This window comes from uncultured Campylobacter sp., from assembly GCF_944323605.1.
Lineage (GTDB): Bacteria > Campylobacterota > Campylobacteria > Campylobacterales > Campylobacteraceae > Campylobacter_D.
The window spans coordinates 115,344-160,735 of record NZ_CALUTC010000003.1; the positions used below are offsets into that span (position 1 = coordinate 115,344).

42 protein-coding genes and 1 tRNA gene (1 of these 43 only partly in view) are annotated in these 45,392 nt (G+C 30.6%); 24 read left to right on the plus strand and 19 right to left on the minus strand.

Translation table 11 applies throughout. The features are described from left to right. Both lptB and Q0J35_RS03140 read left to right on the plus strand, forming a co-directional pair. Positions 1 to 478: the 3' portion of an LPS export ABC transporter ATP-binding protein gene (gene lptB / locus Q0J35_RS03135; protein ID WP_297193085.1), read on the plus strand. Its footprint begins 251 nt before the window's first position; only the last 478 of its 729 coding nucleotides appear in the window; its start codon lies off the left edge, out of view; it ends in the stop codon at positions 476 to 478. Between the two features lie 2 nt (positions 479 to 480). After that, on the plus strand, positions 481 to 1,731 hold the full coding sequence (locus tag Q0J35_RS03140) for an RNA polymerase factor sigma-54 (protein ID WP_297193086.1): 1,251 nt from the start codon (positions 481 to 483) through the stop codon (positions 1,729 to 1,731). A gap of 25 nt (positions 1,732 to 1,756) precedes the next feature. Here Q0J35_RS03140 and Q0J35_RS03145 read toward each other — a convergent pair whose 3' ends face one another. Then, complete coding sequence (locus Q0J35_RS03145) at positions 1,757 to 2,440, minus strand: NYN domain-containing protein (protein WP_297193087.1); 684 nt, start codon at positions 2,438 to 2,440, stop codon at positions 1,757 to 1,759. A 23-nt stretch (positions 2,441 to 2,463) separates the two neighbouring features. Next, positions 2,464 to 3,531 (minus strand): tyrosine-type recombinase/integrase, encoded by a 1,068-nt coding sequence (locus Q0J35_RS03150; RefSeq protein WP_297193088.1) that lies wholly within the window; start codon positions 3,529 to 3,531, stop codon positions 2,464 to 2,466. A gap of 595 nt (positions 3,532 to 4,126) precedes the next feature. On the opposite strand from Q0J35_RS03150, the gene Q0J35_RS03155 reads away from it, so the two are divergent. Next, a complete protein-coding gene (locus tag Q0J35_RS03155; protein ID WP_297193089.1) occupies positions 4,127 to 5,098 on the plus strand; it encodes a putative sulfate exporter family transporter in 972 nt (323 codons plus the stop codon). Between the two features lie 89 nt (positions 5,099 to 5,187). Here Q0J35_RS03155 and Q0J35_RS03160 read toward each other — a convergent pair whose 3' ends face one another. The 4 genes from Q0J35_RS03160 to folD all read right to left on the minus strand — a co-directional run bounded on the left by Q0J35_RS03160 (position 5,188) and on the right by folD (position 8,286). Further along, on the minus strand, positions 5,188 to 5,772 hold the full coding sequence (locus Q0J35_RS03160) for an outer membrane beta-barrel protein (RefSeq protein WP_297193090.1): 585 nt from the start codon (positions 5,770 to 5,772) through the stop codon (positions 5,188 to 5,190). A 181-nt stretch (positions 5,773 to 5,953) separates the two neighbouring features. Further along, the gene (locus Q0J35_RS03165; RefSeq protein WP_297193091.1) at positions 5,954 to 6,532 is read right to left on the minus strand and encodes an outer membrane beta-barrel protein; all 579 of its coding nucleotides are present in this window, start codon (positions 6,530 to 6,532) and stop codon (positions 5,954 to 5,956) included. Between the two features lie 68 nt (positions 6,533 to 6,600). After that, on the minus strand, positions 6,601 to 7,431 hold the full coding sequence (gene lepB / locus Q0J35_RS03170) for a signal peptidase I (RefSeq protein ID WP_297193092.1): 831 nt from the start codon (positions 7,429 to 7,431) through the stop codon (positions 6,601 to 6,603). 3 nt (positions 7,432 to 7,434) lie between these two features. After that, positions 7,435 to 8,286, minus strand: coding sequence for a bifunctional methylenetetrahydrofolate dehydrogenase/methenyltetrahydrofolate cyclohydrolase FolD (folD, locus tag Q0J35_RS03175; protein WP_297193093.1), 852 nt, complete (start codon positions 8,284 to 8,286; stop codon positions 7,435 to 7,437). Positions 8,287 to 8,348: 62 nt separating this feature from the next. On the opposite strand from folD, the gene Q0J35_RS03180 reads away from it, so the two are divergent. From Q0J35_RS03180 to Q0J35_RS03195, 4 genes are read left to right on the plus strand one after another with little or no spacing between them, the layout of a single operon-like run. Continuing rightward, positions 8,349 to 8,720 carry a hypothetical protein gene (locus tag Q0J35_RS03180; RefSeq protein ID WP_297193094.1) on the plus strand — a complete coding sequence of 124 codons (372 nt, stop codon included), beginning with the start codon at positions 8,349 to 8,351 and terminating at the stop codon, positions 8,718 to 8,720. Beyond that, a complete protein-coding gene (gene hemL / locus Q0J35_RS03185; RefSeq protein ID WP_297193095.1) occupies positions 8,707 to 9,984 on the plus strand; it encodes a glutamate-1-semialdehyde 2,1-aminomutase in 1,278 nt (425 codons plus the stop codon). The genes Q0J35_RS03180 and hemL overlap by 14 nt, the downstream gene beginning before the upstream one ends. After that, positions 9,981 to 10,250 carry an AtpZ/AtpI family protein gene (locus Q0J35_RS03190; protein WP_297193096.1) on the plus strand — a complete coding sequence of 90 codons (270 nt, stop codon included), beginning with the start codon at positions 9,981 to 9,983 and terminating at the stop codon, positions 10,248 to 10,250. Before hemL ends, Q0J35_RS03190 begins: the two co-directional genes overlap by 4 nt. 29 nt (positions 10,251 to 10,279) lie before the next feature. Continuing rightward, positions 10,280 to 10,930, plus strand: coding sequence for an ankyrin repeat domain-containing protein (locus Q0J35_RS03195; protein WP_297193097.1), 651 nt, complete (start codon positions 10,280 to 10,282; stop codon positions 10,928 to 10,930). A gap of 69 nt (positions 10,931 to 10,999) precedes the next feature. On the opposite strand, the gene Q0J35_RS03200 is transcribed toward Q0J35_RS03195, so the two are convergent. Genes Q0J35_RS03200 through Q0J35_RS03225 form a run of 6 tightly spaced genes read right to left on the minus strand, consistent with a single transcriptional unit; the run spans position 11,000 to position 18,313 of the window. Next, positions 11,000 to 12,391 (minus strand): glycosyltransferase family 8 protein, encoded by a 1,392-nt coding sequence (locus Q0J35_RS03200; RefSeq protein ID WP_297193098.1) that lies wholly within the window; start codon positions 12,389 to 12,391, stop codon positions 11,000 to 11,002. Positions 12,392 to 12,447: 56 nt separating this feature from the next. Then, complete coding sequence (gene mog / locus Q0J35_RS03205) at positions 12,448 to 12,978, minus strand: molybdopterin adenylyltransferase (protein WP_297193099.1); 531 nt, start codon at positions 12,976 to 12,978, stop codon at positions 12,448 to 12,450. Further along, entirely contained in the window at positions 12,978 to 14,591 is a 1,614-nt protein-coding gene (locus Q0J35_RS03210; protein WP_297193100.1) for an ATP-dependent metallopeptidase FtsH/Yme1/Tma family protein, read from the minus strand. The genes mog and Q0J35_RS03210 overlap by 1 nt, the downstream gene beginning before the upstream one ends. Further along, a complete protein-coding gene (gene mtaB / locus Q0J35_RS03215; protein WP_297193101.1) occupies positions 14,584 to 15,840 on the minus strand; it encodes a tRNA (N(6)-L-threonylcarbamoyladenosine(37)-C(2))-methylthiotransferase MtaB in 1,257 nt (418 codons plus the stop codon). The genes Q0J35_RS03210 and mtaB overlap by 8 nt, the downstream gene beginning before the upstream one ends. Then, complete coding sequence (gene aroB, locus Q0J35_RS03220) at positions 15,837 to 16,892, minus strand: 3-dehydroquinate synthase (protein WP_297193102.1); 1,056 nt, start codon at positions 16,890 to 16,892, stop codon at positions 15,837 to 15,839. The genes mtaB and aroB overlap by 4 nt, the downstream gene beginning before the upstream one ends. A gap of 20 nt (positions 16,893 to 16,912) precedes the next feature. Next, complete coding sequence (locus Q0J35_RS03225) at positions 16,913 to 18,313, minus strand: TrkA C-terminal domain-containing protein (RefSeq protein WP_297193103.1); 1,401 nt, start codon at positions 18,311 to 18,313, stop codon at positions 16,913 to 16,915. A 33-nt stretch (positions 18,314 to 18,346) separates the two neighbouring features. Between Q0J35_RS03225 and tgt the strand changes: the two genes are divergently transcribed. Both tgt and Q0J35_RS03235 read left to right on the plus strand, forming a co-directional pair. Next, positions 18,347 to 19,471, plus strand: a complete 1,125-nt coding sequence (gene tgt, locus Q0J35_RS03230; protein ID WP_297193104.1) for a tRNA guanosine(34) transglycosylase Tgt — start codon at positions 18,347 to 18,349, stop codon at positions 19,469 to 19,471. Between the two features lie 30 nt (positions 19,472 to 19,501). After that, positions 19,502 to 19,578: transfer RNA gene (locus Q0J35_RS03235), tRNA-Arg, on the plus strand. Between the two features lie 31 nt (positions 19,579 to 19,609). Here Q0J35_RS03235 and yedF read toward each other — a convergent pair. Both yedF and yedE read right to left on the minus strand, forming a co-directional pair. Next, positions 19,610 to 19,837: a sulfurtransferase-like selenium metabolism protein YedF gene (gene yedF, locus Q0J35_RS03240; protein ID WP_297193105.1), complete on the minus strand. Its 228-nt coding sequence runs from the start codon at positions 19,835 to 19,837 to the stop codon at positions 19,610 to 19,612. Further along, entirely contained in the window at positions 19,834 to 21,039 is a 1,206-nt protein-coding gene (gene yedE, locus Q0J35_RS03245; RefSeq protein ID WP_297193106.1) for a selenium metabolism membrane protein YedE/FdhT, read from the minus strand. The genes yedF and yedE overlap by 4 nt, the downstream gene beginning before the upstream one ends. A gap of 287 nt (positions 21,040 to 21,326) precedes the next feature. Here yedE and Q0J35_RS03250 point away from each other — a divergent pair, with 287 nt between their 5' ends. The 10 genes from Q0J35_RS03250 to Q0J35_RS03295 all read left to right on the plus strand — a co-directional run bounded on the left by Q0J35_RS03250 (position 21,327) and on the right by Q0J35_RS03295 (position 31,819). Continuing rightward, positions 21,327 to 24,137, plus strand: coding sequence for an FAD-binding and (Fe-S)-binding domain-containing protein (locus tag Q0J35_RS03250; protein WP_297193107.1), 2,811 nt, complete (start codon positions 21,327 to 21,329; stop codon positions 24,135 to 24,137). Next, positions 24,134 to 24,766, plus strand: coding sequence for a YggS family pyridoxal phosphate-dependent enzyme (locus Q0J35_RS03255; RefSeq protein WP_297193108.1), 633 nt, complete (start codon positions 24,134 to 24,136; stop codon positions 24,764 to 24,766). The genes Q0J35_RS03250 and Q0J35_RS03255 overlap by 4 nt, the downstream gene beginning before the upstream one ends. 213 nt (positions 24,767 to 24,979) lie before the next feature. Next, positions 24,980 to 25,966: a DUF4422 domain-containing protein gene (locus tag Q0J35_RS03260; RefSeq protein WP_297193109.1), complete on the plus strand. Its 987-nt coding sequence runs from the start codon at positions 24,980 to 24,982 to the stop codon at positions 25,964 to 25,966. Positions 25,967 to 26,028: 62 nt separating this feature from the next. Beyond that, complete coding sequence (locus tag Q0J35_RS03265) at positions 26,029 to 26,805, plus strand: CDP-glycerol glycerophosphotransferase family protein (protein ID WP_297193110.1); 777 nt, start codon at positions 26,029 to 26,031, stop codon at positions 26,803 to 26,805. A 67-nt stretch (positions 26,806 to 26,872) separates the two neighbouring features. After that, the gene (locus tag Q0J35_RS03270) at positions 26,873 to 27,316 is read left to right on the plus strand and encodes a CDP-glycerol glycerophosphotransferase family protein (RefSeq protein ID WP_297193111.1); all 444 of its coding nucleotides are present in this window, start codon (positions 26,873 to 26,875) and stop codon (positions 27,314 to 27,316) included. A 112-nt stretch (positions 27,317 to 27,428) separates the two neighbouring features. Next, positions 27,429 to 28,466, plus strand: coding sequence for a glycosyltransferase family 2 protein (locus Q0J35_RS03275; protein WP_297193112.1), 1,038 nt, complete (start codon positions 27,429 to 27,431; stop codon positions 28,464 to 28,466). A gap of 96 nt (positions 28,467 to 28,562) precedes the next feature. Then, complete coding sequence (locus tag Q0J35_RS03280; protein WP_297193113.1) at positions 28,563 to 29,885, plus strand: MATE family efflux transporter; 1,323 nt, start codon at positions 28,563 to 28,565, stop codon at positions 29,883 to 29,885. Continuing rightward, entirely contained in the window at positions 29,861 to 30,514 is a 654-nt protein-coding gene (locus Q0J35_RS03285; RefSeq protein WP_297193114.1) for a SprT family zinc-dependent metalloprotease, read from the plus strand. The genes Q0J35_RS03280 and Q0J35_RS03285 overlap by 25 nt, the downstream gene beginning before the upstream one ends. Before the next feature lie 39 nt (positions 30,515 to 30,553). After that, the gene (locus Q0J35_RS03290) at positions 30,554 to 31,048 is read left to right on the plus strand and encodes a DUF4149 domain-containing protein (protein WP_297193115.1); all 495 of its coding nucleotides are present in this window, start codon (positions 30,554 to 30,556) and stop codon (positions 31,046 to 31,048) included. A gap of 18 nt (positions 31,049 to 31,066) precedes the next feature. Then, complete coding sequence (locus tag Q0J35_RS03295) at positions 31,067 to 31,819, plus strand: flagellin (RefSeq protein ID WP_297193116.1); 753 nt, start codon at positions 31,067 to 31,069, stop codon at positions 31,817 to 31,819. A gap of 111 nt (positions 31,820 to 31,930) precedes the next feature. Here the strand turns inward: Q0J35_RS03295 and Q0J35_RS03300 are convergent, their stop codons facing one another. The 4 genes from Q0J35_RS03300 to Q0J35_RS03315 form a co-directional block, all read right to left on the minus strand. Continuing rightward, the gene (locus Q0J35_RS03300; RefSeq protein WP_297193117.1) at positions 31,931 to 34,849 is read right to left on the minus strand and encodes a DUF4422 domain-containing protein; all 2,919 of its coding nucleotides are present in this window, start codon (positions 34,847 to 34,849) and stop codon (positions 31,931 to 31,933) included. A 54-nt stretch (positions 34,850 to 34,903) separates the two neighbouring features. Next, positions 34,904 to 36,214, minus strand: a complete 1,311-nt coding sequence (locus Q0J35_RS03305) for a glycosyltransferase (protein ID WP_297193118.1) — start codon at positions 36,212 to 36,214, stop codon at positions 34,904 to 34,906. Beyond that, on the minus strand, positions 36,204 to 37,748 hold the full coding sequence (locus tag Q0J35_RS03310; protein ID WP_297193119.1) for a glycosyltransferase family 8 protein: 1,545 nt from the start codon (positions 37,746 to 37,748) through the stop codon (positions 36,204 to 36,206). The genes Q0J35_RS03305 and Q0J35_RS03310 overlap by 11 nt, the downstream gene beginning before the upstream one ends. 67 nt (positions 37,749 to 37,815) lie before the next feature. Continuing rightward, complete coding sequence (locus tag Q0J35_RS03315; RefSeq protein ID WP_297193120.1) at positions 37,816 to 38,397, minus strand: hypothetical protein; 582 nt, start codon at positions 38,395 to 38,397, stop codon at positions 37,816 to 37,818. Positions 38,398 to 38,737: 340 nt separating this feature from the next. Between Q0J35_RS03315 and Q0J35_RS03320 the strand changes: the two genes are divergently transcribed. The 5 genes from Q0J35_RS03320 to Q0J35_RS03340 are packed head-to-tail and all read left to right on the plus strand — an operon-like array spanning position 38,738 to position 44,371. Next, the gene (locus tag Q0J35_RS03320; protein WP_297193121.1) at positions 38,738 to 39,694 is read left to right on the plus strand and encodes a UDP-glucuronic acid decarboxylase family protein; all 957 of its coding nucleotides are present in this window, start codon (positions 38,738 to 38,740) and stop codon (positions 39,692 to 39,694) included. Between the two features lie 3 nt (positions 39,695 to 39,697). Continuing rightward, positions 39,698 to 40,990, plus strand: coding sequence for a UDP-glucose/GDP-mannose dehydrogenase family protein (locus tag Q0J35_RS03325; protein ID WP_297193122.1), 1,293 nt, complete (start codon positions 39,698 to 39,700; stop codon positions 40,988 to 40,990). After that, on the plus strand, positions 40,987 to 41,961 hold the full coding sequence (gene galE, locus Q0J35_RS03330) for a UDP-glucose 4-epimerase GalE (RefSeq protein WP_297193123.1): 975 nt from the start codon (positions 40,987 to 40,989) through the stop codon (positions 41,959 to 41,961). Before Q0J35_RS03325 ends, galE begins: the two co-directional genes overlap by 4 nt. Further along, positions 41,961 to 43,070: a UDP-galactopyranose mutase gene (gene glf, locus Q0J35_RS03335; RefSeq protein ID WP_297193124.1), complete on the plus strand. Its 1,110-nt coding sequence runs from the start codon at positions 41,961 to 41,963 to the stop codon at positions 43,068 to 43,070. The genes galE and glf overlap by 1 nt, the downstream gene beginning before the upstream one ends. Before the next feature lie 11 nt (positions 43,071 to 43,081). After that, complete coding sequence (locus Q0J35_RS03340) at positions 43,082 to 44,371, plus strand: FAD-dependent oxidoreductase (RefSeq protein ID WP_297193125.1); 1,290 nt, start codon at positions 43,082 to 43,084, stop codon at positions 44,369 to 44,371. 41 nt (positions 44,372 to 44,412) lie between these two features. Here Q0J35_RS03340 and Q0J35_RS03345 read toward each other — a convergent pair whose 3' ends face one another. Continuing rightward, the gene (locus Q0J35_RS03345) at positions 44,413 to 45,312 is read right to left on the minus strand and encodes an NAD-dependent epimerase/dehydratase family protein (protein WP_297193126.1); all 900 of its coding nucleotides are present in this window, start codon (positions 45,310 to 45,312) and stop codon (positions 44,413 to 44,415) included. Positions 45,313 to 45,392: the final 80 nt, after the last annotated feature.

Here is a 45,392-nt window from a genome sequence, read left to right on the forward strand (position 1 = left end):
GCAAGAAAGTAGCGTGTTTAAAGATTTATCCGTAGAAGATAATCTACTCTTAGCAGCACAAATTTTTTACAAAGATAAAGACGATTTGCATTCGAAGATAGAAGAAACTCTAGAGCTTTTAAGCATAGAGCCTATAAGGCTTAGAAAAGGTTTAAGCCTTAGCGGGGGCGAAAGAAGAAGGTGCGAGATAGCAAGATCTTTAATGTGTAATCCAAAATTTTTACTACTTGATGAGCCTTTTGCTGGAGTTGATCCTATAGCAGTTTCTGAAATTCAAAGTCTTATAAATGAGCTTAAAAAACTAGGCATAGGAGTGCTTATAACGGATCATAATGTAAGAGAAACTTTGGCAATCTGTGATAGAGCCTATGTGATAAGGGCTGGAAGTGTTTTAGCAAAGGGTAGTGCTAATGAGATAGCACATAATAAAGATGTTAAAAAATACTACTTAGGAGCGGAGTTTAAACTCCTTGATTAAATATGTTAAAGCAAAAACTAAATCAAAGTCAAAAAACAAAGCTATCGCAAACATTGCGTTCGTGGCTTCCTATACTTCAAGCAAACATAGAGGACTTAAAAGAAAGCTTAGATGAATTTACAAAGGATAATCCTTTTGTAACAGTCAAAGAAAATGCCATTTCGCACGATAAAAAAAATAAAAATTTTTACGACAGCTTTCATAAAAATTCTGTAAGCGATACCTTAGAAGCTATGAGCGTCAGTAAAAAAAGCGTTTATGAGCTTTTGGACGAGCAAATACTTCCGCCCCTTTTTCCAACGCAAAAATCCCAAGATATAGCCTTTAAAATCATACAATGCCTAAATAATGAAGGCTATTTTGAATACGATAAAGAACTCTTAAAAGACTTTAACGCAGATGAAGTAGAAAGGATAAGGCAGAGATTTAAATTCTTAGAACCTGTGGGAGTAGGGGCTTTGGACTATAAAGAAGCCTTTGAATTTGCCTTAGAAAATGAGGAGCTTGATGATGAGCTTTATGACTTTTGTATAATGCTTGTAAGGGATTTTGAAAACGTGCAAGCCTACGTAAAAGCACCTCTTTACAAAGAAGCACTTGCTATCATAAAGAAATTTAGCATTCCGCCTTTTATAGAGTATTTTGACGATAGCACCCAAATCACGCCGGACATATACATATATAGAGATTCTAACGAAATAAAAGTAAAAATAAATGATGAGTATTATCCTGAAATTTCTTTAGAAACGGATTCTATGACACACGAATTTTTAAATTCCTATATAAAGGAAGCTAAAAATTTAATAGACGCTTTGGAGATGAGAAAGGCTACACTTTATAAAATAGGGCTTATGATAGTAGAACATCAGTATGATTTTTTTCTTGGCAAGGATATAAAGCCTATGAAATTACAAGACTTAGCAGAGGATTTGCAAAGAAATCCATCTACCATATCAAGAGCCATAGCAAATAAACACCTAGCTTGTGAAAGAGGCATAATACCGCTTAAAAATTTCTTTTCTGTCGCACTTGATGATGAGGGAGAGACTTCAAATGCGGCTATAAAAGATTATATATCAAATTTAATCAAAAATGAAAATAGACAAAAACCTCTTAGCGATGAAAAGCTTTTATCGCTCACGCAACAAGAATTTAAAAGCATACAAATAGGGCGACGCACCATAGCAAAATACAGACAACAACTAAAAATAGCAAATTCAAGCGAAAGAAAAAAGCTTTACGAGCTTTCCTAAAAAAGATTTGTTAGAAAACTTCTAGCTAAGCTTCTTTTTTAAGCAAAAAATAAGTAGTTTTTTCCAGTTTTTCCTCAAATTTTTTCATCTTTGGCAAAAGCTCTCTAATTAAGGAGCGAAAATTTTTAAAACCATAATTTTGTGGGTTAAAATCAGAATACTTATGCTTCATATTTGTGCTAATTTGTGCATATTCAGCACGTCCTTTCTCATCTATAAGTTGCTCTATGATATTAATCAAAGCGTTTAAATAATCCTCGCTTAAAATACCTTCTTTTTTATCGTATTTATCCAAATAAAAAAAGTCGCTAAAAGCATTTACGTATGATTTTATAGATTTTTCAAGCCCCATTCCTATAACTTGCTTTTTGTTTTCTCTTAGCTTTTGCACCAGTGAAGTATAATCACTATCGCTTGAAACGATGACAAAAATATCTATATTTTTTTCATAAAATATACTCATGATATCAGTGATTAAATACATATCGCTTGAGTTTTTGTTTGCTGCAAAATTAAATTGCTGCATTGCGATTAAAGAATGCTCGGCTACTTTTTCTTTCCAGGCTTGAATGCTTGTTTGAGTACAGTCTCCATAAATTCGTTTGATTAATATTTCTCCATAATCTGAAGCTATATCAAAAATACTCTTAGCATATTTTGCAGCAATATTTTCTGCATCTATAAAAATCGCTATACTTTTGTTATCCATTTTTAACCCCCTTTATAAAGCAATCACTTCTTTTCGCTTACTTCTTTAGCTACTTCAGCGGCAAGACGAAGTTTTTCATTATCAAAATGCGTATAAATTCTTGATGTATTTAAAGAAGCGTGTCCCAAAGCTTCTTGCACCAAAACCAAATCTTTTTGTTTTTTATAAAGTAGGGTGGCAAAAGTATGCCTTAGCATATGTGCTCCATTTTTTTGTTTGCGAATTCCAGCCTTAAATAAAATTTGCTCCACTATCCTTGAAACATAAGCTTGAGTTAGGGACGAGCCTTTGTTGTTTGTAAAAAGAAGATTGTCTTTGTTGTTGTAATTTATGTTGATTTCATTTAAAAGATGAGAGATTAATTCCTTTTTTACCATAACCACGCGGTATTTATTGCCCTTACCTCTAATCCTAAAAACATAAAGATCATTTTCCTCGCTTATATCTTTTAGCTTTAAATTTATCGCCTCGCTTACTCTTATGCCCGTAAAGATGATGATTTTGATGATAAGCTGGTTTCTTGCTGTATTTTTCTTAAAATCTGACTCATCTATAGCTTCTAAAAAGCTTACAAGCTCATCTTCGCTCATATATTCGGGGAGCTTTTCACCTCTTAAACCACTTATACCAGCCCAATTTTTAAGGCTTATATCATATACGTGTGCCTTGCCTTCCTCCTCGTTTTGTTTGTCTAAGAAGTCAAAAAAATTCATCATAGAAATTCTATAATTTTTCTTTGAAGCATCTGAAAGTGAGGCTGTTATACTTGCTAATACCTCTATGACAAGCTCTTCATCGATTTGTTTCATAGAATAAAGCTTGTAATTTATCAAATTTTCATACATCTTTTTTAGAGGTATAAAATACGTATTAACGCCGGTAAGTCCAGCATTTCTAGCTCTTTTTGCAAGAGAATCAAGCTCCTCTATGTGTTTGACATTGCGAGATAGGGCAAAATTTACTGCTGCTAACTCATTTGCGTTTTTGACTTCCTTATTAGACAAAGAATTTAGCTTAAATTTAACATAGCGAGTAAGCCAAAAGAGTAGAGAGCTTTTAAAATCTTCCTCACAGTCGAGCGGATATTTCATAAAATCTACCTTAAAAAAAGATTTTAAATAATACAGTAAAAAAATGAATTTAAAAAATAATTAAAGATAGATTTTGTATTTATACAAGGTCTAAAAAATAAAAAAATATATTTTAAACTCTTTATAAATATATATTAAAATAAACTTAAATAATATGTAAAATTATATGATAAAAGGTAAATTTATATCTATATTATAATTTTGTATTGAAAACTATAATTTTCAAACTTTTTTAAAAATACAAAAAGCTATACTCTACTATCTTTTATAGGCTCTATTTTAAGGTATTTAAAGGATTTTACTTTTTATCAGACAAGAATTTATCCATAAAATTTTATATCTTTTTATACTAAAAAATTTAAGCATAAGAGTTCTAAAAATATTTTATTTTAAAAATTTATATTTGTGATTTTTTATATTAATTTATATTTTATATTTATATTTTTATCAAATTAAACTATAAATGATAAAACTTAGCTTAAGATTTTTTTCTCTTATCTACCCTATTTTTAAAATACCTATGCTATTTTTTGCTTAAAAATTGATAAATTTTTATTTTTTAGATAAAATACTTTCAAAAATTTAAGGATAAAATTTGTTATATTTTAAAGGTATTTTGCTTACATTTTTACTAGCACTGTTTTCAATATTTTTTGTTAAGTTAGATTTTATAGCTTCTTTTCACATATCAGCTCTTATCTTTGCTATACTTTTTGGGCTTGTTTTTTCTTTTTTGTATAAGGCTAAGGCTTCATCTTTAGAAAGCGGGGTTTCTTTTTCTGCAAAAAAACTTTTAAGGTTTGGCATAATTTTATATGCTTTTAATCTCTCTTTGACAGAACTAAGTCAAGTTGGCTTTTTAGGTATATTTTTTGCCATACTTTTGCTTACTTTTACCCTTGTTTTTGGTTTTTTTGTGGCTGTAAAAATTTTTAAGCTAGATAAAGAGCTTGCTATACTTATTAGTGCTGGGACGGCTATTTGTGGTGCAGCAGCGGTTTTAGCACTTGAATCTGCCTTAAAAACAAAGTCTAGCAAAGCTTTTGTAGCGGTTTCAACTGTGGTTGTTTTTGGGCTTTTGGCTATGTTTATTTATCCTTTATTTTACGGGGTTTTTTCTTTTGATGAAAAGCAAATGGGTATCTTTTTGGGACTTTCCTTGCACGAGGTGGCAAATGTAGTAGGAGCTGGTGCTTTTATAAATGAAAATGTGGCAAATATAGCACTTATAACAAAGATGATAAGGGTTATCTTGCTTGTGCCTGTTTTGCTGATACTTCCCCTACTCTTAGATAAGAAAATGGAAAAAAGAAAGCTTCATATACCTTATTTTGCTTTAGTATTTTTGCTTTTAATCTTTGTAAATTCTTTTATAGCACTTCCAAGCTTTGTAGTTGAACTTTGTAAATTTTTATCATTGCTTTTTCTTGCTATGTCTATGTGTGCTTTGGGACTTCAGTTTGACATAGCTAAATTTAAAGAATCAGGTAAAAAAGCTTTTGGCTTTGCCCTACTTTTAACTTTATTTGTAGCTTTTTTAGCCTTTGTTTTAGCTTTGCTTTTTTAAAACATTTATAAGACTCTAAAAAATAAGATATTTAAAAATGTGATAAAAGATTTAAGAAAGGCAAAAGGGACAAGCCCTTTTGCGTGGTATTAGAAGTTGTAAGAAGTTCTAAGACCTATGATAGAGTTGTCAATATCTTCAGAATTGTAAAGACCTGTTCTAGTGTAAAGTTCTGTAGAGAATTTAGAACCAAATAGTTCATAATTTACTCTAAGACCAAGGTTTAAACCTAAATCAATGCTATTATATTTATCGCCTAATTGAATTCCTGCTACTTTATAGCTTTGTTCAAAAGTAGCATAACCAAGACCTAGACCACCAAATACACCAAATTCTGTACCACCTGAGCTGAAGTTGTAGATAGCATCAGCATTTACATAGATATTCCAAGGAGCTTTTATATGATATGGATCATCTTTATAAGCACCACCGAAATCTATGTTAGCATAGTATCTAGCACCAAAAGTGTCGCTAAACATTTGAGTATAACCACCATATACACCAAATCTTAAAGCAGATTTATAATCTCCACCTGTTAGACCTAACCAAGAGATTTTATCTCCAGCTGAACCATATCCCCAGCTAAGACCTGCAAAATATCCACTTTCTTCAGCAACAGCAGCAGAAGAAACCAAAGCTGAAGCAACAGCTACACTAGCTAAGAATTTTTTCATAGCAAATTCCTTTATAAAGAAAATTCATTGTTTTTTACAAAACAATCAGCCGAAATTCTAGCTAATCTTTTCTTAATAAATACTTAATTGTGGCTTATTTTAGGTTTTTGAGTGAAAATTTTAAGAATAAGGCTTATAAAATAATAGTTTAAGATATGGCACAAACCATATCTTAAGGGTTTTAAAAGAGATAAGAGGTTCTAATGCCTATTTGAGAATCGCTACCGTTTAAAACAGAATCTATAAGTCCGGTGCGGGTGTAAAGCTCTGTGCTAAATTTAGAACCAAAAGCTTCATAATTTATCCTAGCTCCTAAGTTTATGCCAAGACCTAAGCCTGTTTCGCTATTAGAATACCTTCCTGCAGTTTCTTTTCCGCTTATAAAGCCAAGTGCTACACCGCCATAAACAGAGTATTCTAAATCGCCTTGCTCTAAGAATTTGTATAAGACATCAGCATTTGCGTAAAGATTTGTAGTAGAATAATGAGGATTATTCTTTCCTTTTGTGTAATCCGTTCCAAAATCTAAGCTAAGATAATATCTAAAGCCCAAATTCGCATCTCTCATATCTGTATAACCGCCATAAAGTCCGAATCTATGCCCTGTGTAAGCATCACTACCAATCAAACCTAGCAAAGATATACCATCGGTAAAAGAGCCGTAAGCATAGCTTAAACCTGCGAAGTAATTGTCACTTTCAGCCATAGCAGAGCTAGAAAGAACGCAAACTAAAGCTGTAGAAGCTAAAATTTTTCTCATAAGTTTCCTTTATTTTTAGTAAAAGCGTGATTTTAACCTATAAAAGTTAAACAATTCTAAACAAAATTTTAATCCCCGTTTTCTCTTATAAATTTTTCATCATTTTGCAAGGTATCTACAAAACGCCCTACCCTATCCCAGCGGATATTTCTTTGGCTGTCTATGGAAAAATACACAAACCAAGGCTTACCTACTATGTATTTATAAGGCACAGAACCCCAAAAACGGCTGTCTTCTGAGTCTGTTCTATTATCTCCCATCATAAAATACTCGTTTTCAGGCACTACAAAGCTGTAAGCATTTGCACCAGAAAAGCCCATTTCTCCAAATTCTGATAAATTTTCTGCTTGCATTGCAAATTTGTCTAAAGATAAGGCGATTTGAAAAATTTCATTTAAATCCCTGCCTTTATCATAGTGAATTCCTTTGTTTTTATAAGGCTCTTTCACAAAGAGTTTATTTTTTATATACACAAGATCATTTGGGTAATGCTTTTTCATATACTCATCGCCCTCGCTCATGCTTACATAAAGGGCATTTGCGGTGATTATGACTTCATCGTTTCCCTTTGCAACGCATCTTTTTACGAAATGAATTTTTGGCTCTTTTGGATACCTAAAAACCACTATATCGCCTCTTTGCGGTCCTTTTGCAGAGATTAAATGCCCATCGCCGTCAAAATCAGGCAAAACAGGAAGTTCTATCCAAGGTAAATGTGGGGTCGGTATGCCATAAGAAAATTTTTTTACAAATAAAAAATCCCCCACAAGTAAAGAATTTTTCATAGAACCGCTAGGTATGGTAAAGGCTTGGATACAGAAAAATAGAAGCAAAAGGACTATGATTATCGTGCCTAGCCACGAATTTGAAAAGGAGCTTAGTTTTTTAAAGAAATTCATTTTTTAACCTTGTTTTAGTCTATTTTTAGCGGATTTGATAGTATTTTTAAGAAGCATTGCTATAGTCATAGGACCTACTCCGCCCGGCACAGGACTTATAAAAGAGGCTTTTTTACTAACATTTTGAAAATCAACATCGCCTACTAAAACACCATTTACTTTATTTATACCCACATCTACTACTATAACACCTTCTTTGACCATATCAGCCTTTAGCAAATTTACGCAACCAGCGGCACAAATTATAAGCTCGGCTTCTTTTGTATAAAGGCTTAGATCCTTTGTTTGCAAATGACAAATGCTAACAGTAGCACCTTCGTTTAAAAGCATAGCCGCCATAGGCTTTCCTACTATATTTGAAGCACCTATGACAACGGCATTTAAGCCGCTTAGTTTTATATCATAAGCCCTTAAAAGCTCTATGATACCGGCTGGAGTGCAAGGCAAAAACGAACCTTTTATATCACTATGCAAAAAGCCTACATTGCTTGGGTGAAAACCGTCTACGTCTTTGTTTGAATTTATGCTTTGTATGATTATGTCTTTGTTTATATGCTTTGGTAGAGGCAATTGAACTAAGATACCATCTATACTATCATCGTAATTTAGCGTGTTTATGAGTGCTAAAAGCTCGCTTTGAGTGGTTTCTTCATTTAGCTCGTAAAGTATGGACTTTATGCCACAAGATTCACAAGCTTTGGTTTTGTTTGTAACGTAAGTTTTACTAGCTGGATTATCTCCTACTAATATAACCGCTAATGCCGGTAGTATAGAATTTTGCCTTAGTAATTCTACTTCTTGTTTTATCTCATCTTTGATTTTTTGACTTATTTTTTTGCCGTCAAGTATAGTCATTTATATCCTTTTAAAAATAAAAAGTGTATTATAACACAATCTTTATTTATCAAGGTTGCTTAATGAAAATAATATTTTTTACTGTTTTATTTTTATTTTTTTTACAAGCAAATTTACAAGCAAATGATTTTATAAGTGCGAAAGAATACTCTAAAATGCTTTATGAAAACCCACGTGGCATAGGTTGCAATAAATGCCACGGAGCAAATGGAGAAATGCAAATTTTAGGACATTATGAAAAAAAGGGCAAAAGAACAGCTTTTGTCGTGCCTAGCATACAAAATTTAGGCTTTGAGGAATTTAAAAAATCATTAAACGAAACAAAAGAAGCAAGTAGTATAATGCCTAGTTACTCTTTAACAGAAAATGAAATTTTAGTTTTGTATAATTATATACAAGAAAAAACCAAGGAGCAAAACAATGCAAAGCAATGAACAAGCTTTTAAAGAAGCGTTAAAATACATACCAGGCGGTGTAAATTCGCCTGTAAGAGCGTTTAAGTCTGTAAATGCAAATCCACTTTTTATAGAAAGCGGAAAAGGTGCTTATATAAAAGATATAGAGGGAAACTCTTATATAGATTTTGTGCAAAGTTGGGGTCCTTTGCTATTTGGGCACTGTGATATTGATATAATGAAAGCTTGTAAAAAAGCTCTTAAGAAAGGTTCTTCCTTTGGAGCCCCTACTTTGATAGAAACAAAACTTGCAAAAGCTATTTTAAAAGAATTTAAACACATGGATAAAATTCGTTTTGTAAGCTCTGGAACAGAGGCAACTATGTCCGCTATAAGACTTGCTAGAGGCTACACAAATAAGGCTAAGATACTTAAATTTGAAGGTTGTTATCACGGGCATTCTGATTCCTTGCTAGTAAGTGCTGGAAGCGGTGCTGCTACTTTTAACACACCGTCTTCTTTAGGAGTTTTGCAAGAGGTGGCTAATAATACATTAGTCGCTACATACAATGACATAAAAAGCGTAGAAGATCTTTTTGAAAAACACAAGGATATAGCCTGTGTTATAATAGAGCCAATAGCTGGAAATATGGGCTTGATACCTGCGAAACTTGATTTTTTGAAAAAACTTAGAAAATTATGCACTGAAAATAAAACCTTGCTTATCTTTGATGAAGTTATGAGCGGTTTTCGTGCTTCTTTGAAGGGTTCTTTTGGTATAAATGGCATAGAAGCTGACATAATAACTTTTGGTAAGGTTATAGGAGGGGGATTGCCTGCGGCTGCATTTGCTGCTAAAGATAAAATAATGCACATTTTAAGCCCTTTAGGCGGAGTGTATCAAGCAGGTACTTTGAGCGGAAACCCTCTTGCAATGGCTGCTGGACTTGCTAGTCTTAAAAAGGCAAAAAAAGATAAAAATCTTTACAAAAGGCTTGGAAAATTAGCCCAAAGTCTTAGCACTGGCTTACAAGAAGCGGCGAATATAGCTAATATCCCTTTGCAAACCTGCTCGGTAGGCTCTATGTTTGGCTTTTTCTTTAATGAAAATGAAGTGAATAATTACAAAGACGCTATGAAGTCAAATTTAAAGCACTTTGCCTCTTTTCATAAGGCTATGCTAAAAAGAGGGGTTTATCTTGCTTGTTCGCAGTTTGAGGTTGGTTTTATCTGTGATAAAATGAATGAAAAAATTATAGATAAGACTATAAATGCAGCCTTTGAGAGTATGAAAGAACTATGAGTAAAAGAGCTAAGATAGTAAAAGAAAGCGTAAAAGCAGCCGATGGGCTTTCTCTTGGAATTTCCATTGTGGTTGCTGTGCTGATAGGGATTGGTATAGGGTATTTTTTAAAGGATCTTACTGGCTCTTTGGCATTGTTTTTCTTGGGCGTGTTTATAGGAGTTGGGGCTGCTATACTTAATGTATATAAAGCGTATAAAGCACAAGTTAAAGAATACGAGGAATTTAAAGAGGATAAAAGATACCAAAAAGATGAGTTTCAATGAAAATAAAATAAATTAAAAGGAAAGAGCAAATGAGTAAAATTAAAATGCTCTTTTGTAGCCTTTTGTGTTTGAATTTGGCATTTGCTCAAGTGCAAAATATGAAAAAAGATGATTTTTTTAAAGCTGTCAAAGAATCAAATATAGACAAGATACAATACTTTTTAGAGGGTGGTTTTGATATAAACGCAAAAGATGAAAGAGGTAGAAACGCTATACTGATAGCAACTTATAAGGATGATGTAAAACTCGTTAAATTTTTATATCAAAATGGCGGAGATGTTAATGATAGAGATGAGAATTTAAATTCGGCTTTTTTGTATGCAGGGGCAAATGGAAAGCTTGAAATTTTAAAGATAATACATAAAAAAGCTAAGGTAAATTCCGTTTTTAACCGCTTTGGCGGAAATGCTTTGATACCAGCTTGTGAAAAAGGGCATTTTGAAACTGCTAAATTTTTGCTAGAAAATACAGATATAAATGTAAATCACGTAAATAATTTATCTTGGACTGCCTTGTTGGAAGTTCTCATTTTAGGAGACGGGAGTAAAAAATATGTAGATATAACAAGGCTTTTGCTAGAACACAAAGCAGATAAAAATATAAAAGATAATCAAGGCAAAACAGCTATTGACTACGCTAAGGAAAGGGGATTTAAGGAGATAGAGAAGCTTTTGAGGTAAGCTAGGCTAAATGATCTTGCTTAGCTCGTATTTATGTATTTTCACTTCCTTTTAAACTCCCTCTTTATCCTACGCACATCTTTCATAAATTTTAGATACTTCAATGCCCCCCCCCCGTTTCATATTTTCTATCAATGCTTCACCTAATTTATATGTGATACACTCTTTTTCTTTTAAAGCCTCTTCATAATCAGGATAGCTTTCAAGTGAAGGAAGTTTAAAAAAAGAATTTGTTTTTATCTTTTCATTATAAATTATTTGTTCTTTTTTATGTTTATCTTTTATATAAGATAAAATAAAAGGCATTCTTATATAGCCTAAGATACTTTTTGAATTTAGTATCAAAGCTTGTCCAAGTTTATAAGCTAAGTGATTGTGTACTCTTTCTTTGGCTGTGCCAAAATTTTTTAAAAAATTCAAAAGATTTTTAGTAGAGTTTAAATTTTGTAGCATACTGTCCAATTTCTTTTGCTTATCAATTACATTGTTTTGCAAGTTTATTTTTTCATTTTCTAGCTTACTTATAAGTTTTTCTTGTAAATATATATCTTTTTTAAATACTATAAGCTCGTAAAATGGGCTATGTTTAGCATATTCCCACCAAATATCTGCTTTTTCTGAATCTGGATAATACCAAGGTTTTATACCTGCAGCATAGTGTAAGATACAAACATCTTTCTTACTTTCTTCAAAATCTGCAAGCATAGTCATTTGCGGCATAGTTTTGTAGTGTTGTCTCTGCGTTTTGTAAAAACAAACCTCATTATTGTATCTTAAATCTAAGAATTTTACCCTATTTTCAAGCATAGCATTAAATACACACTGATCCATAAATATAGGTTCTTTAATATCTTTTAAGGTATCTAAAAAGCATTCTAAAAAATTTATACTATTGCATTGTTTGATATTAAAAAGTAAAACACCAGAGTTAAAATATTGTTTAGTTTTCATTTTCAAGGTATTTTTTACATAATTACTAAAATGTGTATTTGAATTCAAAGTAATACCTAATATAATTGGTAAGTCTGCAACCACACCTAAAAACATATCCTCAAGTTCTGTATCAAAAAGATCTTTTAAATCTTTTAAAACAATGGTATCAACATCTATATACAAAATTTTTTCATAATACTTAAATACGATTGGTATAAAAGAGGGATAATACACAGCGTCGGTATAGTATAAACGCGTAAATAATATTCTTTCTTGTTTTAGTTTTTGTGCTAGATGACTTATATCAACAAACCTTAAAGAAAAATTACTTTTTGTTATCATGAGTTGAAGTTTTTTAATTGAATTTATGTGTAGTTTCTCATCGTGTAATATTACTATATCATAGTTTGAATCTGGATTTGAATTTTTTATGACAGATGTAAGCAAAACAGAAAAATAAAAGCTGTAATTATCATCAAAAATAAAACATAAATTTATGCTATTTTTGTCAAAACAAGGTCTTATCATCTTATCTCTTTTAGGGATTTTGTATCATTATATCAAAAAAAAAAAAAAAACAAAATTTATTTTTTAGGTCTAAAAGCCTTAATGAGTTCCTCATTTGTCTGTATGCAAGCACCACCTATTAAGTCTATGCAGTAAGGTATGGCTGAAAATACTGGTTCTAAACACTCTTTTATCGCCTTTGGCTGACCGGGTAAATTTATGATAAGGCTTTTTTTTCTTATACCAGCTACTTGCCTTGAAAGTATAGCAGTTGGCACGAATTTTAAGCTAACTCTTCTCATTTCCTCTGCGAAACCGGGCAGCATTTTATCGCAAATTTCTTCTGTAGCTTCTGGGGTTACGTCTCTTAAAGCTGGTCCCGTGCCACCTGTGCTTAAGATCAAATCGCATTTTTTATCATCGCTTAGGTATATTAGCTTTTGCTTTATCAGTTCGTATTCATCTGGTATTAGTTCATAATGAAAGATCATTTCATTTTTTATGTAGCTTTGTAAAAGTTTTTTTATCTCTTTGCCTGATTTGTCCTCATAAACTCCGGCACTAGCCCTATCGCTTAATGTGAGAATTCCTATATTTACAGTATCCATTACATTTCCTCATTTAAAACCGTCGCTACATCTGTGCTTTCAAGCTTTTCTTGCTCTAAAAGCAAATCCGCAAGTTTTATGACCTTATCTTTCATAGCACTTATATAGTTTTCTATCTCTTTTTTTTGCTCTTCTAAAGAGAAATTTTCGCTCATATCAAAACTTAGCATAAAATTTACAAGCTCTTTTACCTTTGCTAAATCGTTTTGAGAATTTGTGTAAGTTTCATTACAAATTAGCTTCATAGCACAGCTTCCGGCTAAATGAACCTTTATTTTATTTAAAAGCTCTGATTTTGATTTTATGTGTTTTTCGTATTCTTTAAATCTATCCTCTATCAATGTTATCTTATCAAATCCTACATCAAAATAATAAGCAGAAAGTGCTTTTGCCGCTTGATATGTAGCTTGAATTTTCTTTTCCTCATCGCTAAAGCTTAGAATTTTTTTCTTGCCAGTTAAGACCTTGTTTAAAACCGCAAAGAAATCGCTCTCTTCAACTGTGCTCGCCTCTCGTCTTAAAGCGTTTATGGCAGCTTCATTTACTAAGGTTTCAAGAGCAGCACCGCTAAAACCAACTGTAGCTTTTGCTATGACTGTTAAGTCGGCATTATTTTTTTTATCGCTCATATAAATTTCTAAAATTTTAAGCCTATCTTTAAAATCAGGCAAAGATAAAAAGACCCTCCTATCAAAACGACCAGAACGAAGCAAAGCAGGATCCATTAACTCTATCTTGTTTGTAGCAGCTATAACTATAACCCCGCTATTATCCTCAAAGCCGTCCATTTGCGTTAAAAGCTGATTTAAGGTATTATCTCTTTCTACGTTTGAAATTTCTCCCCTAGCCTTGCCTACCGCATCTATTTCATCTATGAAAATTATACTAGGAGACATCATTTTCGCTCTTGAAAAAAGCTCTCTTACCCTTTTTGCACCCATACCTACATAAATTTCAACAAAAGAAGCTCCACTTTGATAGAAAAATGGCACCGAAGCTTCTCCTGCAACAGCCTTTGCGATAAGTGTTTTTCCAACACCAGGAGGTCCAACCATCAATACTCCCTTTGGCATTTTGATACCAAAGTCTTTGTATTTTTTAGGATTTTTGAGAAAATCAACTATCTCATTTAATTCTATCTTAACATCATCAACACCAGCAACATCATCAAAGCTTATATTAGAAATAACGGGCTTTATGGAATTTGCATAGTCTAAATTTGAAATAGCATTTTGACCTTGCTTTGGAGCTGGTTGTATAGGAAAGGAAGTCTTTTTTTTTGCAAAATAAAGTATAGAAAAAAGCATAGCAAATAAAGCCGTTAAGACAAAGGTAAAAAATAAAAAATCATAATCCTTTTTTAACTCTATTGGCACTTTTCTTAAAAGCTCATCTATATCTATGCCCTCTTTTATGATGACATAGTTTGAGCCAGCGGCTTTAAAGATGATTTCATTATCTTTTAGTATAGCCTTTTCTATCAAATTTTTATCTAAAAAGCTTTGATATAAAGCTTTGTCTATATATTTTGGCTCGTTTTTGATATAAACTATAGCAAATAAAATAAGCAAAACAAGCAAAGAGCTAAATATAATCTTTTTATTCTTACTCAAAATTTACTCCTAAAATTTTATTACAATCCTCGCACACTTCGTATTTATCGGCATTTAACCATTTTTTTAACAAATTCTTATCACTTTTTATTTTGATTTTATTATAAAACTGATCATAGCCTTCAAAATAATTTAGTTTTTTTTGTTCGATTAAAATTTCAAGTATTTTATCTTTATTTTGCTTTCTAAATTCGTAGTTGTTGTTTTTGACTATATTTTTTAATGTATGCAACCTTTCTTTTGCCACTGCTTTTTCTATATTATTTTTCATAGACGCTGAAGCTGTGCCTTTTCTAGGAGAAAATATGAAAGCGTGTATATGTGTGAGTTTAAAATCCTTAAAATGCTCTAAGGCATCTTGCCATATCTCATCGCTTTCTCCCGGGTGTGCTACTATAAAATCACTACCTAAAGCAAAACCTTTATCTCTAAGATAAGCAAACAAAGCCTTATCTTCTTCTAGTTTTGATCTTCTTTTCATTATTTTTAGCATAGTATCATTAGTATGTTGAAGTGCTATATGCAAATGTCTTTCTAAAATGCTTTCATCTAAAATTTCTTTAAAACTATCATCTATTTGACTTGGTTCTAAACTACCTAATCTAAGTCTTTTTAAGCCTTTTAGTTTAAAAATTTTTTGCAAAAGCCTTCCTAAGCTACTTTTTTCTTTTAATCCGTAAGATCCTATGTTTGTGCCTGTTAAAACAAGCTCACTGTGTCCATTTTCAAGCAAAATTTTGCATTGATTTAGTATGTAATTTTCATCAAGGCTTCTTGATTTTCCTCTTACAGAAGGTATTATGCAGTAAGAGCAGTTAAAATCGCAACCCTCTTGTATTTTAACAAAGGCTTTTGTATGCGTTTGAAAAGAGCTTAGCAAGGTGCTATCTTTAAATTTTAAGTCCCCAAACTCCATAAATTTAGAATTTGAAAGCAGTAAGGAATTTATTTTATCTTTATTTGAAGCTCCTAATATGCCAAAAATCTTTCCTTCATCTAGCATAGTTTTTGCCTTATCCAAGCCACAACCTGTTAAGACTATCTTAACACCTTTTTTTTGCATAGAATTTACATAAGCTTTTGTAGTGTTATCGGCAGAATTTGTAACCGTGCAAGAATTTACTATGATGATATTCGCATCTTTTTCATCATTTATAATCTCATAATCTTTTATGTAAGACTTTAAAAGCTCTGTATCATAGATATTTGTCCTGCAACCAAAGGTTTTAAAATACACCTTTTGCTTCATTTAAAAGCCTCTAATGTATGTAAAATAGCGTCTTTAGGCACATCATCTTTTATAAAAGCCTTTCCTAAGGCTGATAAAAGTATGAAATTTATTTTTTTATTATGGCTTTTTTTATCTAGAAAAAAGGCTTGATAAAATTCATTTACATCATTTATTTTATAGTGCGTAGGCAAGTCAAATTTCTTTAAAATTTCAACAACCCTTTTAACTTCGCTTTCTTTTAAAAGTCCCAAATTTAAGGCTAAGTGATTTGCCATATTCATACCTATAGCGACAGCTTCGCCGTGCAAAAATCTTTTGTAATTTGTTTGATTTTCGATAATATGTGCAAATGTATGCCCGTAGTTTAGCAGCATTCTAAGAGAATTTTCTTTTTCATCTTTGCTAACTACATCTGCTTTTAAAGCTATGCTTTTGTCTATTATCTTAGAATAAATAGCGTCATCAAGACTGTTTTCAAAAAAAGCTTTTTCGTCTATATTTTCTATAAAATCTAAAATTTCTACATCAAAACTTAAAGCCATTTTTATAAATTCAGCCATACCAGCACTAAGTTCTCTTTTTTCTAAGGTTTTTAAAAAAGAGCTTTCGCAATAAACTGCCTTTGGTTGCTTGAAAGTGCCTATTAAATTTTTACCAAAAGAGTTATTCACACCCGTTTTTCCACCGACTGCAGCATCCACACAGGCTAATAAGGTTGTAGGTATATTTACAAAATCAATTCCTCTTTGATATATACTAGCAACAAAGCCTACAATATCGCTTACAACTCCTCCACCAAAAGCTATAAGAGTGCTTTTTCTATCTAGCTTTGATACAAAAAGCTGGTTTAAAATTTCCTCAACTGTGATTAAATTTTTGTATTCTTCGCCATCTTTTATACTTATTACAAAAATTTCATCAGCTTCTATCTTTGATAATAAGCTTTGCAAATGAAGCCCGGACACTTTTGCATTGCTTACTATGGCTACCTTACCTTTAAATTTTAACTTATCTAGTTCATTTATAAAAACTTGATAAGAATTTTCTTTTAATTTTACTTCTACTTTCATAGTCTATATTTTATCCTAACTTAGCTAATTGGTATAAAAACTTGATAGTTTTTATTCATTTTATAATACAAGCTATTTAAATTTGTGCTTAAAATACTTCTTAAATTAAAAGATAGCAAATCCTTTTTAAAATATATAAACTGAAGTGCGGGTTTTTTATGCTCTAGTTCTAGGATCGGGTTTTTATTTTTGTCATTTATTATTTTTAATTCTTTGTTATAGAGCTGCGAAAGACTTTGCAAGTGTTCTGTTAGTTTTTTAGAATCATTATCTGGCTCATAATAATAAAGCAAAGCTTTTAGTTTTAATTGCTTACTTAAATCTATCATAACACCGGCTTGATTTTCTAGCTCATCTTCATTTGAGCTAAGTATAATAGCTTCATCTAAGTCCTCAAAATCTATAGAGCCTAGCTTAAGAATAGGAATTTTCAAAGAGTAAAATTCCTTTTTTCTTTTTTTAAAGGTTGAATCATCTACTATTATAAGCCCTATATCATCATTGATTAGTATATCTTTTATGTTTTTTATCTTGGTATTTTCATAATCAAAATGAACGGTTACGCTATTTTTCTTATCCTGTTTTAATTCTTCATAAAAATCACAAAGCTTTGAATTTATGCTGTGTATAAAAAGCCTTTTGCTATTTGTATTAGAATGCAATATATTAGCAGTTTTGTAAGCTTTATAAAGTTCTTTTTGAGAAATTCTTTTCATATCCAAAAAAAGATACAAATTATTTCCAAAAGGCGATGGAAACTGCCCTCTACCGCCTTTTATTTTATAATACACATTTTGAAGAATGCTTGGTTCGCCAACCAGTAAGACATTATCATTTGGCATTATCATAACGGAAGGATTTGGCATAATTATCTTTTTATTTCTATAAATAAGTGCTATACGCCACCTTTTTTGACTTATTGAAGATATATGCCTGTGTGCAAAAATACTATAAGCTGGTATTTTTACTTCCATAATTTCACCATTTGAAAGACCGATATTTTGGGCAAAATTTGGAACATCGGGCAAGAATGCAAGTAAATATTCACTTAAAGAACTTCTAACATCTACTAATTCACATCTAGAATCATTTATGCTAAGCCCCCAAAAATCAACCAACACAACAGAAATCTCTTCGTTTATCTCTCTTATGTTGTCATAAACAGCTTTAACATCAAATTCATCTTTCATATGTATAAAAATTTGTGTATAAGAATTTGTTAAAAACAACTCTTTTAATTTACTAGCAGAGCTTGGGTCAAATTTTATAAAATTTATATATTCACTTTGTAATTTTAAATTTATAGAGTCCTCATTATAATACACCACATCAAAATGATAATTAGATGTTTTTTGTAAGCAAAGCCTTTCTAAGAAATATTTTGCTAAAATTCCATCAAGTATTAATAAAATTTGATTCATATAAACTCCAAATGTAAAAGGTAATTATAACAAATGGAATTTAAAATAAAGCATAAAGACAATAAAGCAAGAGTTTGTGAGATAAAGACCGCTCACAGTTCATTTACCACTCCTATTTTTATGCCTGTTGGCACGGCAGCTTGTGTAAAAAGTCTTGATTTTTTAGACCTTATAGAGATTTTAAATGCAAAAATCATACTTGCAAATACCTATCATTTGTATCTTAGACCCGGTGCAAATATAATATCAAAATTTAATGGTTTGCACGGCTTTACCGGCTTTAAAAATTCTTTTCTAACAGATAGCGGCGGTTTTCAAGCCTTTTCTTTAAGTAAAAATTCAAAACACAAAGATGAGGGCATAGAATTTAAAAGCCATATAGATGGCTCAAAACACCTTTTTACACCAAAATCAGTGCTTGATACACAGTATCTTTTAAATTCTGATATTATGATGATACTTGATGATTTGGTATCTTTGCCAGCAGATGAAAAAAGGCTAAAATTATCCGTTCAAAGAACTATAAAATGGGCAAAAGAGTCGATAAATTATCACAAAGAAAACTTAAAAAATGGTCTAGCTTTTAATAACAATATTTTTGGCATAATACAAGGCGGCACTGATTATGAACAAAGAAAAATTTGTGCTTTAGAGCTTTGTTCTATGGATTTTAACGGACTTGCCATAGGCGGACTTAGCGTAGGCGAGGAAAATGCATTAATGTATGACACTATAGAAGGGGTTATGGATTTTATAGATGAGAATAGACCTAGGTATTTAATGGGAGTTGGCACACCGCAGGACTTGGTAGAGGGAGTTGAAAGAGGAGTTGATATGTTTGACTGCGTTATGCCTACTAGAAACGCCAGAAATGGGACGCTTTTTACAAATTTTGGTAAGATAAACATTAAAAAAGCTGAATTCTTGCAAGATGAAAAAGCTATAGATGAAAACTGCGACTGTTACACTTGCAAGAATTTTTCAAGAGGATATTTACATCATCTTTTTAGAGCAAAAGAGCTTACTTTTTTTAGACTTGCAAGCTTGCATAATTTGCATTATTATTTAAGCTTAGTAAAAGCTATGCAAGAAGCCATTTTAAAAGATAGTTTTTCTGAGTTTAAAAAAGAATTTTATGCTAAAAGAAGTTTAAGTTAAGGAAAATTCGCTATAATTTTGCTTTTTCTTGCGCTCATAGCTCAGCTGGATAGAGCATTTGATTGCGGTTCAAAAGGTCAGAGGTTCGAATCCTCTTGAGCGCGCCACTTAAAACACCGCCCAAAAGGCAGTGCTTTTTCAAGGCTTTTTGATTAAAAATCTAAGCACGGGTCCATCTTGATTTATCTCAAGCACCTCAAAACCTCTATTTTTAGCGTCATCTGGTATAGAATTTATACTTTGAGGACAGTCGCATAAAACCTCTAATATTTCTCCATTTTTAAGTTCAGATAGAGCGTCTATGGTAGCCATAGCAGGATATGGACAAGCCTCACCTTGTAAATTTAAAGTATAAGTTATATTCATTTTTGTATCCTTTTGAAAAAATATTTTTTATAAGCTAATGCTAAGATAAGCATAGAAAGCAAAAAGAGCAAGTTTAAAGCAAGCCCACCTAAATTTGAAAAGCTATCAAGAAGATTTATCTTTACGCCCTCCTTAAAGCCTTGCGGAAAGAAATCATAACTTAAGGCTAGTATCATAGTTCCTGCTATGTTAGCAGCTCCAACTATCATAAAATGGCTTTGTCCCTCCCACATTCTATAAGCCCAGCCGCACTCGCAAGCTCCGGCAAAAACTATACCAAAGCCAAACAAAAAAGCTCCCACAGCCACACTTAAAGAAAGCTGAGTAAGCTTTGGCTCGTGTCCATAAAGAGTAAAGGCAAAGGCTATGATAGTAGCTATCATCATACCTATAATGGCTCCTTTTATGGCCGAATCTCTACCAAATAAAAACAGATCCCTAAAGCAAGAAGTAAAGCAAATTTGGCATTTTGAGATGATAAAACCAAAGATAAAACCAAAAACTAAAGCTAAAGAAAGCATACTTTTTCTATCGCTAGGATTAATATCGTGGTAATTTATCAAAAGATAAAGCAGCCAAGAAAGAAAAAGAACAAAGACAAATATACCTAAGAAAAAGTAAAATTTAGCTCTTTTTTCGTGTATTTCTAAACCCTCATCCTTTTTATTTACCCTTACAAGTTTTGCTTTTGGTTTAAAAAATTTAGTATTTGTAAGCTTTACAGCTAGATAAATTCCAAGCACCATAAAAAGAGCAAAAAGCCAAGTATGCAAGGAAAAATAAGGAATGCCAGAGAAAAAATTTCCCAAATTACAACCAAAGGCAAGTCTGGCTCCAAAGCCTGAGAGCAGTCCTCCAACTATAGCTTGAAATACCCTTAAAGAACTAGCTGGTAAGCGAAATTTAACCTTATTTGCAAGCAGGGCTGCAACTATACAACCTATAGACATACCAAGAAGCATTATGCCTGAAATTCTAGTCGTGGCATTACCTGCTAAACCTAAATTTTGATAGTAAGAATAAGAGCTTAAATCAGCTCCAAAAAGCTCTAAAAATTCTCCTCCAAGTCTTGTCATCTCGCTAGTTACTCCCCAATTAACAGCAAAGATACCAAAATAAGCAGCAGAAAAAACTCCAAGTGCTATAAAACCTTTTTTATTTTCCCAAAAATTTATTAGATATTTTTGTTTAATTTCATTCAAATTTATCTCCTTAAAGAGTTAAAAAAACATTAAAAAACTTTAGTTTGAAAACCAGAATGTATATGTATATACTAAATGAGATTAAGAATTTTTGCACACAAAAGTGTGCATACAGCAAGACATAGTAGATTTAAAAGAAACAAGGAAAAAAGATTTAATCTTAGTTTTATACATAAATTCCTCATTTCCTTTCATTCTAAGTTTAGCTTTTTTTTACAAGAAAAAGACTATAATTTTAGCAAAATTACATAAAAAAGTCAAATTTTATCCTAATTAAAAGGAGTATTATGCAAGATTATGAAGGCTTTTATAAGGAAGCTAAAGAGCTTTTTAAAGGCAGAGTTTATAAGGATTATTTAAGATGTTTTGCTTATGGAGTTGATGCGAGTTGTTATTCCTTAGTTCCAAAACTTGTTTGTTTATTGCAAAGCGAAAATGAGATAATAAAAGCCTTTAGATTATCTAGAAAATACAATACCCCACTTTGTTTCCGTGCCGCTGGGACAAGCCTTAGCGGTCAAAGCTCTTGTGATACTGTGCTTGTTTTGCTAGATTTTTCTTTTAATAACATTAAAATTTCAAAAAATGCAGAAACAATACTACTTGATGCTGGTGTTATAGGCTCTAATGCAAATTTAGCCTTGAAAGAATTTTCTAAAAAAATAGGTCCTGACCCAGCAACGATAGCAGCTGCACAAATAGCTGGTATAGTAAATAATAACTCAAGTGGAATGTGTTGCGGAGTAAAGCAAAATTCTTACAATACTATAAAATCGATAAGAGTCATACTAGCAGACGGCTTTATACTTGATACAAGCGATGAAAAAAGCATAAAAGATTTTAAAAATACACACTCAAAGATGATAGAAGAAATATTAGCATTAAGAGCTGAAATTTTACAAGATAAAGCCTTGCAAGAACTTATACGCAAAAAATACAAGATAAAAAACACAACAGGATACAGTATAAATTCCTTACTTGATTTTGATGATGTAATAGACATAATCACTCATCTTTTTGTAGGTTCTGAAGGCACTTTGGGCTTTGTTTCAAAGGTGGAATTAGAATGCGTAGATGATAGCCCGTATAAAGCTTGTGCCTTGCTTTTTTATGAAGATATTTTAAAGGCTGTTGAAGTTGTAAAAGTCTTAGCTTCTCTTGATGATATTATCACAAGTGCAGAGATAATGGATTATTCTTGTTTAAAAACAGCTTCTAAATTTAAAGGCGTGCCAGAATTTCTAAAAAAAATCAAAAAAGATACAGCTTGCATCCTTATACAAACAGAAAGCGATGATGAAAAGACATTAGAAAAGCATATAAAAAAGATAAAAGATACTATAACGCCCTACCCCACTTCTATGCCGCTTGAATTTTCAAGTGATGAAGCCGTATATAGTGCTTGGTGGAAAATAAGAAAGGGATTATTGCCAATAGCCGCAAGTGCTAGGAAAAAAGGTGCTTCGGTGATTACTGAGGATATTTGTTTTGAGATAGATGATTTAGGAAAAGGAATTTTAGAACTACAAAAGCTGTTTAAAAAATATTCTTTTGACAAGAATGCCATTTTATTCGGACACGCATTAGCTGGAAATATGCATTTTATAATAACTCCAAATTTAAATGATAAAAAAGAATTTCAAAATTTTTCTATCTTAGTCGATGAAATGTCAAAAATGGTAGCCTCTTTTGGTGGTAGCATAAAAGCAGAACACGGCACAGGAAGAATGATAGCTCCATTTGTAGAGCTTGAATGGGGCGAAAAAGCATATAAGATAAATAAAAAAATAAAAGAAATTTTTGATAAGAAAAAACTTATAAATCCAGATGTGATAATAAGTGATGATAAAGAAATTTACAAAAAAAATATAAAAGAAGTTACAGAGATAGAGCAAGAGTATTTGGAGGCTTGTATGGAATGCGGATTTTGCGAGAAATACTGCCCTTCTCATAAATTTACATTAAGCCCAAGGCAAAGGATAGCCATACAAAGAGAGATAAAAAGGCTTGAAAAGCTTTTTGACAATGAAAGTAGAAAGAATTTAAAAAATTTAAAAAGTGGCTTGAAGTATTTTTCTCAAGAAAGTTGTGCTGCTTGTTCTATGTGCGAAGAACTCTGCCCTATAAACATAGATACAGCTTTATTAGCCTTAGAAGAAAGAAAAAATCAATCTCAAATATCGCAAAAAATAGCACAATACGCCTATAAAAATTTCAATACCAGCTTAGATATAGCTAAATTTTCATTAAAAACTAGCTCATTATTTTCTCTTGATAAGCTTTCAAATTTTAGTATCAATACCAGAAAAATAGTAAAATTTAGCCCAGTAACTAGAAAATATATGCCAAGTGCTAATACTTACAAATTTAAAAATCAAAAATCAAGCCTAAATAAAGAAGTCGTGTATTTTACAAGTTGTATAAATAGAGCCTTTGCCCCTTCAAAACTTGCAAACGATAAAAGAAGTCTGCAAGAGGTTTTTGAAAGTCTTTGCAAAAAGGCGAAAGTTAGCGTTATTTATCTAAAAAACATAAAAAATATGTGTTGTGGAAAAGCCTTTGAAAACTTTTCAGACATAAAAGAAGCAAATTTAGAAAAAAATAAAAAAATTCTAAAAAAGATAAGCAAAGATGGCACAATCCCTATAGTAATCGATCACGGTGCTTGTAGTGCAAGACTCATAAAAGATTTAAAGGATGAATTTAAAATTTATGACCTAAGCACTTATTTACTTAAAGAAATCTTACCTGAAATCGATATAAAAGCACTTGATGAAGATATAGCACTTTATACAATGTGTGCTAGCAAAAAACTTGGAATAGATAATGATATGAGAGAACTTGCCAAAAAATGCACGAACAAAAGAGTTTTAGAACATGATATGGCTTGTTGCGGCTTTGCTGGATATAAAGGCTTTTTTATCCCGGAATTAAACATAAATGCTACAAAAGCTTTTGCTAAATTTTATGATGATAAAGATATAAAATTTGCGTTTTCAAATTCAAGCACTTGTGAAATAGGATTAAGCGATGCGACAAATATTTCTTGGCAGCATATAGCTTATCTTATAGATATGCTTAGCGAAGGAAAAAAATGAAGCTTGATGATATACTTAATCTTAACAAAAATATACGAGTAGTAGCGGCTAGCAAGTATGTAGATTCCGATGTTATAAGAGTTTTTTTTAACAATGGCATAACAGAGTTTGGAGAAAATCAAGTCCAAGCACTATCAAACAAAAAAGAAGCATTAAAAGATTTGCCTATAAAATGGCACTTTATAGGCAATTTACAGAGCAATAAAATAAATCTTTTATTAAAACAAAAGCCTATTTTATGGCAGTCTTGCAACGGTATTAAAATAGCAAAAGCCGTAGATAAAAGGCTTGATTATAAATTAGATGTCTTGCTTGAAGTAAATTCTGCACAAGAAAGCTCAAAAAGTGGGGTTGCAGTTGAAAAAGCACTAGATGAATACTTGCAAATACAAGAAGAATGTAAATCATTAAATCTCTGCGGACTTATGAGTATAGGTGCAAATTCAAATAACACAAAAGAGATACAAAAAAGCTTTGAACTAACATACAAACTTTTTGAGTCTTTGCAAAAACACGGTGCAAAAATATGCTCTATGGGTATGAGTTCTGATTTTGAACTAGCTATAAAATGTGGCTCTAATATGATAAGACTTGGATCCATTTTATTTAAAAGTCTTAAAAATTTTTAAACTTATCTTTACTCTATAAATACACACATTTTCCCATAACACAACCTTAATCCCTTTTAAAAAAGTTTGAAAACAGCCATTTTCAATACAAAAATAGATGATAAAAATTCTTTGTAAGTTAAGGATTTAAGTCTTTATAAAAACTAAAAAGATGCTTTAAAAGAAAATTGAAAGATAAAAAAGAAATATTAGTAAATAGAAAGGACTTTTTAAGTGCAAAAAGAAAGTTTTCAAAATAAAAACCCTTCCATAAAAATTCTAGTAGGCTATCATAAACCTGCAGTATTACTTAAAGATGAAATTCTTACTCCTATACACTTAGGTAGAGTCTTAGCTACACAAGCTTCTAAAGATGGAGAAATATCTAAAGAAGATTATGAATGGATGTGTGAAAATATGATAGGAGATGATACAGGAGATAATATCTCTCATCTTAATAGATATTTTTGTGAATTAACAGGAATTTATTGGGCTTGGAAAAATTATAATAAATTAGGCAATCCTGATTATATAGGGTTTATGCATTATAACAAGTTTTTGCTTTTAGATGAAAAAGATAACACATTCTGTAATAATATTTCTTATTTTAATATATTTTTGAAAGAAAAAATATACCATCAATACAAAATGCTAAAATATAAAATAAATAGATTAAATGCAATAACCATAAATCCTTATTTTGCAAATATTACTGTTGATAAATTTTATAAATGTAATTACTCAAAAAAACTAGGACACGTTGAAGATGATTTTGAACTATTAAAACAAAGTGTAAAAAACAAATTCCCACAATATAATTTTTTCTTAAAATATTCAGATGTTGATGAGCATTATTTCAAAAATATTTTTATTATGGAAAAAAAACTATTTTTTAAATACTGCTCTTATGTTTTTGAGATATTGTTTTATATGCACGAAAAAATTAATTACACAGATAGGGATATAAAACAAAAAAGAGCTATTGGTTTTTTATCAGAAAGACTTACTGGTGCTTTTATTTATAATATTAAAAAAGAACTAGCTATAAAATTTTATCCTATTGCATATATAAAAAGAGGTGTTTCTATAGCTGAAGATAGGATTAAAAATCATCTAACTTACAAAGTGGGTAAAACTGTAATAAATGCTAAAAATCCTATTAAATTTTATTATTACCTTTTTCGCTTGTTTATTGCATATACAAACATAAAAGGGGGATAAATATATACAAGCAAATATCTAGTATAAACCCTGCACTAAAACTCCCTCCACTGCCTAGTTATGTGGATTATGAAAAGGCATTAAGAGTAAAAAATCATTTGTCATATAGAATGGGTAAAATAATTTTATCTTACTTTAAAAATTGGTATAAAGGCTATTTATTTTTACTGCCGCTTGAGATAGCAAAACTTACAAATTTTAAATTTAAATTTTACAGTGTCATTTTTTTAAAGATACAAACATTTTTTAAAAAAGATACTTACATTTTATTTGATAATCTATATGAAAAAGATGCTGAATGCATAGATGCTTGGTGTGTATTTCAGTATATGCAAGAACATAATGTAAAATCTTACTATGTTTTATGGAAAGAAAACCCTCTATACAAAGAGTTAAAAGAAAAAAATAGGCTAAAAAATATAATAGCTCTTGATAGATCTTCAAAAGACGATATAAAGCATAATTTTGACTTTTTCTTTATTTCCTTTAAGCAACTTTTAAGAGCTAAATACGTGATCACATCTTTTGGTGGTTTAAATAAAAATCTGACAAATTTTTTATTTGAAAACGAACATATACAGTATATTAATATTAACCATGGGGCTACTCTTTTAAAAGTTTTTGTTCTAACTACTGGTTATTTATCTCCTAGACAGTTTAATAAATTTTTAGTTAGCTCGGAGCAAGAAGCAGAAATCTTTGAACGATACGGGAATTGGGAAAGACAAAATTTAATAAAAATAGGTATGCCTAGATGGGACTTGTTAAAAAAAGAAAAAACTGAAAAAAAGACTATATTTATTATGTTTACTTGGAGGGTTTTTTTTAAATTCCAATGAAAATGAACTAAGTTTAGATTTATCAAATACTGTTTATTATAAAAAAATCTTACCCTTTTTTAGTGTCTTGGCAAAATTATCAAAACAATACGATATAAAAACAACTTATTCTTTACACCATTCACTACTTAATCAATGTGATAAATTTGATTTCTTTGATATAAAAGATTGTGAATACATAAAACCTGAAAAAATTTCTAAACATATAGGTAAGGCAGATCTTTTTATAACAGATTATTCATCTTTATTTTTTGACTTCTTATTTTTAAATACTCCTGTAATATTTTACAGACACGATTATAATGATACTATGTTGCTAGATGTTGATTTGAAAGATATGCAACATGCCAAAAGTAAAGATGATATGCTTTTTAATATAGCTTACGATGAAGATACTTGTTTAAAGCTTATAGAAAAATATATAAAAAATAGCTTTGTATTAGAAGATGAAAATAAGATAAAAGCTGAGAAGCTTTTAGCACAAAAAAGATATAAGAAAAAAGGTTGTTAAATACTTGCAAGAGCTTTGAAAATATTAAAATATAAAAAATTTATTTGAATAAATTTTTTATTAAGAATATTTTAGCTAGAATTCTCAAATCTAAAAACGGATCTTAGTTAGTATGAGTATCAAAATTTCTATATTAATTCCAAGTTATAATTCCATAAAATACATAAAAGAAGCGTTGAAAAGTGCTGTAAATCAGACTTTTAAAGATATAGAAATCATTTGCATAGATGCAAATTCTAATGACGGAACTTTAGAATTTTTAAAAGAAGAGCAAAGAAAAGATGAACGCATAAGGATAATACTCTCCGATAAAAAAAGTTTAGGATATCAGTTAAATTTAGGATTTAAAGAGGCTAAAGGCGAGTATCTTACCATAATAGAAAGCGATGATTACGCAAGGCTTGATATGTGCGAAAAGCTTTATGAATTGGCTTTAAAATATAATTGCGACATTATAAAATCAGATATTATGCACTTTACAAGACGAGAAAAACAATACAAAGTCATATCATACGAAGCAAACTTATACAATAAAATATTAAAAGAACAAGATAAGATTGAGCTGATACAGCATTCACTAATTGCGTATCAAGGTGCAATTTACAAGCTTGATTTTATTAGAAAATTTAAAATAAAAGCTAACGAAAGCGATGGTGCTTCTTTTCAAGATACTGGAGTTTTCTTTATAACTCTAAGTCTAGCAGATAGCATTTATTTGCACAACGAAGCATTATATTTTTATAGAAAAGATAATGAAAATTCTTCTATACACAGCAAAGAAAAAATTTATTGTGTGTGTGATGAATATGATTTTATATATAATTTTTTAAACAAATGCGATAAAGAATTAATGAAAAAATTATTTGCAGTATTTTTATATAAAAAATTTAAAGCTTACTGGTGGAATTTAAAACGCATTGACAATAAATTTAAGCTTGATTTTATAAAACGTTTTGCACTTGAATTTGAACCTGTTATTGATAAGTTGGATAAAAATTTTTTTACAAATGGAGAGATAAGGGAATTAAAAGAAATCATAAAAGACCCTGAAAACTTCTACAAACGATACAAAAGTCCATTTTTCAAACTTAGAAAAAAGGGTGCTAGATTAAAAAGAAAAATAAAATCTTTATTCAAAAACGACAAATAAATTTAACCTTTTTATAAAGCTTTTAAACAAATAAGCTATTCTTAAACAAAAGGGTATAAAATAAACATTCCAAAAATACATTCCTAGGGAAAATTTGTGGCTAAAGCAAGCAAACAGCTATCCTTGTCTAGATTAACTGTGCCTATATTTATAGAAATGCTACTTAGGTATCTTAGCATTATTATAAACACTTATATGGTTACTCAATACTCAAACTATCTAGTCGGTGCTATGGGTGCTGGAAACCAAATCATTAGCATATTTTTTACCATATTTAGCTTTTTAAGTGTTGGTTGTAGCATAGTTATAGCACAGGCTATAGGTGCTAAAGATACTGTGCTGGCTAAAAAAGCTATACATCAAAGTATTTTTTTTAATTCTATTTTAGGTTTTGTTTGCGGTAGCTTTTTGTTTTTGTTTGGAGATTTCTTACTAAATTTTATGAATATACCTAATGATCTTCTAAATCATAGCAAAATTTATTTACATATGCTCGCAATTTGCCTTATTTTTGACGGTCTTGGAGTTGTTTTAGCTGCAATTATCAGAGTTTATAATATGGTTTATTGGGTTATGATAGCCTCTTTGATTATGGATTTTGTTATAGTTTTACTTAATTACTATATGTTAAATTATACAAAATTAGAACTTTTTGGCATAGGTCTTTCAAATATCATAGGCAGAGTAACCATACTATCAATTTTACTATTTGTCTTTTTTTTCAAGTTAAAGATGAAATTGGAGTTAAAAGAGCTTTTCAAATTTGAAAAAAAGGTTATGTTTAAAATTTTAAATATTGGTTCTTTTTCAGCCGGCGAAAACTTAATCTGGGTTATTCAATACGCTATAGCCTTATCTTTTGTAGCCAGTTTAGGAAGTTTAAATTTAAGCATTCAAACAATCTACTTTCAAATTTCTATGTTTGTAATGCTTACAGGACAAGCTATAAGTGTAGCAAATGAGATAATTATAGGAAAATTAGTAGGAGCAAATTATCTAAATGTGGCATATAAACACACTTGGAGAGCGTTTTATTTTAGTATATTAGTTACTTTTTTTGTTGTGCTTTGCTTTTATATATTTCAAGATTTCATAATGCAAATACTCAATCTAAAAGATGAATTTAGAAAAGTAATGGCTCCTTTATTCTTGCTTTCGATATTCTTAGAGGTGTCAAGAACTTTTAATATAGTTATGGTAAATTCTTTACGTGCGAGCGGAGACGCTAAATTTCCATTCTTTAGTGCTTGTGTATTTATGTTGGGCGTGTCTCTGCCAGTAGGATACATACTTTGCTTTTGGGCTAAGCTTGGTATATTAGGTGTTTGGATAGGTTTTTTGTGTGATGAATTTTTTAGAGGTCTTACAAATGCTTTTAGATGGAAAAGTAGAAAATGGCAAACAAAGGCTATAGTATAAAAGAAATTAAATACAAAAAATTTAACATAACAATACAATATAAAAAAGTAAAATATATAAGACTAAAAATAGATAAAAATTTGTGTATAAGATTGGTAATTCCATTATTTTGTAGTAAAAAAGATCTTATTTTCTTTCTAGATAAGCATTCCGAGTGGCTAAATGAAAAATATGAGCTTTTAAGCAAATATTCTCATAAAAATGATGATGAAATTCTATTTTTAGGCAAGTCTTATAAGCTAATATTTGATGAAAATATTGAAAAAATTCGTTTTGAAAAAGGTTTGCTTATAAGTAAAAATAAATCACAATACGAAGAATTTATGAAAAAAAATGCTTTTAAAATTTTTTCATTTTACATAAAAAAATGGCAAAAATTTTTTGATAAAAAAATACAAAGACTTAGTATAAAGCCTATGAAAACGCGTTGGGGTTCTTGTAATAGTAGCAAGGCTTATATAAATTTAAATATAAATTTGATGCAAAAGTCTCTAAAAGGCATAGAATATGTAGTATTGCACGAACTTACGCATTTAAAATTTGCAAATCATAGCAAAGAATTTTACAAAGAACTTGAAAATTTAATGCCAGATTTTAGGATAAGAGAGCTTGAATTTAAGATACATTAATCTTTAAAGGATAAAATCAGGTCAAATATAAGGATAGTTATGAAAAATATAAATTTTTTATTATTAGCTTCAGTCATAGGCATAGAGCTATTTATAGGCGTGGTGGTAGCTTCTTATATTTTTTATCCTCCAAATGGATTAAATGGTTCTGTTTTGCTAGATAGATTTGAAAGCGGTCTGATTATGGCTCAAATCTTTTTAAAATTCGCCTATGTTCTTATCTTTGTTTCTATTGTAAATTTCTTATATGAAATATTTTCTGTAAAAAATAAATTTAAAATTTTAAAAATTTTTATATCTTTAGTAATTTTGGCACTATCTTTGCTTTTCTTATTTTATTACACTTTACCAATGCTTGAATTCCAAAAACAAGTTTTAGGAACAGAGCTTGATATAGCGTATTTTGATAGCGATGAGTTTAAAGATTTTCACTATCAAAGCGAGTTGCTTGTTAAAGTTTTGCTTGTTTTTCAAGTGATTCTTTATTTTTTAAGCTTAAAAACAGCTGATAAAGCATATAATAAAGAAAGTTAGATTAGAAGGGGGTTTAAAATGACAGTCAATAATAATCCACAAAGTATGTCTCAAACAAATTATCTAAATGACGCTAAAAAAACTAGCGATACTGCTTTAGAACGTATAGCAGCAGTACGTGCTATAGACGGTAGGGACGGTGCAAATTTAGCAATAGCTGATTCTTTGATGTCTCAGTATAATTCTGTGGATCAAGGTATATCAAATTCCTATGATGCTATAGCAGTTTTACAGGTTGCTGACGCTAGTTTAAATCGTATAAATGAAAGTGCTGACAGACTTAGCGAACTTTCTGTTCGTTCTAATAATGCTGTATTAAGCGATAGTCAAAGAGCTATGTTAAATACAGAAGCACAAAGGGTAATAACTTCTATTAATGATGCTTTTAATAATGCCCAATATAATGGAAAAAATGTTTTTCAATCAATGGAATTTGTGGTTGGTTCTGGAGTAGAACAAACAAATTTAAATCCTATAAACACCAGTGAATTATCCCTTGAAAATACAGATGCTATACAAAGATTTTCAGAAGATGTATCAAGGCTAAGAGCTGATATAGGTGCTGGCATAAACGCCATTTATAGCAATATGAACGCTAGTATGGAAAATAGTGTAAATTTAAAAGACGCTGAAAATAGACTTCTAAATAATGATATGGCTGTGAATGTGAATCAGCTAAACGAGGGTTTTTTAAAGCAAAATGCTGCTTCTTTTATGGTAGCTCATCAAAACAATATACTACAAACTAAAGTTGCCTCTTTACTAAACTGATGAAAGCATACAAGTATTAGAATGTTCTAATGCTTGTTTTGTTTCTATTTTAACTCTCTATTAGTCCTGCGTAAGTTCGCTTTATAATATCTTTATATATTTAGAAAGTTTTTATATATACCGTCCTTTCTCCCTCTTCCACTCTTTATACACCTTACTTACTCTAAATAAAAAAGTAAAAGGATGTTTTACAAGTAAATTTCCTAGTCTATAAGTGAGGTGTTTTTTAATTTTTAAGGCTTCATTATAATCCTTGTAGGTGTATAGCGGTGGAGTCTTATGTCTTAGTAATTTTAAAATATATTCGCGTGTTTTAAATGATACAAGTTCTTTTAAAAGCTTAAAAGGACATGCAAATAAAGACTTTACATTGTTGCTTTTAAGCAGAATTGTACCAAGCCTATATGAAAGCTGATCTTTCATACGATATGTAGCACCTAGTGCTGGAGCGTACATATTTGCATTATATCTGATAATCTTTAGATGTAAACTATGTGCTGAATCTACACCAATATAAACATCTTTTAGATAAAACTCATCTCTTTTCCCCATATTTACTAAAAAGAAATTTATATAAGAGGCTATGATTTGATTATCAAAAGAGACTTTAAAATCAGCAAAACTATCTAGTAAATCCTCTGCAAAATCTAACTCGTGTTTGTATATCAAGGAAAAAATTTCTTTATACAATTCTTCAAAATCATTGTTATTTTCTACAAATTCTTTATCCTCATTTATGTAAGATTTTGAAAAATGAGGTGCGCTCATTAAAAATTCACTAAATGTGTAATTAATTATCTTCACATAGCCATTCTCATAAGCATTAAAGTTGATTTTTTTCTTAATCTCATCATCTCCACCAACATTGTAATACAAGGGAAAAAAATTTTTATCCTTAAACATAGATTTTAGCAATTTTAAAGATGAGAAAGTAGAAGCATTACCATCAAAGATAGCTATGTTTTGAGCTTTAAAATCAAACTGTGATAGATAGTGTTTGTAAAGCTCTTTATTTTTGTTTGATATTTCTTTGATAAGATCTTTTTCATTAAGCAAGATATTGTATTTTTCTTCAGCATCAGAAATATTTTTATACAAGTCATTAAATTTTTCATTTTGCTCACAAAGAAAATGAAACAAAGAATGTATTTTTTGTTGCCTATCATTGATTTTTAACTTGCTTAAATCAGGATTTATGAGTAAGTTAAAGGCTCTACTTGCTACTATATATGAGCTGTTTATATCTTTGATATTTCTTTTTTTAAGTATAAGCTCAAAGACTTCTTTTATCATATATCCGTCTCTAGCTATGAAAAATATATCTTTTAAGCCATTTTTTATAATATTTTCAAAAACAAAATTTGATATAGCAAATATAAATGCTCCTCCTATAAAATACCCTAAGTATTTGTAGTAATCTATATCTTCATCAAAAACAGTTTTTTTTACCAACAAAGCTAGTATTATAGAACTTGTAAGATTCGTATTTGCCTCATAAAAATCCTTTAAAAGCTTGTATTCTTCAAAAAACAAAGATGATGGCATTGGCACACATAAAGCTTTTATGCCGTATTTGCTAGGCGTTTTATAATCAGATAATTCATTATCTCCTATGTGTAAAATTTTATCTCTATCTACATCTATTTTGTCAAATACATATTCAAAAAGACTGCCAGAACGTTTGTTAAGATTGTAAGTTGAGGAAACATAAAGCTTGTCATAGCCTTTTATATCGCATTTTTCAAGCAAAGAACTTATAAATTGTTCATCATAATACATATCTGATATTAAAAATACTTTTTTATTTAAAGAAAGTGCATACTCAAAAAGCTCTTTCATAAATTTGTTTGCGTATATGTTTTTATACTCTAGCTCTCTTTCTTTATCTTTTAAAAAATGAAATTTTTTGGGTAAAAAATTGTATATATCATCAAAACTTGCCTGAGTTTTATTTAGCTCTTTCATAGCCTTTCTCTCAGCTATGCTTCTAGCATAAGCAAAATTTTTTGCATTGAAATTTTGCTCTAAGTGTTCAAAAAGATCGCTTGGTTTTAAATATGTTCTAAGCAACAAGGTATCAAATATATCAAATGATACTATATCAGCTTGCTTAATCTCATCTTTTATCTTAGCCCTAAGCAAGTCTTTTTTTAAAGTTAGGCTATCTGTTTTTATTATATGACTTAAGCACACTTCTTTGCTTTTTTTACCATGCTCTATTTGTTTTTTTATAAAGGTGCTTGTGATGTATTCGCTAATCCAAGATAGCTCTCTTTTTGAGCTAGAATTAGTATTACTTAGTTTTTGTTTAAATCTATCATACAGCTTAAACATAGTGTAAAATAAAAATTCACAATACTCAAAAAATAAGTCTTTTTTCATTATGAACATATTGCAAGGAAAAAAACTACCCTGATTGCTTAAATTTAAGGCTAAATGCCTATATTTTTGTAATTTTTCATCATTTTTCATAAGTTCTATAAGAGCATAAAACTTCGTTCCACTACAAAAAGAAAATAAAAATTCAGGCACAGTTTCGTATTTTCTCTTGCTGTGTTCTTTTATCTTTAGAGCCTTTGGGCTTATGATATCGTATAAGGATATATCTATTTTATTTATATCTATAAGTTGCTTTAAGTATTCATCTATTTTCTCATACTTATAATAATAGATAGAATTTTCAAATCTATCCGCAATGCCCTCATCAAACACAAACTGCCTTCTATAATGCATAAAACCTATATAATCAGGATTGCCTAATTTATCATAATTTTTCCAAGCCCAATAAATTCCTGTTAATTCACAAAAATATCTATTAAGATGAGAGATGTTATCTCCTGTATCATCTCCTATCATATTTTCACATAGCCATTCATAATCTTGCTTAGATAATTCTCCATCTTTAGAAGCTTGTGTAGCCAAGACTCTACCTAAGTGTATAGGAGTAAGAATTTCATCTTTAAGTAAGACTGCAGGTTTATGATAACCTACTAGAATTTTTATGGAAGGGTTTTTATTTTTTAAATTCATTATTTTAAGATCCTTAAATATAAAATTTGAAAATAATTTTAAATCTTGTAAAACTCATTTGCTTTTTTCCTTTTTCCACTCTTTATAAATTTTTTTAAATCTAAATAAAAAGCTAAAAGGGTGTTTTACAAGAGTGTTTCCTAATCTATAAGTAAGATAGTTTTTAATCTTTAAGGCGTCTTGATAATCAGAATAAGCATTTAAAGGCAAATTCTGCAAATTTGGATTTGTATCCATTAAGAGTTTATTTAAAAGCTTAGATAAAAAATGCTTAAAATACACATACAAAAGCGTAAAAGGCAAAAATATAATCTTTATTTTATTTTTATAGGCAGACAGTAATCTCTCTCCTAGTTTGTAAGAAAGATGAGATCTTACAATCCTTGCCGCACCGCTATGAGAACTTTTGTATTCATTGTTATTTATTTTGCCATTGTATATGCTATTTAAAAGCAATAAATTTTGATACCTTTTTTCACCAAAGAAATACGCCTTGCTTTTGCAAGATATAAACATATCTTTTGAGTTTTTAAAGTCTTTTTCTAAGCCTAGCATATCGCTAAAAGATTTAGCCTCACTTCCGCCAAGTTCTATCCAAGTTTTATGATTTTCATACCACTCATCATAAGCACAGTAAAAAAGCCAAGGCTTAAATCCTAAGAAATGAATTATCTTAGCTCTATGCTTATCTTCAAACGGAAAACAGTGATAAACATCTTTAGGAAACTCATCTACTTCTATATCAAAATCTTGAAGCATTAGATGCAAAATACCTTGTTCTGCGTATTTTATTGAAGAGGAGTATTCATTTGTTTTCTCATAAAGATACTGCCTTAATAAGTGCGGATTTTTAAGTTTATCAGTAAATATTACTAAGCCTGAAGCATAGGCTTTTGCACACATATCATAAGCTTGTATTTTAGCATTAAAAAACTCACTTATACTATGATTTTTAGGATATGGATTTAGATCGACTGACATCGCAACACCTGTGTTTCCATACTCAAGCAAGTTTTTTATATCATCAAGTATTAAAAAATCGGAGTCAAACCACACAACCTTTTCATAAATGCTTAGATACTTAAGCATTTCATATCTTGCATAAGGCATATTTTGATAATACGAAAGCCTTATTCTATCTGCTTGATTTCTTATCTCAAAGTCATAAAGCTCAAATTTTATGTTAGAAAATATTGTTTTTAGTATAAGCTTGTCGTTATCGCTGATTTTATCATCTGTGTATATTATTATATCATCAAAGATATTTGGCGAGTATTTTTTTAGTCCTATTAGAACATTTGCCACAGCAAAGATATAATCATAAGTGGCTGCCATCACAAGCAATGCTTTTTTCTTAGTATTCATCAAAAATTCCTTTTAAGCCCACTGGATTTATAGATAATACCTCTACATCTGGATAGTAAAATTGCACGAAATTCTTAAATTTTTTGTAATTATTTATGATTCTTTGCGGATTTAAATCACTCTTATCATCTTTAGCATAAAAATAAGGCTCATTTGAGCAGTCGCAACCAACTAAAAAAATTCTCTTTGCTCCAGCATACAAGATGAACTGCAGGGCTGCAAATACTACATTTTCAAAGCAACCAATCCTTTCCTTGCTTAAATCAAAGGCAAATTTTGAGGGTATGCCCGTTAAAGAGGTGTCTTGGTAATATATCTTTGCCCTAGACTTCAAAGCATATTCAAGCGGTATTTTGAACTCTTTTACCGCCTCACATATACCAAAAAATTTTTCACACTCATAAGAAAATATCTCTTCTTCAAAATTCTTAAAGGCTCTAAAATCTTGCACGAATAAATAGTCAAGTTTTATGCTATGCAAAAGACTTTTATTTACACCTACATATATAGCATTATCTATTTTTGTGTGTATCTTAGCACTAGGACCAGAAGCTAAAAGCACAAAATCCTTACCACTATGCTTGTTTTTATAAGGTAAAAAGCTATCACTGTGAGTACTTATGATTCTATCATTATCTAAAATCTTGTAATAAATTTCATCTGCAAATCTTTCATAAAATTTCAAATTATTTATAAAGCGGTCTGCATAAACTAAATCCTTGCTTGTATGCCAAGGCTTTATGGGACCCGTAAAATGCCATATAACAGGCTTATTTAGGGAGGCAAAATAGTCATTTGTATTCATTGGATTAAAAAAACCATACCTAGTATGGTGTAGGTTATATTTGTAGCTTAACTTTTTAATCTTATCATAAAAGCAATCATTAAACATATCCTGATCGCTTACCTTGTATTTGTCAAAATTTTCTTTTACCTTAGTTTTTATCCTATCCATATAAGTGGAATTTTTTATTTGCTTTATATTAAACAGTATCACACCAGAATTAAAATAAATATACTCATCTGGGTAGCCAAATGGAATTTTAAGCCTTTGATTAGCATCTTCTACAGCTGCAAAGCAAAAGTCCTCTAAAGTGCTTTCATAAAGAGGGCTTATATCTTCTAAAACTACTATATCAGAATCTAAAAATAAAATCCTATCTAGCTTAGGCAAAATCAAAGGTAGGGAAAATTTGTAAAAGGTTTCTATTTTAACGTGTTCTTGCAGCTTTATATCCTTAAAAATTTGCACAAAGCTCTCATCTGGTTTTATAAAAAACACCTCGCATTGTTTAAATCTTTTTAACTTTAAAAACCTATCCTTATTTTCTTGCGATATGCTAGTTGAAAGTATATAAAAATGACAAATTTTATCACTTGATAAGTTTTTTAATATAGAACAAATAACAGCTCCTGTGTATCTTGCATATTTATTATCGCAAGCAAATGCTATATTTATTATCTTTTTTTTCTTATTTGCATCTAAATGCTCGGCATTTTTATCATTAATATGTATATGTTTATTTGGAATCATTTATTCTCCATATATAAAAAAATTTAGATTAAAAACACATAGCTTTTAATCTAAATTAACAATTCTTTTACAAATCTTCTACACTAACTATAGAATCTTCATTCATAAAGCTATTTATGATTGTGTATTTATAACCTATGCTTTGTTCTTTATCACTAAGCTTTGCTTTTGCTATAATGTGATAATTTATGCCTGTTGATATAGAGTGTGCTACATAAAGTTCTGGAGTATATTTAACTCCTACTAAGTTAGAAAAAGCCTTATTAAAGGAATGAACTATACGATTAGCCTCTATGCAGTCTAATTTACTTATAAAAGCTTCAGAGCTTTTAGTGCAGAAAATTCCTCCTTTTAATTTATTTTCTTTTACTACATCTTTCATCTTACTTATAGAACATTCTCCTTGTAGATTCTCATAACAAATCACCAAAGAATAAGCACTTTTTGGATTTAATGCAACTGTTTTTCTTCTGCAAATGAAAGCATAATTCTTTCCCGATACTAGCTGACTTCCAAGACAAAGCATTAGTTCTAAATCAGAACCAAGAAAAGATTTAGTAGCCTTAGAAAATACAGATTTTGCATGCTCATCTATATTTGTAGGATCTTCATTATATACCCAAGCTCCAATGTGCATAGTGCTTAACATAGTCTATCTCCTTAATATTATTTATTTTTAAAACCTAAACTCAAGGCTAAAACATTAAGCTAAGTCTTAAAGACAAATAAAATCAATAAATATAAATGCTAATAAAGAAGCAAAATAAACAATATCCACTTCTTGTTATTTTGTATTGAAAATGGCTGTTTTCAAACTTTTTTAAAAGGGATTAAGGTTGTGTTATGGGAAAATGTGTGTATTTTAAATTGAAAATTTAATAAATTATCTATAAAACGAAGTTGGTATATACCTAATAGGATTTATAATTCATAAAGTTAATTTTCTGTAGAATTGTATTTTTTGAATAAACAAAAAAGGTTTTTTAACTATGAAAAATATTTTGGTAACCGGGGGCACTGGTTTTCTTGGGTCTAATCTTTGTAAAAGGCTTATAGAACAAGGACAAAGAGTTATCTGTGTTGATAACAACTACACAGGCAAGATGAAAAACATAGAAAATCTCTTAAAAAACGAAAATTTCAGCTTCATAGAACACGATATTTGTGAGCCACTAAAAATAGAAGAAAAAATAGATCAAATTTATAATTTTGCCTGCCCTGCCTCTCCACCTGCTTATCAAGGCAAACACGCTATAAAAACAACAAAAACAAGCGTTTATGGCGCTATTAATATGCTAGAACTTGCCAAAGAAAAAAAAGCCACCATCTTACAAGCTTCCACATCTGAAATTTATGGCGATCCTTTAGAACACCCTCAAAACGAAGGCTATAGAGGAAATGTAAATCCCATAGGAATTCGTGCTTGTTATGATGAGGGAAAAAGATGTGCTGAAAGCTTATTTTTTGACTATCACAGGAATGAAAATGTGGATATAAAGGTTATAAGAATTTTTAACACCTACGGGGAAAATATGGACCCAAATGATGGTAGAGTTGTAAGCAATTTCATATGTCAAGCCTTAAGCGGAAAAGATATTACCATATATGGCGATGGCTCACAGACTCGTTCATTTTGCTATGTAGATGATCTAATAGATATAATAATAATGGTAATGAATTCTGATAAAGACTTTACAGGTCCTATAAATACGGGCAATCCCGGTGAATTTAGCATAAAAGAACTAGCTCAAAAAGTTATAGAAAAAACGGGGTCAAAATCAAAAATAATCTACAAAGATTTACCGCTTGATGATCCTACTCAAAGACGACCTGATATAAGTTTGGCAAAGTCAAAATTTGGTTGGGAGCCAAAAATAAATCTTGATGAGGGTTTAGATAAGAGTATAGAGTATTTTAAAAAAGTTATTAAAGAATTCAAAGGGTAGATGATGAATATAGCTATAATAGGCACAGGTTATGTAGGACTTCCAACAGGTGTTGGTTTAGCAGAGCTGGGGCATAATGTTATTTGCATAGATAGGGAAGAAAGAAAGATAAAAGCCTTGCAAGATGGCAAGATAACGCTTTATGAAGAGGGCTTAGAAGAGCTTTTCCATAAAAATGTGAAAGAAAAAAGGCTGTCTTTTAGCACCTCTATGAAAGAAGGTGTTGAAAATGCTGACATAGTTATGATAGCTGTTGGAACGCCTCCTCACCCCGTTACTAAAGAAGCGGATATGAAGTATATACACGCAGCTGCTACTGAATTAGCTCCTTATCTTAAAACATACACCGTAATAGCTACAAAATCAACCGTTCCAGTTGGCACGGGAGATGATATAGAAAGTCTTATATCAAAGAAAAATCCACAAGCTGAATTTGACGTTGTATCCTTGCCGGAATTTTTAAGGGAAGGTTTTGCTGTGTATGATTTTTTCAATCCAGACCGCATAATAGTAGGCACAAATAACGACCGTGCTAGGGTTGTTATAGAAAAAATGTATGAAAAGTTCAAAAATAAAATCGTTTTTGTTAGCAGACGTTCGTCAGAAACTATAAAATACGCCTCAAATTCTTTTTTAGCTATAAAGGTTCATTTTATAAATGAAATGGCTGATTTCTGCGAAAAATCCGGTGCAGATATACTTGAAGTAGCAAAAGGAATGGGGCTTGATACTAGGATAGGAAATAGATTCTTAAATCCAGGTCCTGGTTATGGTGGCTCTTGCTTTCCTAAAGACACCTTAGCTATGTCTTATATGGCTAGGCAAAATGAAGTAAATTTAAGCCTTGTTAATGCTGCTATAAAAGGAAACGATGATAGAAAAGAAAAAATAGCTCTAAGAATTTTAGAAAAAATAAAAGATGATAAAAATGCTAAAATAGCTATATTAGGACTTGCCTTTAAAGACGGCACTGATGACTGCAGGGAAAGTCCAGCCATTGAAATAATATTAAAATTATTAGAAAAAAATCTAAATATAACAGCTTACGATCCAAAAGCTATGGATATAGCAAAGGAAATTTTAAAAGATAAGATATCTTATGCAAAAAATATGTATGAATGCGTAGAAAATGCGGATATTTTAGTGATTTTAACAGAATGGCAAAGTTTTAAAGAGCTTGATTTAAAACAAGCTAAAAAGCTTATGAAAGGCAAAAATATACTTGATTTTAGAAACTTGCTAGATAAAAATAAGGCTATAGAAGCGGGCTTTGTATATAGCGGGGTCGGTAGATGAAAAATATATTAGTTTTTGGTGGAGCTGGATATATAGGCTCGCACACATTAAAACACTTGTTAAATGAGGGTTATAGCTGTGTAGTAGCCGATAATCTCATATACGGTCACAAAGAAGCCGTAGATAAAAGAGCTAAATTTATACATTCTGATTTGCTTGATTTAACTTCTTTAAGAAATATATTTAAAAAGGAAAAAATAGATGCAGTAGTGCATTTTGCTGCCTTTGCTTATGTTGGAGAAAGTGTGATAGATCCTGCAAAATATTATCAAAACAATCTAATAGGAACTTGCAATCTGCTAAACACTATGCTTGATTTTGGTGTAAAAGACATAGTTTTTTCAAGCACTTGTGCTACTTATGGTGAGCCTGAATACACTCCAATAGATGAAAACCACCCCCAAAGACCTATAAATGCTTATGGCAGGTCAAAGCTTATGATAGAGCACATTTTTAAAGACTATGAAAGGGCTTATGGCTTAAGGCATATCTCACTTCGCTATTTTAACGCCGCAGGAGCTAGTATTGATGGCAGCATAGGCGAAAGTCATGAGCCAGAAACACATCTTATTCCTCTAGTTTTAAAGGCTATTAAAGGAGAAATTGAAGCTATAAATGTTTTTGGCACAGATTATGATACCAAAGATGGAACTTGTGAAAGGGATTATATACACGTGGAGGATCTAGCCTTAGCTCACCGTTTAGCTCTTGAAAATTTGCATAAATATAGCGGTTGCATAAACCTTGGCACAGGCATAAGCACAAGTGTTAAAGAGCTAATTGATGCTGCAAAAGAACTTTCTGGCAAGGACTGCGCGATAAATTATGCTCCAAGAAGAGAGGGCGATCCTGCAAAGCTTTTTGCAGATAACAAAAAGGCAAAACAAATTCTAGGCTGGGAGCCAAAATTTAAAGACATAAAAGATATACTTAAAAGTGCTTGGTATTGGGAAAATAACAGGAAATTTTGATGAAAAAAGTAAAAAATTTAATTGTTGGTGCGGGTTTAAGTGGAGCTATCATAGCTAGACGTTTAGCTGAAGAAAAAAATGAAGAGAGCTTAGTGATAGATAAAAGAGAACATTTAGGTGGAAATGTATATGATTATAAAGAGGATAATATTACTGTGCATAAATACGGACCTCATATCTTTCACACCAGCATAGAAGAAGTTTGGAGCTTTTTAAGTAGATTTACAAAATGGCATTTGTATATGCATAGGGTAAGAGCTGTTATAGATGGAAAAGAGGTAAATATACCTTTTAACCTAGACAGCTTACACAAGGTTTTTCCGAAATTTTTAGCTACAAAGCTTGAAGAAAAACTGCTTACTAATTTTGCTTTCAATACAAAAGTGCCAATTTTAGAGCTTAAAAATAGCAAAGATAAGGATTTGGAATTTTTATCCACTTATATTTATGAAAAGGTTTTTTTGGGCTACACTGTTAAGCAGTGGGGAGTAAAACCTGAGGAGCTTGATTTTTCAGTATCTGCTAGAGTTCCTGTTTATATAAGTCGCGATGATAGGTATTTTCAAGATAAATACCAAGGCATACCAAAAGATGGCTACACAAAGATGCTGCAAAATATACTGAAGCACCCTTTGATAAAAGTAGAGCTAAATACCGATTTTAAAGATATCAAAGAAAGTATAGACTATGAAAATCTTTATTATACCGGAGCTATTGATGAGTTTTTTGAATATAAATTTGGAAAACTTCCTTACAGAAGCCTAGATATTGTATTTGAAAGCCTTGATACTGATGATTTTATACAGTCGGTTTCACAGATGAATTATCCTGAAAACTATGATTTTACAAGAAGGGTGGAGTATAAGCACTTTTTAAATGAAAGCTCAAACAAAAGCATACTATCTTATGAATTTTCTTGCGATTTTAAGGAGGGTAAAAACGAAAGATATTATCCTGTGCCAAAGGAAGAAAATGAAGCTCTTTATCAAAGCTATTTAAAAGAGGCAAAAGAGCTTAAAAATGTGCATTTTTTAGGTAGGCTTGGAGATTATAAGTATTATGATATGGATAAAACCGTGCATAGAGCTTTGAATTTTAACTTAGATTAAGAAAGGTGATAATGAAAAAATATATCGTTGTGGGTGGGGGCATTGCTGGAATTTCAGCGGCTTATCATCTTAAGAAAAAGGGCATAAAAGCGACTATTTTTGAGAAAGAAAATGAAGTAGGAGGACTTTGCAACTCCTTTAAGCTGGGCGATTTTACCTTTGATTATGCTCCGCACTTATCTTTTGCTAAAGATGAGTATGTAAAAGAACTTTTTGCTTCTTCTTGTGAAATTGTAGCTCATAAACCGCCTAGAATGTCAAATTACTATCACGGCACCTGGGTTAAACACCCAGCACAAAACAATCTTTATCCCTTAAATACAGATGAAAAAGTAAAAATTATAGCTGATTTTGTGAAAAATCCTTATAGACAAAAGGAGATTAAAACTTATGAGGACTGGCTTAAGGCTTCTTATGGAGAGTATTTTACAGAACATTTTTCCAAACCTTACACTAGAAAATACTGGGTTTTAGAAGCTAGTGAAATGAATGCAAATTGGGTAAGTGCTAGATTTTACACACCAAATATTACAGAAGTTTTAAAAGGAGCTTTTGAAAAAGAAACACCAAATACCTACTATGCTGATGAGATGAGAGTGCCAAAAGAAGGTGGATACAAAAGTTTTTTAAATTCTATGCTCAAAGAAGTAGATGATATAAGGCTAAATAAAGAGCTTGTTAAGATAGATACAAAAGCAAAAATAATTTATTTTAAAGACGGTGAAAAGCAAGATTATGATGTTTTAATCTCTACCTTGCCCCTGCCTGAATACGCACAGCTTTTAAAAGATATACCTACTAAGGTAAAAGAAGCTTGTTTAAAGCTTAAAAATACAAGCATGGCTTTAATCTCACTTTGCTTTAACAAGCCACAAGTTATAAAAGATATTTGGTTTTATATTTATGATGAGGATATTTTAGCTGCAAGATGTCATTCTCCAAGTCAAAAATCGCCCTTTAATGCTCCTAAAAACTGCTCTTCTTTGCAGTTTGAAGTATGCTTTTCAAAGGACAAGCCATTAAGTTTAAGCAAAGATGGGCTTTTAAGACATATAATTGAAAAGGGCGAAGAAATGAAACTTTTCAAAGAAAGTGAGATTTTGCACAAGGATATTAGAATAAAGCCTTATGCAAATGTGAGCTTTTATCTAGGTATGGAAGATGATAGAGAGCTAATAAGAAAATTTTTAGACGAATCAAAAATTTACACCGCTGGTCGCTTTGGAAAATGGGACTATTTATGGAGCGATCAAAGCTTACTAAGCGGTAAAGATGTGGTAGAAAAGGAGCTTGGGTTTTAAAGGAGCTTAAATTTTCATAACAAGATTAGTAAAGATCTTTACTAATCTTGTATATCTTTTACAAGCATTCTAAAACCTTCCTCTAAACTTATCTTTTGTTCCCAGTTAGGTAAGGCTTCTCCTCCTTCCCAAGGTAAGTTTATCTCAAGTTCTCTTTTTGCTCTTGCTCCCCATTTTATATTTAACTTTTTACCTAAAATTCTTTCATAAAGTTCTACTACTTCTTTAAGACTTTTTCTTTCTTTTCCTTTTAAAGAAAAGATTTTATCTTTACAAAAATTTGGCTTTTCTTGTATGAGTTTTATTAAAATATCAAAGGCATTGATTACATCTAAAATATGAGAGTAATCAACTATTTGAGAGCCATCACTCATTTTTAGTTCTTCGTTTGTTTTTGAAATTTTATTTAGATAAGAAAAGAGGTATTTTGTGTCATAATTTCCATAATTGTTGAAAAGAAGCAAGGAGGTGAATATAGTCTTTGAGCTAAGTGAGTAGTAATACATTATGTCTTCAAATGCTTTTTTAGTGGCTGCGTAAAGATTTGCTGGGCGGTAAGTTAAGGAATCACAATAGCTTCCAAAAGTAGCGGAATTTATAAAAAATTTAAGCTCTTTTGTTTTTGTAAATTCTAAAAGATAAGTTCCAAATTCAAGGTTAGTTTCAATCAAACCTTTAATTTGGTCAAAATTATGAGCAAAAAGCCACCTAGTAGCCAAATGCACCACCCCATCAATCTTTTCATTTTCAAATACTCTTTGTATAGATTCTATACTTTCATCATATCTATAAATTTTACAAAACTTTTCTATTTTACTTGTATCACTACTTTGTCTAACTAAGGCTATGATTTCATACTTTTTGTGTAAATTTAAAACAAAATTTGTGCCCACAAAACCTGTGGCACCTGTGAGTAGAATTTTTAACTTTGGATCTTGCATTAGGCAACCTCCAAAGTTTTGTTAAGTGAATTTTGTAGGGAAAGTAAATTATTTTCTAAAAATGTTAAAGCCCCCCCCCC

What these genes read in the sequence shown, in the direction of transcription:
- yedF (WP_297193105.1), bottom strand. Translation starts at nt 19,837, where the DNA reads ATGAATATAACTTATACTTTAAATTTACAAGGTGAGGCTTGTCCATAT.
- aroB (WP_297193102.1), bottom strand. Translation starts at nt 16,892, where the DNA reads ATGAAAGTAGAAGTAAAATTAAAAGAAAATTCTTATCAAGTTTTTATA.
- Q0J35_RS03255 (WP_297193108.1), top strand. Translation starts at nt 24,134, where the DNA reads ATGAAGCTTGATGATATACTTAATCTTAACAAAAATATACGAGTAGTA.
- hemL (WP_297193095.1), top strand. Translation starts at nt 8,707, where the DNA reads ATGCAAAGCAATGAACAAGCTTTTAAAGAAGCGTTAAAATACATACCA.
- Q0J35_RS03195 (WP_297193097.1), top strand. Translation starts at nt 10,280, where the DNA reads ATGAGTAAAATTAAAATGCTCTTTTGTAGCCTTTTGTGTTTGAATTTG.
- folD (WP_297193093.1), bottom strand. Translation starts at nt 8,286, where the DNA reads ATGACTATACTTGACGGCAAAAAAATAAGTCAAAAAATCAAAGATGAG.
- Q0J35_RS03340 (WP_297193125.1), top strand. Translation starts at nt 43,082, where the DNA reads ATGAAAAAATATATCGTTGTGGGTGGGGGCATTGCTGGAATTTCAGCG.
- Q0J35_RS03150 (WP_297193088.1), bottom strand. Translation starts at nt 3,531, where the DNA reads ATGAAATATCCGCTCGACTGTGAGGAAGATTTTAAAAGCTCTCTACTC.
- Q0J35_RS03320 (WP_297193121.1), top strand. Translation starts at nt 38,738, where the DNA reads ATGAAAAATATTTTGGTAACCGGGGGCACTGGTTTTCTTGGGTCTAAT.
- Q0J35_RS03225 (WP_297193103.1), bottom strand. Translation starts at nt 18,313, where the DNA reads ATGAATCAAATTTTATTAATACTTGATGGAATTTTAGCAAAATATTTC.
- Q0J35_RS03180 (WP_297193094.1), top strand. Translation starts at nt 8,349, where the DNA reads ATGAAAATAATATTTTTTACTGTTTTATTTTTATTTTTTTTACAAGCA.
- Q0J35_RS03285 (WP_297193114.1), top strand. Translation starts at nt 29,861, where the DNA reads ATGGCAAACAAAGGCTATAGTATAAAAGAAATTAAATACAAAAAATTT.
- Q0J35_RS03140 (WP_297193086.1), top strand. Translation starts at nt 481, where the DNA reads ATGTTAAAGCAAAAACTAAATCAAAGTCAAAAAACAAAGCTATCGCAA.
- Q0J35_RS03200 (WP_297193098.1), bottom strand. Translation starts at nt 12,391, where the DNA reads ATGATAAGACCTTGTTTTGACAAAAATAGCATAAATTTATGTTTTATT.
- Q0J35_RS03160 (WP_297193090.1), bottom strand. Translation starts at nt 5,772, where the DNA reads ATGAAAAAATTCTTAGCTAGTGTAGCTGTTGCTTCAGCTTTGGTTTCT.
- Q0J35_RS03250 (WP_297193107.1), top strand. Translation starts at nt 21,327, where the DNA reads ATGCAAGATTATGAAGGCTTTTATAAGGAAGCTAAAGAGCTTTTTAAA.
- Q0J35_RS03310 (WP_297193119.1), bottom strand. Translation starts at nt 37,748, where the DNA reads ATGATTCCAAATAAACATATACATATTAATGATAAAAATGCCGAGCAT.
- mog (WP_297193099.1), bottom strand. Translation starts at nt 12,978, where the DNA reads ATGGATACTGTAAATATAGGAATTCTCACATTAAGCGATAGGGCTAGT.
- Q0J35_RS03295 (WP_297193116.1), top strand. Translation starts at nt 31,067, where the DNA reads ATGACAGTCAATAATAATCCACAAAGTATGTCTCAAACAAATTATCTA.
- Q0J35_RS03300 (WP_297193117.1), bottom strand. Translation starts at nt 34,849, where the DNA reads ATGAATTTAAAAAATAAAAACCCTTCCATAAAAATTCTAGTAGGTTAT.
- Q0J35_RS03290 (WP_297193115.1), top strand. Translation starts at nt 30,554, where the DNA reads ATGAAAAATATAAATTTTTTATTATTAGCTTCAGTCATAGGCATAGAG.
- Q0J35_RS03275 (WP_297193112.1), top strand. Translation starts at nt 27,429, where the DNA reads ATGAGTATCAAAATTTCTATATTAATTCCAAGTTATAATTCCATAAAA.
- tgt (WP_297193104.1), top strand. Translation starts at nt 18,347, where the DNA reads ATGGAATTTAAAATAAAGCATAAAGACAATAAAGCAAGAGTTTGTGAG.
- galE (WP_297193123.1), top strand. Translation starts at nt 40,987, where the DNA reads ATGAAAAATATATTAGTTTTTGGTGGAGCTGGATATATAGGCTCGCAC.
- Q0J35_RS03345 (WP_297193126.1), bottom strand. Translation starts at nt 45,312, where the DNA reads ATGCAAGATCCAAAGTTAAAAATTCTACTCACAGGTGCCACAGGTTTT.
- Q0J35_RS03190 (WP_297193096.1), top strand. Translation starts at nt 9,981, where the DNA reads ATGAGTAAAAGAGCTAAGATAGTAAAAGAAAGCGTAAAAGCAGCCGAT.
- Q0J35_RS03325 (WP_297193122.1), top strand. Translation starts at nt 39,698, where the DNA reads ATGAATATAGCTATAATAGGCACAGGTTATGTAGGACTTCCAACAGGT.
- mtaB (WP_297193101.1), bottom strand. Translation starts at nt 15,840, where the DNA reads ATGAAGCAAAAGGTGTATTTTAAAACCTTTGGTTGCAGGACAAATATC.
- lepB (WP_297193092.1), bottom strand. Translation starts at nt 7,431, where the DNA reads ATGAATTTCTTTAAAAAACTAAGCTCCTTTTCAAATTCGTGGCTAGGC.
- Q0J35_RS03315 (WP_297193120.1), bottom strand. Translation starts at nt 38,397, where the DNA reads ATGTTAAGCACTATGCACATTGGAGCTTGGGTATATAATGAAGATCCT.
- Q0J35_RS03305 (WP_297193118.1), bottom strand. Translation starts at nt 36,214, where the DNA reads ATGAATACTAAGAAAAAAGCATTGCTTGTGATGGCAGCCACTTATGAT.
- Q0J35_RS03165 (WP_297193091.1), bottom strand. Translation starts at nt 6,532, where the DNA reads ATGAGAAAAATTTTAGCTTCTACAGCTTTAGTTTGCGTTCTTTCTAGC.
- glf (WP_297193124.1), top strand. Translation starts at nt 41,961, where the DNA reads ATGAAAAAAGTAAAAAATTTAATTGTTGGTGCGGGTTTAAGTGGAGCT.
- Q0J35_RS03145 (WP_297193087.1), bottom strand. Translation starts at nt 2,440, where the DNA reads ATGGATAACAAAAGTATAGCGATTTTTATAGATGCAGAAAATATTGCT.